This window comes from Micromonospora sp. NPDC051196 (assembly GCF_040682415.1).
Lineage (GTDB): Bacteria > Actinomycetota > Actinomycetes > Mycobacteriales > Micromonosporaceae > Micromonospora.
Window position 1 is genome coordinate 799381 of the sequence record NZ_JBFBAY010000001.1, and the last position, 56585, is coordinate 855965.

Below are 56585 nucleotides of genomic sequence, written 5' to 3' on the forward strand. Positions count from 1 at the left end.
TCGTGGTAGGTGCTCGCCGCCAGCGACAGACCGGGGACGAACGCCGGCACCCGCACCGTCCTGCGGCTAGCTCACTCCGGGACGCGACGGTAGGCGCCGTCGCTGGCGGAGGTGGCCATCGAGGCGTACGCGCGTAGCGCCGCGGAGACCGGGCGTTGCCGGTCGACCGGCGTGTACGGACGGTCCCGCTTCTCCTGCGCGATGCGCCGGGCCTCCAGGACGTCGGCCGGCACGTTCAGCTCGATCGAGCGGTTCGGGATGTCGATGACGATCTCGTCGCCGGGCTCGACCAGCGCGATCAGCCCGCCGGCGGCGGCCTCGGGGGAGGCGTGGCCGATGGACAGGCCCGAGGTGCCACCGGAGAACCGTCCGTCGGTGAGCAGCGCGCAGGCCCGGCCCAGCCCCCGGCCCTTGAGGAACGAGGTGGGGTAGAGCATCTCCTGCATGCCGGGGCCACCCTTGGGGCCCTCGTAGCGGATCACCACCACGTCCCCGGCGACGACCTCCTTGGCCAGGATGGCGGTCACCGCGTCGTCCTGCGACTCGTAGACCTTCGCCGGGCCACGGAAGGTCAGGCACTCCTGCGGCACCCCGGCGGTCTTCACCACGCAGCCGTCCGGCGCCAGGTTGCCGTAGAGGATGGCCAACCCGCCGTCGGCGCTGTACGCATGCTCCCGGTCCCGCACGCAGCCCTCGGCGGCGTCGGTGTCCAAGGTGGACCAGCGGTTGGTGGTGGAGAACGGCTCGGTGGTGCGGACTCCGCCCGGCGCGGCATGGAACAGCTCGATCGCCTCGGCGGTGGCCGAGCCGCCACGCACGTCCCAGTCGGCGAGCCAGCGCTCCAGCGTGGGGGAGTGCACCGCGTGCACGTCCCGGCGCAACAGGCCGGCACGGTCCAGTTCGCCGAGGATGGCCGGGATTCCGCCGGCCCGGTGCACGTCCTCCATGTGGTACTGCGGGGAGTTCGGGGCGACCTTGGCCAGGCAGGGCACCCGGCGGGAGATCCCGTTGATGTCGGCGACGGTGAAGTCCAGCTCGGCCTCGCGGGCGGCGGCCAGCAGGTGCAGGATCGTGTTGGTCGAGCCGCCCATCGCCACGTCCAGGGCGACGGCGTTCTCGAAGGCGGCGCGGGAGGCGACCACCCGGGGCAGCACCGAGGCGTCGTCGCCGTCGTACCACCGCTTGGCGATCTCCACGACGGTGCGGCCGGCCTCGACGAACAGTGACCGCCGCGCGGCGTGGGTGGCCAGCGTCGAGCCGTTGCCCGGCAGCGCCAGCCCGATCGCCTCGGTGAGGCAGTTCATCGAGTTCGCGGTGAACATGCCCGAGCAGGAGCCGCAGGTCGGGCAGGCGGAGCGCTCGATGGCGCCGAGCTGGTCGTCGGTCACCGCCTCGTTGGAGGAGGCGATCATGGCGTCGATCAGGTCGATCTTCGAGTGGACGATGCCCTCGATGGCCGTCGTCTTGCCGGCCTCCATCGGGCCGCCGGAGACGAAGACGGTCGGGATGTTCAGCCGCAGCGCGGCCAGCAGCATGCCGGGGGTGATCTTGTCGCAGTTCGAGATGCAGACCAGGGCGTCGGCGCAGTGCGCGTTGACCATGTACTCCACCGCGTCGGCGATCAACTCCCGGCTGGGCAGGGAGTAGAGCATGCCGCCGTGACCCATGGCGATGCCGTCGTCGACCGCGATCGTGTTGAACTCCCGGCCCACCCCGCCGGCGTCGGCCACCGCGTCGGCCACCAGGCCGCCCATGTCCTTGAGGTGTACGTGGCCCGGGACGAACTGGGTGAAACTGTTCGCGATGGCGACGATCGGCTTGCCGAAATCGTCGTCGGTCATCCCGGTGGCCCGCCACAGGGCCCGGGCACCGGCCATCGTCCGACCGTGCGTGGAGGTCTTCGACCGCAGCTCAGGCATGAGTACCAGTCTGACACCGGCGACCGGGCAACGGACAGGCGAGCGGAGCGTGTCCCAACAGATGCACACCCGTCCCCCACGGCGAGCGGCCATCCGGCAAAGTTGACGTCGTGCACACACCCCCGGGCATGATCGGCGCCGCGGTGCTGAGCGCGCTGGTCGCCGTCGCGGCCGGTGTGTTGCTGGCCGCCGCTGCCCGGCGTCGTGGTGGCCCGCACCGGCAGGCGTACTTGCTGCTGACCATCGCCGCGGCGGTGTCCCTGATCACCCTGCTGCTCGCCGCCGGTGCGCTGAGCGCCGGCGAACACTGGGCGCACGAGCAGTCGCAGCGCATCGGTTGGGCGAGTGTGGTCGCGGTGGGCACCGCGGTGAGCGGTCTGCTGTTCTGTGCCGGCCTGCTCCGGATGCCCGGGGTGGCCGGTTCGATGGGCTCGGCAGGGCGGCTCGCCCTGGACGCCGTCGTCGTGGGTGCCGCGCTGTGGTTCGTCGGCTGGGTGCTGGTCTCCGAACCGACCAGGTTGCTCGGCGACGTCACCCCGACGTCCTGCCCGGCGATCCTGCTCGCCTCGGCCAGCGCGGCGCTGTGCTGTGGTCTCGCCGCCATCCTGGTGCTGCGGGCCACGCGACCGCGCCGTGGCCTCGCCGTGCTGGGCGCCGGCATCACCGTGGCGACCTGCGGTGGCCTCGGTGTGGCGGCCGGGCTCTGCCAGGCCGGTCCCGTCGTGACGTCGGTCAGCGTCGTCGTGCTCGCCGCGGGTCTGCTGACCGCTGCGGTGGCGGTGGACCGCATCGACCCGTCCGGGCAGCTCACCACCGACCTGATCCGCCACGACGGCGAGTACGCCTTCATCCCGATGGCCGCGATGGCCGGCTCGGCGATGTACCACCTGCTCCAGGACGGCCGGTTCGACGCGCTGGGCATCATCGCCGGCAGCGTGGAGGGTTTCGCCCTGGTCGCCCGGCAGCACCTCACCCTGCACCAGGTCCGGGCCTACGCCCGGCGGCTCGCCGAGCGGGAGGCGCACTTCCGGCAACTCGCACACACCGACGCGCTCACCGGCCTGGCCAACCGGCGTGGGCTGCTGCGGGTGCTGCACCGGTGCGCCGAGACGGGCAGCCCCTGCATCCTGGTCAGCCTGGACCTGGACGGCTTCAAGAACGTCAACGACATGCGCGGCCACGACGTCGGTGACGCGGTGCTGGCCGAGGTCGGCCGGCGGCTGCGCGGCAACCTGCGCCCGGGCGATCTCGCCGCTCGCCTCGGCGGGGACGAGTTCGCGGTGCTCATGCACGGTGGTCCGGCTGAGGCGGGTGTGGTCGCCGAGCGGTTGCTGCGGGTGCTGGGCGGGGCCTACCAGCAGCCCGAGGGGCCGGTCTTCCTCTCGGTCAGCATCGGCCTGGCGACCTGGGCCGACACCCCGGACGTCGAGCTGCTGCTGCGGCACGCGGATCTCGCGTTGCGCTACGCCAAGCAGCGTGGCAAGAACCGGATCGAACGGTACGACGGCGCGTACGACCGGCTGCTGCGCCGGCGGACCACGCTGGAGCACGAGTTGCGCGGCGCGATCGGGCGCGACGAGCTACGGCTGGTCTTCCAGCCGGTGGCCTCCCTGCCGTCGGTGCGCCCGGTCGGTGCGGAGGCGCTGCTGCGTTGGCATCACCCCGAACTCGGCAACGTCCGCCCGGACGAGTTCATCCCGCTGGCCGAGGAGTCCGGGATGATCGCCGAACTCGGTGCCTGGGTGCTGCACCAGGCCTGTCGCCAGCTGTCCCGCTGGCTGGCCGAGGGGCACGACGTCTGGGTCTCGGTCAACGTCTCGCCCCGCGAGCTGCACGCCCCCTCCTACGTGGTCCAGGTCGCCGAGGCGCTGCGGGCCCACCACGTTCCGCCGCAGCGGCTGGTGCTGGAGGTCACCGAGCACGCGGTCGCCACCGATCTGGACGAGCTGATCCGGCGGCTGACCGCGCTGCGGCGCACCGGTGTGCGGATCGCCCTGGACGACTTCGGCGCCGGCTACTCCTCGCTGGGGCAGCTGCGTCGGCTGCCGATCGACATTCTCAAGATCGACCATGGCCTGGTGGCCGAGCACGAGCCGGTCCGTCCGGTCGGGCGCGACGGCCCGGCCTTCGCGCCGATGGTGGACATCGTCATGCGGCTGGGGCACCAGTTCGGCCTGGAGGTCATCGCCGAGGGGGTCACCACACCCACGGAGTTGGCCGCCGTGGTGGCCGCCGGCTGCCGCTTCGGCCAGGGTGCGTTGTTCGGTTGGGGCGTACCGGCCGAGCACCTGGAGGCGATGCTGGAGGCGGCCACCTCGCCGGGGGCCCGACCGGCCCGTCCGGCAGCGGATCCACCAACTGGGACGACCGCGTCGCCGCCGGCCCCGAGGGCCGGAAACGGTGCGTCCGAGCACGTCACGCCCGGTGCTGCCGGTATGTCCGGGGGTGGCATGCCAGGGCCGTGAACCAAAATGTGGGATCAGTTGACTCATCGCATGAGATGCGTCAGTCTTGAGCCATGTCGTCGTACCGGTCGCTGCGAGTACTTATCTGAGCGCACTCTCCTGACTGAGAGTGCGCTGGCCCCGTGCATCTGGCACGAGGGCTTTTTTGTTGCCGTCGAACCCATCGGACGCGGCCCGTCCGCGTGCACAGTGTGAGCAGCCCAACCAACTCCAGCCGAAGGCAAATCGCCATGACGAGACCCACACCAGAGACGCTCGCCCACAACGTCCGGCGAGCCCGTAACGCGGTCGAGACCACGGGTGACAACGACCACACCCGCGCCGCCGCCACGCCGGCCCCGGTGGTACACCCCGCCCAGGTCTCGGGAGCCGGCTCGCTGGTGCGCTCCCTGGAGGCACTCGGCGTCGACGTCGTCTTCGGCATCCCCGGCGGCGCGATCCTGCCGGCGTACGACCCGCTGTACGACTCGACCGTCCGGCACATCCTGGTCCGGCACGAGCAGGGCGCCGGCCACGCGGCCACCGGATACGCGCAGGCCACCGGTCGGGTCGGTGTCTGCATCGCGACCTCCGGCCCGGGCGCGACCAACCTGGTGACCCCGATCGCCGACGCGTACATGGACTCGGTGCCACTGGTGGCGATCACCGGCCAGGTGGCCCGTCCCGCGATCGGCACGGACGCCTTCCAGGAGGCGGACATCCAGGGCATCACGCTGCCGATCACCAAGCACAACTTCCTGGTGCAGAACGCCGGCGAGATCCCCCGCATCTTGGCCGAGGCGTTCCACCTGGCCTCGACCGGTCGGCCCGGCCCGGTCCTGGTGGACATCCCCAAGGACGTGCTCCAGGCGGAGACCACCTTCGCCTGGCCGCCCACCCTGGACCTGCCCGGCTACCGGCCGACGATGCACCCGCACGGCAAGCAGATCCGCGAGGCGGCGCGGCTGATGACCACCGCCCGTCGCCCGGTGCTCTACGTCGGCGGTGGGGTGCTCAAGGCCGACGCCACCGAAGGGCTGCGCCGACTTGCCGAGATGACCGGCATCCCGGTGGTGACCACGCTCATGGCGCTCGGTGCGTTCCCCGACTCGCACCGTCAGCACCTGGGCATGCCCGGCATGCACGGCACGGTCGCGGCAGTCTACGGGTTGCAGAAGGCCGACCTGATCGTGGCGCTCGGTGCCCGGTTCGACGACCGGGTCACCGGCAAGCTGGACTCGTTCGCACCAGATGCCACGGTGGTGCACGCCGACATCGACCCGGCCGAGATCGGCAAGAACCGGCACGCCGACGTGCCGATCGTCGGTGACGCCCGGTACGTCATCGACGAGCTGCTCGCGGCCGTCACCGCCGAGCGGGCGGCCGGGCGGGTCGCCGACCTCGGCGACTGGTGGACGCAGCTCGACGACCTGCGCGAGCGCTACCCGCTGGGCTACGAGGAGCCGTCCGACGGCACACTCTCACCGCAGTACGTGATCAAGCGGCTGGGTGAGATCGCCGGGCCGGACGCGATCTACGTCGCCGGTGTCGGCCAGCACCAGATGTGGGCCTCCCAGTTCATCTCGTACGAGAAGCCACAGACCTGGCTGAACTCCGGTGGTCTCGGCACCATGGGTTACGCGGTGCCGGCGGCGATGGGCGCCAAGGTCGGCATGCCGGACACGGTGGTCTGGGCGATCGACGGCGACGGCTGCTTCCAGATGACCAACCAGGAGTTGGCCACCTGCGCGCTGGAGGGCATCCCGGTCAAGATCGCCGTGATCAACAACGGCAACCTCGGCATGGTCCGTCAGTGGCAGACCCTGTTCTACGGCGAGCGGTACTCCAACACCGACCTCGGCACGCACAAGCACCGCATCCCGGACTTCGTCAAGCTGGCCGAGGCGTTGGGCTGCGTCGGGATGCGCTGCGAGACCGCCGAGGACGTGGACAAGACCATCGAGGCGGCGATGTCCATCAACGACGCCCCGGTGGTCATCGACTTCGTGGTCGGCAAGGACGCGATGGTCTGGCCGATGGTCGCTGCCGGTACCAGCAACGACGAGATCATGTTCGCCCGCGGCGTTCGCCCGACCTTCGACGAGGATGACATTTAGTCATGGCCGATTGCACCGAGCGAAGCGAGGGCCAAGAGGACATGACGAGGAAGGCACTGCTATGACGATGCACACGCTGTCCGTGTTGGTGGAGAACAAGCCGGGCGTGCTGGCCCGGGTCGCCGGGTTGTTCTCCCGGCGCGGTTTCAACATCGACAGCCTCGCCGTCGGCGAGACCGAGAACCCGGACGTCTCGCGGATCACGATCGTGGTCAACGCCGATTCCTCGCCGTTGGAGCAGGTCACCAAGCAGCTCAACAAGCTGGTCAACGTGCTCAAGATCGTCGAGCTGGACCCGTCGACCTCGGTGGCCCGGGAGTTGCTGCTGGTGAAGGTGCGCGCCGACCGCAACGCCCGGGGGCAGGTCCTGGAGACGGTCAACCTGTTCCGCGCCCGGGTGGTCGACGTGGCCTCCGACACCCTCACCATCGAGGCCACCGGCACCCCCGACAAGCTCGACGCGCTGCTGCGCGATCTTGAGCCGTTCGGCATCAAGGAAATGGTCCAGTCGGGCCTGGTCGCGATCGGACGCGGCCCGCGTGCGATCACCGCCGGCCCGGCCCTGAGGGCCGCCTGACCTGCACCACCCCGGCCCGGTCCGCCTGGACCGGGCCGGCCACGAGCCACGACGGGCCGCTGCGGCCGCCGTACGAAAGGGAAGTCATGAGCGTTGAGGTGTACTACGACGACGACGCCGACCTGGGCCTGATCCAGGCGAAGAAGGTCGCCGTGATCGGGTACGGCAGCCAGGGCCACGCCCACGCGCTGTCGCTGCGCGACTCGGGTGTCGACGTGGTGATCGGTCTGCCGGAGGGTTCGAAGAGCCGGCCGAAGGCCGAGGAGCAGGGCCTGCGGGTGCTCACCCCGGCCGAGGCGGCGGCCGAGGCCGACGTGATCATGATCCTCGCCCCGGACACCGCGCAGCGCCACGTCTACGCCGAGTCGATCGCACCGAACCTCAGCGCGGGCAAGGCGCTGTTCTTCGGGCACGGCTTCAACATCCGCTACGGGCTGATCAAGCCGCCGGCCGACGTGGACGTGGCGATGGTCGCCCCGAAGGGCCCGGGTCACCTGGTCCGCCGGCAGTACGTCGACGGCAAGGGCGTGCCCTGTCTGGTCGCCGTGGAGCAGGACGCCAGCGGCACCGCCCTCGCGCTGGCCCTGTCGTACGCCAAGGGCATCGGCGGCACCCGGGCCGGCGCGATCAAGACCACCTTCACCGAGGAGACCGAGACCGACCTCTTCGGTGAGCAGGCGGTGCTCTGCGGTGGCGCGGCGGCGCTGGTGCAGACCGGCTTCGAGGTGCTCACCGAGGCCGGCTACGCCCCCGAGGTGGCCTACTTCGAGTGCCTGCACGAGTTGAAGCTGATCGTGGACCTGATGTACGAGGGCGGCATCGCCCGGATGCGTTACAGCGTCTCCGACACCGCCGAGTACGGCGACCTGTCGCGTGGTCCGCGGGTCATCGACGGCCGGGTCAAGGAGGAGATGCGCAAGATCCTCGGTGAGATCCAGAACGGCGAGTTCGCTCGCGAGTGGGTGGCCGAGGACGAGGCCGGCCGCCCGAACTTCAGCAAGTGGCAGGCCGAGGGTGCGGCCCACCCGATCGAGGAGACCGGCGCCAAGCTGCGCGGCATGATGAGCTGGGTGGACCGGCCGATCACCGAGACCGCCTGAGGTCTCGTCGGCGCCCTGAGACCTGTCTCACCAAACGGCACCCGCAACCGACGTTCTCCCCGACGTCGGGTGCGGGTGCCGTGCTGTCCCCGGCCGGACAACGGTCGTCAACAGGCACTTCACGTCCGGTTTGTGAGGGCACTCACCCCGGACTCCGGGGCACGTCGGGCGGCCGGGCCCCTACGATCGCGGGTAGGTGCTCCCACGCCGCACCTGACGGCCATGGCCCAGTCCGCGCCGGGCGCAGTGCAGCGCCCACCGCACCGGCCGACCGCTCTGACGACATCTACGAGGACCAATGACTCCTGTCGTACTGATCGCCGAAGAACTCGCTCCTGCCGCAATTGAGGTGCTCGCCCACGATTTCGACGTCCGGCACGTCGACGGCACCGACCGCCCGGCTCTGCTCTCCGCCCTCGCCGAGGCCGACGCCGTCATCGTCCGCAGCGCCACCCAGATTGACGCCGAGGCGATCGCCGCTGCACCCCGGCTCAAGGTCGTGGCCCGGGCTGGCGTGGGTCTGGACAACGTCGAGGTGCCGGCCGCCACCGCGCGGGGCGTCATGGTCGTCAACGCCCCCACCTCCAACATCGTCTCCGCCGCCGAGCAGGCGGTGGCGCTGCTGCTCGCGGTCGCCCGCAACACCGCCAGCGCCAGCGCCGCGCTCAAGGCAGGGGAGTGGAAGCGGTCGAAGTACACCGGCGTGGAGATCCAGGGCAAGACCGTGGGCGTCGTCGGCCTGGGCCGCATCGGCGTGCTGTTCGCCCAGCGCATCGCCGCGTTCGGCACCCGGCTGATCGCGTACGACCCGTACATCCAGCCCGCTCGGGCCGCGCAGCTCGGCGTGCGCCTGGTCGGTCTGGAGGAGTTGCTGCGGGAGAGCGACTTCATCTCCATCCACCTGCCGAAGACCCCGGAGACCGTGGGTCTGATCGGTGAGAAGGAGCTGTCCATCGTCAAGCCGGGGGTGCGGATCGTCAACGCCGCCCGGGGTGGACTCGTCGACGAGCAGGCGCTGGCCGACGCGCTGGCCGAGGGCCGGGTCGGTGGCGCCGGGGTGGACGTGTACGCCAAGGAGCCGTGCACCTCCTCGCCGCTGTTCGCCTTCGACAACGTGGTGGCCACCCCGCACCTGGGCGCCTCCACCGCCGAGGCGCAGGACAAGGCCGGTCTGGCCGTGGCCAAGAGCGTGAAGCTGGCGTTGCAGGGCGAGTTCGTGCCGGACGCGGTCAACGTGCAGGCCGGCGGCGTGGTCGCCGAGGACGTACGCCCGCTGCTGCCGCTGGCCGAGAAGCTCGGCCGGGCCTTCACTGCGGTCGCCGGTGGGGTCGCCGCCAGCGTCACCGTCGAGGTACGCGGTGAGATCGTCGATCACGACGTCTCGGTGCTCAAGCTCGCCGCCACCAAGGGCCTGTTCAGCTCGGTGGTGGAGGAGCAGGTGACCTACGTCAACGCGCCGCACCTGGCCGCCCAGCGCGGGGTGGAGGTGTCGCTGACCACCCAGGCCGAGACCGTGGAGCACCCGGTGCTGGTCACCGTGCGCGGCGCCCTGCCCGACGGTCGTACGGTCAGCGTCTCCGGCACGGTGACCCAGGCCGGCACCCGGGACATCATCAAGCTGACCGAGGTGGACGGCTTCGACGTGGAGATCGGGGCGGAGGGCATCCTGCTCTTCCTCCGCTACGCCGACCGTCCGGGCGTGGTGGGCACGGTCGGCACGCTGCTCGGCGAGGCCGGCATCAACATCGCGGCGATGCAGGTGGCCCGCCGGGAGGCCGGCGGCGAGACGCTGATGACCCTCACCGTCGACCAGGCGCTCGGCGCCGACCTGCTCACCTCGGCGGCCGACTCGATCGGCGCGGCCTCGGCCAGCGCGGCGGACCTGCGCGACGAGTAGCAGTCCAGGTACCCGGCACCAGGGGCCCGGCCTTCGGCCGGGCCCCTGGTCGTATCCGTCTCAGTTGTGCGAGTCCCGGATCAGCCGGGCAACCGGACTGCCGGCGGCGGGTAGACCGAGCCGTCCTGGGCGTCGAAGAGCATCAGCCGGTGTTCCCCGGCCAGCCGTTCGATGTCGAGCAGCACCTGGTCCGGGCAGCCGGGATCGAGGTTCAGCTCGACATGGTCGGCTGCCGCGTGCAGGGGTGCCACTGCCCAGGGGCTACCCGTCACCGCCGGTCGGTCCGGGTAGCTGGCGGTGATCGCCCGGTAGAAGGCCACCACCCGTGGATCCGGGTGGCGCTTGCCGTGCTGGCCCTCCCGGCACCGCTGCACCGCCGCTCGCACATCCTCAGGCGTCGCCCCGTCGGCCAGGGCCCACACGCTCAGATCGAAACTCACGGCCGACAGCGTGCCATCCACGATTCACCTTGTCGAAAACGGCCCTACCACAGGGCTTCCGATGGGTCGACCGGACTGGGACAGATGCTCCCCTGTGGAACCCTTGCCGTGAAACGCGTCGATTCGCTAGCGTACCGTTGCGGTTTCTGGCCGAGCCTGTGACGCTGGCCCGTCTTCGGGTGGCGAGGTCGACGTCCGACCGACCGGCCCGCACCCCTCGATTGCGCGTGTCACGCGCATTCGTCGTCGACCGGCCTCCGCGGTCGTTGCCGCGGCCGTGGAGGCCGATCGTTGTCCATCCACGATGGACTCCGCCTGTGCTGTTGGCCGGCTACCCCGCTCATGCCAAGGCGAGCAGGGGTCGAATCATGTGGACGGTCTCGTTCCGCGGTCGGTGGCGATGAGGGCGCGATAGTCCGAACCGGAGCGGAACCAGCTCAGCCCGGTCGGGCCTGCGGCGTACAAGGCGGTGGCGTAGGCGTCGGCGACCGCGAGATCCGGTCCCACCACGGTGGCGGCGACCATCTGGTCGGCCGGTTCGCCGGTGTGCGGGTCCACCACGTGGCCCCGCCGGCCGGTGACCCCGGAGGTGCCGATCGCGCCCGCCGTCATCTCCAGCACCAGTGGCGGTCGGCGGCGATCGGTCGGATGGTGCACGGCGACCCGCCATGGGCCGCCGTGCCCGGCGTGACCGCGTACCACCAGATCGGCGCCGGTGAGCACGGCGTAGTCCTGGATGCCGGCGGCGCGCAGCCGGGCCGCCGCCCGCTCGACCGCCCACCCGCCGAGCAGGCCACCGGGATCGAATCCGCCGGGCACCGCCCAGGCGTCGAACCAGCCGTCGGTGGCGGCCCGCATCGCGCTGCACCGGTCCACCAGATCCGCCAGCGGTGGGTAGGACTCCGGGCTGATCTCGCCCCGGCGCAGTCGGGACACCAGGCTCTCCGGCCGGTTCGGGCCGTAGGTGAGGTCGATCGCCCGCAGTTCGGCCACCGCGTCACGTAGCGCCTCGCCGATGCCGCGTCGACCGAGCCAGGCCGACGCGTTGAGCAGCAGGGTGTACTCGGCGGTCGAGGTGCGTACCGTGTGGCGCGCGGTGAGCCGGTCGTCGGCGACCTGGACAGTGCGGTCCGGGCGCGGTTCGCGGATGCCCAGGCGCAGGTCGGGCCGCCGGAAACGGAAGGTCGCCGGGTCGACCCAGCGGGTACGTGGCTGCTCGTCGGTCCACATCGCGTCCGCCCTTCCTCGACGATCAGCCACGCCCTCGTGGGGATCGTCCGGGCCTGGTCGGCCCGTCGACGCTCACGTTAGGGAGTGCAGATGACGGCAGCATGAGCGGACGCTGAAAAGCTGCTGTGCGTATCCGATTCCCGAAAAGTGGAACACCCGTACCGGGGGGCGGGACGGCGGCGTACCGTCTAGCCGGATACGAGCGAAGGAGCTGACGGACGTGGCACGGATCGCGGTGGTGGCCGGAGACGGGATCGGACCCGAGGTGGTCGCGGAGGCCCGCAAGGTCATCGACGCGGCGCTGCCCGGAGTCGAGGCAACCGAGTACGACCTCGGTGCGGCACGCTACCACCGCACCGGCGAGGTGCTGCCCGACTCGGTGTTGACCGAGTTGGCCGGGCACGACGCCATTCTGCTCGGCGCGGTCGGCGACCCCACCGTCCCGCCCGGTGTGCTGGAGCGGGGCCTGCTGCTCAAGCTGCGCTTCTCGTTCGACCAGTACGTCAACCTCCGCCCGTCGCGGCTCTGGCCCGGCGTGACCAGCCCGCTGGCGACCGTCAAGCCGGGCGAGGTCGATCTGGTGGTCGTCCGCGAGGGCACCGAGGGGCTGTACGCCGGCGCCGGTGGCACGCTGCACCGCGACACCCCGGCCGAGGTGGCCACCGAGGAGAGCCTGAACACCCGGCACGGCGTGGAGCGGGTGATCCGTGACGCCTTCGCCCGCGCCCGTCGCCGTGAACGGCGCAAGGTGACCCTGGTGCACAAGACCAACGTGCTCACCCACGCCGGCTCGCTGTGGGCCCGCGCCTTCGAGGCGGTCGCCGCCGAGCACCCGGACGTCACCACCGAGTACCAGCACGTCGACGCCGCCGCGATGTTCCTGGTGACCCAGCCCCAGCGCTACGACGTGGTGGTCACCGACAACCTCTTCGGTGACATCCTCACCGACATCGCCGCAGCGGTCACCGGCGGAATCGGCCTGGCGGCCAGCGGCAGCATCAACCCCGACGGGACGTACCCGTCGATGTTCGAGCCGGTGCACGGCTCCGCGCCCGACATCGCCGGGCGTGGGCTGGCCGACCCGGTCGCCGCCGTACTCTCCGGCGCACTCCTGCTCGACCAGCTCGGGCACGCCGACGCCGCGGCCCGGATCACCGCCGCGGTCGGCGCGGAACTGGCCGCCCGTACGCCGGGCGAGGCGGTACGCACCGCCGAGGTGGGCGACCGGATCGCCGCCCAGGTAGCCGCCGGAGCCTGACGCGGCGTCGCCACCCCGACGGTGGCAGGATCGCGACCGGGCCGACGGTCGGGCTGGAGTCGGAACACGCCGGTGCTACCGACGGGTGCGCCTACCCGCTGAACGACCGTTCGGGGTAAGTTTTTGGCACAAATGTTTCCGGTGTGCGGTCGGCGCATGCCGTCATCCCCAGGGAGGTCAGCGCGATGAGCGGTGGTGACAAGCTCGACTTCGAGATCCGTCCGAATCCCGCGCCGGTATCCGCCGCCGACCGGGCCGCCCTGCTGGCCAACCCCGGGTTCGGTCGGGTTTTCACCGACCACATGGTCACCATCCGCTACGCCGAGGGCAAGGGCTGGTACGACGCCCGGGTGGAGACCCGTGGGCCGATCCCGATGGATCCCGCCAGCGCCGTCCTGCACTACGCGCAGGAGATCTTCGAGGGGATGAAGGCGTACCGCACGGCCGACGGCGGGGTGACGATGTTCCGGCCGTACGCCAACGCGGCCCGGTTCAACACCTCGGCGGCGCGGATGGCCATGCCGGCGCTACCCGAGCAGACCTTCGTCGACTCGCTGCACCGGCTGATCGAGATTGACCGTGAATGGATTCCGGAAGGTGAGGACGGCAGCCTCTACCTCCGGCCGTTCATGTTCGCCAGCGAGGTCTTCCTCGGCGTCCGACCGGCCAACGAATACCTCTATTCGGTGATCGCCTCCCCGGTGGGCGCGTACTTCTCGGGCGGGGTCAGGCCGGTGACGGTCTGGGTGTCGCCCGACTACACCCGGGCCGCACCCGGGGGCACCGGCGCGGCGAAATGCGGCGGCAACTACGCCGCCTCGCTGGCCGCTCAGGCCGAGGCCGCCGAGCACGGCTGCGAGCAGGTGGTCTTCCTCGACGCCGTGGAACGCCGGTACGTCGACGAACTGGGCGGCATGAACGTCTTCTTCGTCTACGACGACGGCTCGGTGGCGACCCCACCGCTGAGCGGCACGATCCTGCCCGGCATCACCCGGGAGTCGGTGCTCACCCTGGCCTCGGCGGCCGGTCACCCGGTCGAGGAGCGGCCGGTGAGCTTCGCCGAGTGGCAGGCGGATGCCGCCAGCGGCCGGCTGCGCGAGGTCTTCGCCTGCGGCACCGCCGCGGTGATCACCCCCATCGGCCGGGTCCGGTCTCCCGAGGGGGAGTTCACCATGGGCGGCGGGGAGCCCGGCAAGGTCACCATGGCACTGCGCCAGCAACTGGTCGACCTCCAGCGCGGCAACGCCGCCGACCCCCACAACTGGGTCCACCGGGTCTTCTGAAGCGTGAGGAAGGGCCCCTTGTTAACGCCTGAGGTAGTACAGGGGCCCCCTTTTACCATCGCGTGTCGGCTGGGCCAGGTGGTCGACGTCTCGGCGGAGCCGCATACGCCGACCACCTGGCCGACCGCGCCGACCACCGCGTCGGCCGTCGCCTCAGACGAGCAGGTGGGTGCGCAGGGCGGCGAGTTGGTCGTCGGTGACGCCGGTGTGCCGCAGGTAGCCGTCGATCGAGCCGTGGCCCTCGCGGATCTCCGCCAAGAACAGCAGCATCGTCTCCGCCGGTGAGGACAAGAACGGGGCGGGCAGCTCAGGCATGTGGGGGTAAGCGGTGGCGAGCCAGGCGGCGAATCGCTGCGACGCCTCGTTGCTCAGCGCGTAGTCCGCGGCGATCTCGGCATCCTCGACACCGAGTGCCGCGAGGGTGAGGCCGCAGACGATGCCGGTACGGTCCTTGCCCGCGACGCAGTGCACCACCACCGGCGCGTTGGCGCTGTCGGCGATCAGGCCGATCGCCTGGGCCAGCCCGGCGGTCCCGGTACGGGCCAGGTCGGCGTACCGGTCGGCGAGGTAGCGGGCGAGATCGCTGTCCGGCTGGTACGGCTGCCGCGTCCAGTCCGCGTGCTCGGGGTGGATGTGACGGTAGACGAGCCCGTCGAGTTCGGGGACCCGGCCGTCGCGCTGGACCTCCTGCGGGCGGCGCAGGTCGACGACCGTGCGTACGCCGAGGGCGCTGAACGCGTCCTGGTCTGCGCCGTCCATTCGGTGCAGCGAGTCGGAGCGGTACAGCCGGCCGGAGCGCACGGTGCGCCCGTCCAGGCCGCGATAGCCGCCGACATCCCGGAAGTTGAACATTGCGGTGAAGGGAATCCTGCGCCTGTCCTCGATCGCGTCCATTCGGACACGGTAACGGCCGGTGGGAGTCATTCCCACCGGCCGTGACACCGAGTCAGTGTGTCAAAGTGCCTTTACCGGAGCCCGCCCGGCGGGGTAGCGGAGTAGGTGTCGTTGTAGTAGCCACCGAGCTTGTCCCGGTACGTCGGGTCGTTGACCGCGTCGTCGTACTCCGGTGCCGCCTTGATCTGGTCCTTGCTGCGGTCGACGTAGACCTTCTCCTCGTCGTGGTCGACGTGGTTGACCGTCCCGGCCGGGATCATGACCTTCTTGCCGAAGATCCACGGGCCGGTGTCGACCACCAGGTAACTGGCGTTGACCTCGCTGCTGTCACTGTCGATCTTGCCGATCGAGCCGTCAGTGGCCTCGACCTTGTAGCCGATCAGGTTGGTGCCGGCGACCCCGGCCTCGTCCCGGTAGCTCCACGGGTCGAAGGCGCTGGGCGAGCCGCCGCTGACGACCACGTCCTGGTCGACGGCGCGCAGCGCCGGGTCCGGCGTGGCGTGCGTGGTGTTCTGGTCGAGCCTGTCCATGGGATCTCTCCTGCCTCGGCTGAGTGAGCCGTCTCGGAGGTACGTGTTTCCTTGTCCCGAAAACTCCTACCCCGTGCGACCCGCCCTACACCCCGGATGTACGAAGACCCGTGCCGTCGTCCCGATATATGGATTTGGCCTCCCAAAAGCGGCTGTCGAGTGGCAGAGTGCAGAGCGTGACCAGCACTGCCCGGATTATTGACAACTAGCGCGCCGGCCTCCCCTCCGCCGAGCGCGCAGACCTCCCGCAGCCGCGGGGGGTCTTTTTGTTGCGCCTGCCGATGCCCGATGAAGGGATCCCCATGACGTTCCAGGTCTACGACACGACCCTGCGCGACGGTGCCCAGCGCGAGGGGGTCAGTTACTCGGTGGTCGACAAGCTCGCGGTGGCCCGGCTGCTCGACGAGTTCGGCGTCGGCTTCATCGAGGGCGGGTGGCCGGGTGCGGTGCCCAAGGACACCGAGTTCTTCCGCCGGGCGCGTACCGAACTGGACCTGCGGCACGCGGTGCTGGTCGCCTTCGGCGCAACCCGCCGGGCCGGTGCGGTCGCCGCCGACGACCCGCAGGTGCGTGGCCTGCTGGACGCGCAGACCCCGGCGATCGCCCTGGTCGCCAAGGCCGACCTGCGCCATGTGGAGCGGGCGCTGCGTACCACCGCCAAGGAGAACCTGGCGATGATCCACGACACGGTCACCCATCTGGTCGCGGAGGGGCGCCGCGTCTTCGTCGACGGCGAACACTTCTACGACGGCTACCGCCACGACCCGGCGTACACGGCGTCGGTGGTGGAGACCGCCCTCGCCGCGGGCGCCGAGCGGTTCGTGCTCTGCGACACCAACGGCGGCATGCTGCCGTCGCAGGTGACCGCAGCCATCACCGACCTGACCGACCGCATCGGCGTCGCACCCGAGGTGCTCGGCATGCACGCCCAGAACGACACCGCCTGCGCGGTCGCCAACACCATCGCCGCCGTGGAGGCCGGGGTCCGCCACGTGCAGGGCACCGCCAACGGGTACGGCGAGCGGCCGGGCAACGCCGACCTCTTCGCGGTCGTCGCGAACCTCCAACTCAAGCTCGGGCTGCCGGTCCTACCGGAGGGCTGCCTGGAACAGATGGTGCGGGTCTCCCACGCCATCGCCGAGATCGCGAACATCGCCCCCGACACCCACCAGGCTTACGCCGGGGCCGCGGCCTTCGCCCACAAGGCGGGACTGCACGCGAGTGCGATCAAGGTGGATCCGCTGCTCTACAACCACATCGAACCCGAGGTGGTCGGCAACGACATGCGGATCCTGGTCACCGAGATGGCCGGCCGGGCCAGCATCGAGCTCAAGAGCCGCGAGCTCGGGCTGGATCTGGCCGGCCATCCGGAGACCCTGTCCCGGGTCACCAACCGGGTCAAGGAACTGGAGGCCGGCGGCTGGTCGTTCGAGGCCGCGGACGCCTCGTTCGAGCTGCTGGTCCGCTCCGAACTGCCGGACGCCGCGCCGGTGCGGCCGTTCGCGTTGGAGTCGTACCGGGTGCTGGTCGAGCACCGCGAGGACGGCGCGGTGGTCTCCGAGGCGACGGTGAAGATCCGGGTACGCGGCGAGCGGGTGATCGCCACGGCGGAGGGCAACGGCCCGGTCAACGCCCTCGACGAGGCGCTGCGGGTCGGCCTCGGTGGACACTACCCGGAGCTGCGGAACTTCGAGCTGGCCGACTACAAGGTGCGCATCCTGGAGGGCAGCCACGGCACCGGCGCGGTGACCCGGGTGCTGGTCGAGACTGCGGATGGTCGTGGCGACGGCTGGACCACGGTCGGTGTGCACCCCAACGTGGTCGAGGCGAGCTGGCACGCCCTGGTCGACGCCCTCACCTACGGCCTGGACCGGAAGTAAGGATGTAAGGACGTAAGGAAGGGCCCCTGTCAACGCCTGCGGTAGAGCAGGGGCCCCTTGTTAACGTCCACCGTCGGCGCGGGGAGATGCGGGCAGGCGCAGTTCGGCCAGGAGCATGCGGTGGTCACTGCCGGGCAGCGCACGCACGTCCAGGTCGCGTACCGCGATGCGTCGATCGACCAGCACATGGTCGATCGTGACGGGCGGGATCAGGCTGCCGTCGTACGGCCCCCAGGTCCCGGTGAGCCCGGCGCCGACCGCTGCGGCGGCGTCGACGTACCCGGTGCGCAGCAGGGCACGAAGTGGCCCGTGATCGAGGGTGGCGTTGAAGTCGCCGGCGAGGATGCTCAGTGGCCCGTGGGGAGTGGCCGGTGGTTGGGCGGTCAGGTCGTCGCGCCAGTAACCCGTCTGGTCCAGCGCGTACGGCGCCGACGGGTGCGCCGACTCGACGCGTACCTCGGGTGCACCCGGCACGGCCACCGTGGCGTACGCCTGAGTGAAGCCCCAGCCACCGCGCAGCGTCCGGATGCCGCCGGCGCTGATCGGATGCCGGGAGTACAGTCCCGAGCCGGGCGTGCCGATCACCGGGTTGAGTTGCCGGTACGGCAGCAGCCGGTCGAGGCCGAGTCGGTCCAGTTCGGCCTCGACCGACGGGGTGAACTCCTGCACGACCAGTACGTCGACCCGCTCGGTGCGGACCGACTCGACCACCGTGGCCGGGTCGGCGGCGCCGGCCAGCAGGTTGGCGGTGAGCAGTCGTACCGTCGGCCCGGTGGCCGCCGGTTGCGCCGAGGGCAGCGTCCGGGGCGCCACCACCGCGATCAGCGTCGCGGTGGTCACCGCCGCGACCACGGCCGGCCAGCGGCGCCGTAGGGCGAGCGCGAGCAGCAGCGGCACCAGGCTTCCGAGCACCGCGTACGGCGTGAACGCCAACAACTGCACCAGGGGTCCGCGGTCCAGGCCCCCCAGGCGGGCGAGCGCCCAGCCGGCGCCCGGTGCGACGGCGAGCCAGCAGATCGCGGTGCCTACCCGTGGACGCCCTGCGGTGATCTTCACGGCCTGGAGGCTACTGGTCCGCCGGTGTGCGCAGCGCCCCGAAAGCGCGGAAGGCGCTGGTCGACCGCATCTCGTGAATGACCACCGCTTCACTTTTCACAATTGTTCGCCAGGCTCATCTGTGCGATGCGACCGGCCCACGCCGCGCCCGGTTACCTACCGACGGTGCCGCCCGAGCCGACTCTGGGTGGTCCGGCATGGTCCAGGACGTAACGGTGCCCACCATGCGGTCTGGGTGCCCGACAGCCGGAAATTCCGACGTTTGTCCGACGGCCGCCTCGGGAAGCAAGCACCGTGACGGACATCTCGGACACCATGGCCAGCCTGCCCAGCCCGGCCGATCCGGACGCGACCGCAGCGGAGCTGGACCAGACGCTCAACGAGGTCAGACGGGTGATCGTCGGGCAGGACCAGCTCGTCGAACGCCTGCTCATCGCCCTGCTCGCGGACGGGCACTGCCTGCTGGAAGGCGTTCCCGGGGTGGCCAAGACACTGGCCGCGCAGACCCTTGCGACCGTCGTCGGCGGCACCTTCTCCCGGATCCAGTTCACCCCCGACCTGGTGCCCTCGGACATCGTCGGCACCCGCATCTACCGGGCCTCGAAAGAGAGCTTCGACGTCGAACTCGGTCCGATCATGGCCAACCTGGTGTTGGCCGACGAGATCAACCGGGCTCCGGCAAAGGTGCAGTCGGCGCTGCTGGAGGCGATGGCCGAGCGTCAGGTCTCGATCGGCGGGCGTAGCTACCGGGTGCCGGAGCCCTTCCTCGTGCTGGCCACCCAGAACCCGATCGAGTCGGAGGGGGTCTACCAGCTGCCCGAGGCGCAGCGGGACCGCTTCCTCATGAAGATCGTCGTCGACTATCCCGACGGCGCCGACGAGCTGGCCATTCTCTACCGGATGAGCGCCGACCGCCCCCGGGCACACCAGGTACTGCGGCCGGACCGGTTGCGCGAACTCCAGCTCCGCGCCCGCCAGGTCTTCGTCCATCACGCCATCGCCGAGTACGTGGTCCGACTCATCCTGGCCACCCGCGAACCGGCCCGGTACGGCCTGCCGGAGATCGCCCCACTGCTCGCGTACGGTGCCAGTCCGCGCGCCACGCTCGGCCTGGTCGCCGCCGCGCGGGCCCAGGCCCTGCTTCGCGGCCGGGAGTACGTGCTGCCCGACGACGTCCGGCAGTTGGCCGTGGACGTGCTGGCCCACCGGCTGGTGCTCTCCTTCGACGCGGTCGCCGACGGGGTGAGCGCGGAGTCGGTGGTACGCCGACTGGTCGAGGTGGTGCCGCTGCCCAGGGTGGCCAGCAACCAGCCGGAGTACGCCGCCGATCTGGCGGCCGCGTGATGAGACGGGGTCGCGTCCCGGTGCCCGGACCGGCGGACCCGACGCTCACCGACCTCACCCCGAACCAGCGGCTGCGCCGGCTCGAACTCACCGTCACCCGGCGCCTCGACGGACTGCTGCACGGCGAGCGTCATGGGCTGCTGCCCGGGCCGGGCAGCGAACCCGCCGGCAGCCGCGAGTACCGGCCCGGCGAGGACGAGGTACGCCGGATGGACTGGTCGGTGACCGCCCGTACCGCCGTCCCGCACGTACGGGAGGTGGACGCCGATCGGGAGCTGACCACCTGGCTGCTGGTCGACGCCAGCCCCAGCATGGAGTACGGCACCGCCGAACTGGACAAGCGGGAACTGGCCGTGGCGGCGGTGGCCACCATCGGCTTCCTCACCGCCGGGTCGGGCAACCGCCTCGGCGCGCAGGTGCTCACGCCGTACGGGCTGCATCGGGTGCCGGCCCGGGGCGGACGCAGCCATCTGATCGGGCTGCTGCGCGGGTTGCTGGCCGCCCCCCGGCAGACCGGTCACCACCCGGACGCCCGCCCGAGCACCGACGAGACCGACCTGTCCGCCGGGTTGGGGGCGGTGCAGCGGACGGCCCACCGGCGAGGTCTGGTGGTGGTGATCTCGGACTTCCTCGACGGCCTGCCCGACGACCCACGGTCACCGGCCGCCTGGGAGCGCCCGCTGCGCCGGTTGGCCGTGCGGCACCAGGTGCTCGCGGTGGAGATCGTCGATCCGCGCGAACTGGAACTGCCGGACGTCGGACTGATCACACTCGCCGATCCCGAGACCGGTGCACGCCGCGAGGTCTGGACCGGCGACCCCGGCCTGCGCGAGCGGTACGCGACCGCCGCCGCCGCCCAGCGTGACCAGCTCCGGCAGGCGCTGCGTCGGGCCGGCGCAGCCCATCTCGCGTTGCGTACCGACCGGGACTGGGCGACCGACATCGTGCGGCACGTGCACGCCCAGCGCCGACTGGCCCTGGCCCCGGCCGCACCGAGACGGGGAGGTGCCGCATGATCTGGCAGTCGCCCGTCCGGCTCTGGCTGCTGCTCGGGGTGGCCGCGCTGGCCGTGGCCTACCTGGTGGCGCAGCGTCGCCGCAGCCGGTACGCCGTCCGCTTCACCAACCTGCGGCTGCTCGACCGGGTGGCACCCCAGCGCCCGACCTGGCGCCGGCACTTGCCGGCCGGTCTCTTCCTGGCCATGCTGGCGTTGCTCGTGGTCGGCTTCGCCCGGCCGACGGCCGAGGTCCGGGTGCCCCGGGAACGCGCCACCGTGATGGTCGCCGTGGACGTCTCCACCTCGATGCTCGCCACCGACGTCGACCCGGATCGGCTCAGCGCGGCCAAGAGCGCCGCCCGGGGGTTCGTCGACGGCCTGCCCAGGGAGTTCAACGTCGGGTTGGTGGCCTTCGCCGGCAGCGCCGCCGTGCTGGTACCGCCGAGCACCGACCGGGAGGCGCTGCACGACGGGATCAAACGTCTCGCGGAGGGGATAACCGGGGTGCAGGGCACGGCGATCGGCGAGGCGATCAGCACCTCACTGGGCGCGGTCAAGGCATTGGACGAGCAGGCCACCACGCAACCGCCGCCGGCCCGGATCATCGTGCTCTCCGACGGCGCGAACACCTCGGGCATGGATCCGATGGAGGCCGCCGCCGAGGCGGTCGCCTTCGAGGTGCCGGTGCACACGATCTCGTTCGGTACGCCGAGTGGGTTCGTGGACCGGGGCGGACGGCCGATCCAGGTGCCGGTGGACGGGGAGACGTTGCAGGCCGTGGCCGAGCAGACCGGGGGCGCCTTCCACCAGGCCGGCACGAGCGACGAGTTGCGTGCCGTCTACGACGACATCGGCAGTTCGGTGGGCTGGCGCAAGGAACGGCAGGACATCTCGGCCCGGTTCATCGGGCTCGGGTTGGTGTTCGCGATGGGCGCGGCGTACGGCTCGATGCGCTGGTTCTCCCGCCTGCCCTGACCGCGTACCGCCGGCCGGTATCGCCCCGGCACGACCTCCGCAGCAGCGGCCGCACACGTGAGGAGCGTACGTATGGCAGTGCAGACCGGACTGGGTGAGCCCCGTGGGCCCTGGTTCGTCTCGCCGGAGCTTGACCCGAACGGTCGGGACGGGACGGGGGGAGGCACCGGGGCGCGCGACGGGGCGGCGTGGGGCTGGCGTCGCCGACTGATGACCGGGCTGGCGGTGCTGGCGCTGTCGACAGGCTCGGGGGCGGTGGCCGGGGGTTGGGTGGCCAGCCGGGGTGCTCCCGGACCGGCAGCGGCGTCGGCCGCGCCGGTGCCGGCCGAACTGGTCACCGCCGCCGAGAAGACCGTGCCCGGGGTGGTGTCGGTGCTGGTGGGTGGGGCCACCGGGTCCGGCTTCGCCGTCGACGCCGAGCAGCACATCATCACCAACGACCACATCCTGGCCAAGGGGCGCGGTGGCCCGGTGACGGTGGAGCTGCCGGACGGCCGCCGGTTCAGCGCGCAGGTGGTCGGCCGGGAGCCGGGCAGCGATCTCGCGGTGCTGAAGGTGCCGGCGTCTGCCGGGCTGACGTCGCTGCCGCTGGCCAAGCCGGGCTCGACCCGCGTCGGTGAGCCGGTGCTGGCCGTCGGGTCGCCGCTTGGGCTGCCCGGCACGGTCACCGCCGGCATCGTCAGCGCGCTCGACCGTCAGGTGCGCCTCGGGGACAACCGGCACCGGGCGGTGCAGACCGACGCCTCGATCAACCCGGGAAACTCCGGTGGCCCGCTGGTCAACGCCCGGGGCGAGGTGGTCGGGGTGAACACCGCCATCGCCACCATCGACGGCAACGGTTCGATCGGCATCGGCTTCGCCATCCCCATCGAGCAGGTGCAGCAGACCGCCGACACGATCATCGGCAAGGGCGGCTGAAACTACCCAGAGTGACTGTCCGATTACGGGGAGATCGGGCGAACTGTCGGATTCCGGCGATCGATGATCGGAGAATGGAAATATTACGCTGAGTATGGATACTGGCGTGGGTGGAGCGTCCTCTCATCGCGGCCCTCCTGCTGGTGGGCCTCATCATCGGAAGTGGCGTGGGGTCGTCGTACGCCCGCGCCCGGCGGGGGTGGAACGACTACCAGACCGCCAAGAAGACCGTGCCGGGCGCTCGTCGTGCCGCCTGGTTGTTGATCAAAGTGGTCACCACGAAGATCGGGGTGATCCTGTTGTTGCTGATCGGGGCGGTGGCCTATGCCGCCGCCGGTGGGGAAGACGGTTCGGCGCCCTCGCCGCCGAATCCGAGCAGCACTCCTGATGAGCGTCCGGGGCGCTAGCCTCAGGGCGTGGACGACGGACTGCGGGTGACCGCTCGGTGGGTCGTGCCCGCTGCCGAACTGCGGGAGCGCTTCTCCCGGTCATCCGGGCCGGGCGGGCAGGGCGTCAACACCGCCGACTCCAGGGTGGAGCTGAGCTTCGACCTGGCCGGCTCGCCCAGCCTGCCGGAGTCGCTGCGGGCACGCGCGCTGGACCGGCTCGCCGGACGGCTGGTCGACGGCGTGTTGACCATCGCCGCCAGTGAGCACCGGGCCCAGTTGGCCAACCGGGAAGCGGCGCGGGAGCGGTTGGTCGCCCTGCTGCGCGAGGCGGTCGCCCCACCGCCGCCGCCGCGTCGGCCGACCAGACCGTCGCGGGCCGCCAAGGAGCGGCGGCTGGCCGACAAGAAGCGCCGTTCCCAGCGTAAGCGCGATCGCCGGGTGGACGGCGACTAGCCGAGCCGGTCATGAGAGCGCAAACATTGATGATTTTCATCTTTGTTGATTGAATGCCCGCGGGAGCGCCAGGGCCGTCACACCGTACTTCGACACGTGACAGGAGTCCCTCCACCATGCTCCGTAGGTCTCTACGCAACGCTGCCGCCGGGTTCGCGGCCGTCATCCTCGCCATTACCGCCTGGTCCGCGCCGCTGGCCCCGCTCGCCGACCCCACTGACCCCGCAGCGCCGGACCGACCGGTGCTGGCCGCCGCGTCGGCAGCGCTGGCCGATCCGGTACGGATCATGCCGCTCGGTGACTCCATCACCGGTTCACCGGGCTGCTGGCGGTCGCTGCTCTGGAACCGCCTCCAGACCGCCGGCCACTCCGCCATCGACTTCGTCGGCACGCTCGGCCCACAGGGCTGCGGCCAGCCGTACGACGGTGACAACGAGGGCCATGGCGGTTACCTGGTCACCAACGTGGCCAACCAGAATCTGCTCCCGGGCTGGCTCTCGGCGACCCGGCCGGACATCGTGCTCATGCACTTCGGCACCAACGACGTGTGGAGCAACATCGCCCCCGCCACGATCCTCGCCGCGTACGGCAGGCTGGTGGATCAGATGCGGGCCAGCAACCCCGCCATGCGCATCCTGGTCGCGAAGATCATCCCAATGGCGCCGAGCAGTTGCCCGGAGTGCGGTCAGCGCGCTGTCGCCCTCAACAACGCCATCGACGGCTGGGCGGCGGGCAAGACCACCACGCAGTCGCCGATCGTCGTGGTGGACCAGTGGACCGGCTTCAACACCGCCACCGACACCTACGACGGGGTGCACCCCAACGCCGCCGGCGACCAGAAGATGTCCGACCGGTGGTACCCGGCCCTGGTGGCGGCCCTGACCGGAATCCCGACGCCCACGCCGACGCCCACCGTTACGCCCACCCCGACGGCTACGCCCACCCCGACGGCCACCGCGACCCCGACACCGGCGCCGGGAGGCTGCGTCGCCAGCTACCGCCTTGTCGGCCAATGGCAAGGCGGATTCCAGGCGGAGGTGACGGTACGCAACAACGGTGCCACTGCTCTCGCCGGTTGGGTGGTCCGGCTCGACTTCGCCGACGGTCAGCGGGTCAACCAGGCATGGAGCGCCGAGGTGACCCAGAGCGGCTCGGTCGTCACCGCCCGAAATGCCGGCTGGAACGGTGCGTTGTCGCCCGGTACGGAGACCACCTTCGGCTTCCTGGCCTCCGTCGGCACCACCAACACCGCTCCGACAGCACACTGCTCCCGGTCGTGACCGCCGGTCCGGGGCCGCTCCGATACGGGTGGCCCCGGATCCCGGCCCGGTCTTGCCGATCCCCGGGCTGCGGGGTGGTCATGCGCTTGCCGTCGCTGGTGACTACACCCCGTCGAGCAGCGTCGCGCAGACCTCGATCAGCCGAGCCCGGAGCTGCCCGGACCGCTGCGCGAACTCGCGTTGCCGAGTCACGTACTCGGCCTTGCCCTCCGGCGTCTCGATGGCCACCGCCGGCTGCCCATAGGCCGAGAGGTCGTACGGGGAGGCCTGCATGTCGAGCAGCCGGATGTCCCTCGCCAACTCGAAGCAGTCCAGGGCCAGCTCACCGGGGACCGCAGGGCCGAGCTTGGCCGCCCACTTGTGGCAGTCCATCGCGGCGTGCAGGCAGCCCGGCTGGTCGAGGTCGACCTGACTCGCCCGGGTGGGGCGCAGCCGGTTGAGGTCGACGGCGTCGGGGGTGAAGAACCGGAACGCGTCAAAGTGCGAACAGCGGATCTGATGGTCCTCGACCACCGCGTCGGTGCCCGCCTGGCCGAGTCGCAGAGGCAGCGGGTGCCGGTGCTCGCGTTGGCGGTAGACCATCGCCCACTCGTGCAACCCGAAGCAGCCGGTGAACGCCGGGCGAGCGGCGATCGAGGACAGCAGTCGCTCGATGAAACGTACTGATTCGGCCCGGTCGGCGAGGAACGCCGCCGCGTCGAGGCCGACCAGACCGTCGGAGTCGGTGGCGTACCAACGCCATTGCCCGTTCGGTGCCGGGCCGTCCGGTCCGGGCTCCAGCCGGACCCCCACCCCGGGGTGCCAGCGCCGTAGCACCGACGGCCTGGTGCCGTAGTACTCGTAGAGGAAGTCGTCGATCGCGTGGCGTTCCTTCGCCGCCCTGCGCCTGCGGTGTGCGGCGGTCAGCGAATCGGCACGCTCCTCGTGCGCCCGTGCGCGCGGCATCCAGGCGGCAGCCGGCAGGCAGGTCGCCGGTTTCCGGGTCGTGTCGGACCCGGTGGGGGCGGGGGCGACGGTCACCGTCCAAGGGTACGACCGCCGCCTGCCCGCTGGTCAGGGCACGTCCACCCGCACCCCGGCGGAGAAGACCCCGCTACGCAGTTCCAGTCGCTGCGGTGCCTCGCCGCGGTCGACGGTGAAGACCAGCGGCAGCACCAGCCGGCTGCCGGCGGCCATCGGCTCGGCGAAGACGTCCCGCCCCTGGTTGGCCCGCCGGGTGGCCTGCTCGTCGGTGGTGACCCAGTTGCCGTCCGCCAGGTACGCCCGTTGCAGCTTGCCGTGCCAGCTGTGGTGTTCCAGGGTCATGTTCCGGACCCCGACGGTGGCCTGGCACTGCCGGGCGCCCTGGCCGGGATCGCAGGTCATCCGGTACACGGTGAATTCGAACGCGTCCTCCCGCAGCGGCACACCCAGCCCGCCGCTGACCCCGGTGCCCTTCCATGCTCCGTTGGTCGGCTGGCTGTCGGTGTCGATCGCGGCAACCCGTCGGGTGGCGGTCCACGCGACCATGCCGATCGTGGCCATCAGCACCGTCGCGGCCACCGGCACGATCAGCCAGACCGGCGGGGTGCGTCGGCGCGCAGTCGGCCGAGGCGCGGCCGGCCGGGGGTATACCCGGCCCGGCCCGTCCGATGCGAGAGCAGCCGCGACCGGGGGCCGCCGATGCCGCCAGGTGGCGAACGCCAGCCCGCTCAGTACCAGCAGCACCGCCGCACCAGCCAGCAGCGCGGGTGCCTGATCGCGCCACCCCGAGGTCTGCTCGGTCGGTGCCGCGGTAGCGTTCGGGGCCGTCCAGGTGGCGGTCGCGCAGTCGTACGGCTGGCGACCGTCGACGGCGAAGGCACACGCCGGGGCGGTCACCGGCTGCTGCGCCGCCCCGCTGGTGAGCGTGGTGTCCAGTTTGGTGGTGCTCCGCGGCGGCAACTTCAGCCGCCAGGTCACCTCCGTCGCCGTGGACCCGCCGGGGCGTACCTCCCGACCGCCGGCGCTGATCGCGGTCGCCGAGACTCCCTGGGGCAGCTCCTGGCGCACCGTGGTGTCCACCGGGGCGTTGCCGGCGTTGCGGACCTCGATGCGGTAGCCCGGCTGGGCGGTGCTCGCCGGCGCGACCATCACGCTGACCTTCGGCGCGGGAGCCGGCGAGGCGAGTCTCGTCGGAGTGGGTACGGCCGGTGGCGCCGAGGGCATCGTGGGCTCGGCCGTCGCCGCTGCCGGGTACGGGTGCCCGGCCGCCGCGGCGTCCGTGGTGAGCGCCGGCAGCGCCGGTAGGGCGGCGGTGAGAAACCCCACGCAGTGCACGATCGCCGCGAGGGCCTTGTGGTGTCGTGTCGATGCAGGCATACGAACGAACCTCCGCAGCCGACGCTAGGTGGGCGCTGATGCCGGGCGGGTACGAAGCGGCGAATCCGGCACCGGGGGCGAGCGTCGGCGGTAGGCTGCCGCACCCGACCGGCCGGCGGCCGGTGCGGTGGGTCCAGCAACGTTGGCGGCGATCCGGCACCGCTGCTGGGCAGCGCACTAGATTGGCCTGGTGCGTATCGCTCGTTTTGCTCATGCCAAGGGAATGTCGTTCGGAGTCGTCGAGGGGGAGCCGGAGGCGGGCCCGGAAGGGCTCACCATTGCCGAGATCTCCGGTCACCCGTTCGGCCAGATAACGTTCAGTGGCGTCCGTTGGGCACTGTCCGATGTCCGGCTGCTCTCGCCGATCCTGCCCAGCAAGGTGGTCTGCGTCGGCCGCAACTACGCCGAGCACGCCGCCGAACACGGCAGCGAGGTGCCGAGTGAGCCGTTGCTGTTTCTCAAGCCCTCCACCTCCGTCATCGGCCCCCGGGACGCGATCCGGCTGCCCGAGTTCAGCAAGCAGGTCGAGCACGAGGCGGAGCTGGCGGTGGTGATCGGCGCTCCCGGGGCACGTCGCGCCGACCGGGCTGCGGCGCAGCGGGCCATCTTCGGCTACGCCTGCGCCAACGACGTCACCGCCCGGGATCTGCAACGCTCCGACAGCCAGTGGACCCGGGCCAAGGGGTTCGACTCGTTCTGCCCGATCGGGCCCTGGATCACCACCGGCCTCGACGTCGCCGACCTGGAGATCCGGTGTGAGGTGGGACGCGACCCGGAGGAGATGGAGGTCCGACAGCTGGGCCGTACCCGGGACATGGTCTTCGACGTGCCCGCCCTGGTGTCGTACATCTCGCACGTGATGACCCTGTTGCCGGGCGACGTCGTGCTGACCGGGACCCCGGCGGGGGTTAGCCCGCTCGTGGACGGGGATACGGTGACCGTCCGGATCGAGGGGATCGGCGACCTGACCAATCCGGTGCTGGCCGCGAACTGACCGGAGTTTCGGCAGGTCAGGTGCGGTTTGGGGGAAGTCGATTTGGCCTGCCGGTGCCGGGAGGGTAGAGTTTGATCCCGGCGCCGCAAGGGGCCAATGGGGTATGGGGTAATTGGCAGCCCAACTGATTCTGGTTCAGTTAGTCTAGGTTCGAGTCCTGGTACCCCAGCGCTGCCGAGGTTCGTAAGAACCGAGGCCGCTGGATTCTGGTGGAGTTCAGCACCGATGTTCCGCAAGGGAATCGGTCGCGAGGTCTGGTAGAGTTCGGCGGCACCACCGCTGAGGTGGTGTCGCATTTGTGTTCTGGCCCCGTCGTCTAGCGGCCCAGGACGCCGCCCTCTCAAGGCGGTAGCGCCGGTTCGAATCCGGTCGGGGCTACGGATAGGTAACGGCTCGTCCCATCGGGACGGGCCGTCTGCTTTTTTCGGCCAGCCGCTTCACCCGGTCGGCCGGCGGCTGCCGGTTTAACCCGTCCGCGCGCAGACGAGCAGCTCGCGGGCCGCCCCGGTCCGGCTTGCCGGCAACGCGTCGAGGGCCACCCACCCCGCTGATTCCGCGCGCGGAAGTCGCCGCTAGACTACTGCCGCACCGCCGGAAACGGCGGTGAACCAGGAAAGTTCTGGCCCCGTCGTCTAGCGGCCCAGGACGCCGCCCTCTCAAGGCGGTAGCGCCGGTTCGAATCCGGTCGGGGCTACCACACAAAGCCCGTCTCGCCATCGGCGAGACGGGCTTTTCCATCCCCCGGCACCGCCCCCTCCCTGTCGAGTCGACCAAGAGGTTTGCGTCTCGGATCTACCTCTTCGTAGACCCAAACCTCTTGATCAACAGGGTGGGCGGGGTGGCGGGATCAGAGGCCGGAGAGGCGTTGGCCGGCGCGGACCACGGCCATGGCGTGCCGTTCGCCGGGGCGGCGGCCGAGGCGCTCGATGGGGCCGGAGATGCTGATAGCGGCGATCACCCGGCCGGTGCGGTCGCGGATCGGGGCTGAGACGCTGGCCACTCCGGCCTCGCGTTCGGCGACGCTCTGCGCCCAGCCGCGACGGCGTACCTCGGCCAGGGTGCGGCCGGTGAACTTGGACCGGGGCAGCAGCGGCATGACCGCCTCGGGCGGCTCCCAGGCGAGCAGGATTTGGGCCGCTGACCCGGCGATCATCGGCAGCACCGAGCCGACCGGGACGGTGTCCCGCAGTCCGCTGGCCCGTTCGGCGGCGGCCACACAGATCCGTTCGTCCGCTCTGCGCAGGTAGAGCTGGGCGCTTTCGCCGGTGGCGTCCCGTAGCGCGGCCAACAGCGGCTCGGCCGCGGTCAGCAGCACGTCCGGCGCGGCGTTGGCCAGCTCGCCCAGGCGCGGCCCGGGGCGCCACCGGCCCTGGGTGTCCCGGACCAGCATCCGGTGGATCTCCAGCGCCTGCGCCAGCCGGTGCGCAGTGGCCCGGGGCAGCTTGGTGCGTTCAACGAGTTCGGCCAGGCTGGCGCCGTCGACACAGGCGGCCAGGATGACCACCGCCTTGTCGAGAACGCCGACACCGCTCATACTGTGTCCCACAAGCCGAAATTTACCTCCCAGAATTTAGGATGTCCAGATGGTGGGAGCCACGACTCAGCCGAGAACCTTGGCCGAGAAGGTCTGGGACGCGCATGTCGTCCGGTCTGTCGCGGGAGAGCCCGATCTGCTCTTCATCGACCTGCACCTGCTGCACGAGGTGACCAGCCCGCAGGCGTTCGACGGGCTGCGGCTCGCCGGGCGCCCGGTGCGCCGTACCGACCTCACCCTCGCGACCGAGGACCACAACACCCCGACCGGGTACGCCGATCCCTCGTTCCAGCAGCGTCGTGGTGACCTGCTCACCATCGCCGACCCCACCTCGCGTACGCAGATCGAGACGCTGCGCCGCAACTGTGCGGAGTTCGGCGTGAAGCTGCACCCGCTGGGCGACGAGAACCAGGGCATCGTGCACGTCATCGGCCCGCAGCTCGGGCTCACCCAGCCCGGCATGACCATCGTCTGTGGCGATTCGCACACCGCCACCCACGGCGCGTTCGGTGCCCTGGCGTTCGGCATCGGCACCAGTGAGGTCGAGCACGTGCTGGCCACCCAGACGCTGCCGCAGGGCCGACCGAAGACCATGGCGGTCACCGTCAACGGTCAACTCGGTCCCGGCGTCACCGCGAAGGACCTGGTCCTCGCGCTGATCGCGAAGGTCGGCACCGGCGGCGGGCGCGGGCACATCGTCGAGTACCGCGGCGAGGCGATCCGGGCGCTGTCCATGGAAGGCCGGATGACCATCGCCAACATGTCGATCGAGTGGGGCGCCAAGGCCGGCATGATCGCGCCGGACGAGACCACCTTCGCGTACCTGAAGGGGCGGCCCAACGCGCCCAGCGGCGCCGACTGGGACGCGGCGGTCGCCTACTGGCGGACGCTGCCTACTGACGAGGGGGCGACCTTCGACGCCGAGGTGACCCTGGACGCGGCGTCGATCACCCCGTTCGTGACCTGGGGCACCAACCCGGGGCAGGGCGCACCGCTGGGCGCGGTCGTGCCGGAGCCGGACGAGTTCGGCACCGACGCGGAGCGGGCCGCCGCCCGTCGGGCGCTGGAGTACATGGACCTGCGGCCGGGCACGCCGCTGCGCGACCTCGCCGTCGACGTGGTCTTCGTCGGCTCCTGCACCAACGGTCGGCTGGAGGACCTGCGGGCCGCCGCGGACGTGCTGCGCGGTCACCGGGTCGCCGACGGCGTACGCATGCTGGTGGTGCCCGGCTCCGCCGCCGTACGGGAGGCCGCCGAGGCCGAGGGGCTGGACAAGGTCTTCACCGACGCCGGTGCGGAGTGGCGCTTCGCCGGCTGCTCGATGTGCCTGGGCATGAACCCGGACACGCTCTCACCAGGGCAGCGCTCCGCCTCGACCTCCAACCGGAACTTCGAGGGTCGCCAGGGCCGGGGTGGGCGCACCCACCTGGTGAGTCCGCCGGTCGCCGCCGCGACCGCAGTGACCGGCCGACTGGCCGCTCCCGCCGATCTGTAGAAGGGCTGTGACAGATGGACAAGTTCACCGTGCACACCGGCACCGCCGTGCCGCTGCGTCGGTCCGACGTGGACACGGATCAGATCATCCCGGCCGTCTACCTGAAGCGGGTGACCCGTACCGGTTTCGCGGACGGGTTGTTCAGCGCGTGGCGTGAGGACCCGGGATTCGTACTGAACGATCAATCTTATTCCGGGGCGTCGATTCTCGTCGCCGGTCCGGAGTTCGGCACCGGGTCCTCGCGCGAGCACGCTGTCTGGGCGCTGCGCGACTACGGGTTCCGAGTCGTGATCGCACCTGGCTTCGGCGACATCTTCCGGGGCAACGCTCTTAAGGAAGGGTTGCTTCCGGTAGAGCTGGAATTGAAAGCGGTCGAGGAAATCTGGGGCCTGGTCGAGGCCGCCCCGGACACCCCGATCACCGTGGACCTGGCCACCCGCCAGGTCCAGGCCGGCGCCTCCACGTGGTCGTTCCCGCTCGACGATTTCAGCCGCTGGCGGCTGATGGAGGGCTTGGACGACATTGGACTCACCCTTCGGCACGAGGCGCAGATCAGTACTTTCGAGGCCACCAGGCCGTCCTTCCTGCCCCGGGTCGCATAGCCGTTCGCCGCGTCCCGCCGCCGATTTCGCCCCCACCGGTGCCACCGGTGGGGGCGAATCCGTTACGACACAAGGGCTTTTTTCCACCGAATGTTTGTGTCCCGGCAGCACAGGGCATACCGTGCGCGCAGAATGGCTCGCGTCGAGTCAGTTGCACAATCAGGAGGAAGTCGTGAACAAGGCCGAGCTCATCGAGGCGCTCGCCGTTCGCCTGGGGGACCGGAAAACGGCGACGGCCGCGCTCGACGCGGTCCTCGCTGAGGTCCAGGCGGCGGTTACCAAGGGCGAGAAGGTGGCGATCACCGGATTCGGAGCGTTCGAGAAGCGTGTCAGGGGCGCTCGAACAGCCCGCAACCCGCGTACAGGTGAGGCGGTGAAGGTCAAGAAGACCTCCGTGCCGACCTTCCGTCCGGGCGCCGGGTTCAAGGAGATGGTGGCCAGCGGCAAGGTGCCGAAGGCCACGGCGGCGGCGAAGAAGGTCGCCGCAGCCACCGCCAAGACCACTGGCGCGAAGGCGACCGGGGCGAAGGCGACCACCGCGAAGAAGACGACCGCCACCAAGACGACCGCGGCGGCCAAGAAGACCACCGCGACGAAGACCGCGGCGGCCAAGAAGACCACCGCGGCCAAGAAGACGACCGCAGCCAAGAGCACGGCGGCCAAGGCCACCACGGCCAAGACCGCGGCGGCCAAGAAGACCACCACGAAGAAGGCCGCTCCGGCGAAGAAGACCGCCGCGACCAAGACCACCACGGCCAGCAAGACCACGGCCGCCAAGAAGGCCCCGGCGAAGAAGGCGCCGGCCAGGAAGGCGGCGACCCGGCGCTGAACCGGCCGTACGACGAGGGCGCCCGCCGTGTCGGTGGGCGCCCTCGCCGTGTCCGGGCGGTACCCGGACCGGATCGAAGGCGTTGACCGTCGCGCCGCGCGGCGCCAGAATCGCCGCACACCTCGGCGAAATGAGAACCGTGCTGCGTCACCGCCACCTCGGTACCGCCACCCTGGCGCTGGGCCTCGTCGTGTTGACCGACGTGCTCCGCGTCTTCCTCCCGTCGGTCATCACCATCTTCGGGCAGGCCGCGTCGACCCCTGCCGAGCTGCTCGGGGCGTTCGCGCTCGGCTGGTTCGTGCTCGCCCTGGCCGCACCGGCCCTCGTCGTGCGGGTAGGTGCCCGCCCCGTCGGCCTCGTGGCGGTGGTCGTGCTGAGCGCCGCCCGACTGGCCCTCACCGCGATGCCCGGCGGCCGTACGCAACTCTGGCTGGCCACCGTGGGACTGCTGGCCGGGCTGGTGTGGCTGGCGGCGACCGCGAGTCAGGTCACGCAACCGGTGCCCGGGCTGGTCTTCGGGCTGACCGCCGGGGCGCTCGGCCACGCGCTGCTCGGTACGCACGACCTGGTGTGGTGGGGGCGCTGGGAGGCCTGGCTGCTCAGCGTCGCGCTGGTGGCGCTGTTGCTCGTCGCGGCGGTCGCGTCCGCCCGGCGACCAGAGCCCGGCCGGTCCGCCGCCGCAGGCGACGGCGACGCGGTGCCGCCCGCCCGAAGCTGGCTGCTCGTCGGGCCTTCGCTGCTGCTGGGCGGCATGCTCGCGCTGTCACCGGCGGTCGCGAGCACCGCGATGTCGTTCTGGCTCGGCGATGCCGGCACCGCCGGACCACCCCTGTTCGCCCTGGCACCCCTGGCCGGCGCGGTGGCGCTGTTCGTGTTCTGCGCGTTGTCCCCGCCGCGCGAGCGCTGGCGTCCGCTGCTCCCGGTGCTGCTGTTGGTCGGGGCGCTGCTGTTCGGGTACGGGCCACCGTCGGCCCTCGGCCTCGCGATGCTGCTCGCCGCGGCGGGTCTGGGCGGCTGCCTGGCCCTCACGGGCGCCGACCACGGTCCGTCGACCGCTGCCCGGCGCGGGTACGCGTCGATCGGCGGCATGCTGGTCTTCGCCGTCGCGGCGGTGCTCTACTACGCCGCCTACGACATCGGCTACCCCAACGGATGGCTGCCCGCCGTGGTGGCGGCGGTGACGGGCGTCGTCGCGCTCGGGGGACGACTCTCGGCGGTCAAGGCCGCTGCGGTGGCGCCCCCGGTCCGTACCGCCACCGGACCGTCGGCGTGGCCGGCGGCCCTGCTGGCCACCCTGGTCGCCCTCGTCGCCGCGTCGATACACGGGCCGTGGCTGGTGGCCAGCAACCGCAGCGGGCCACCGGAACAGGTACGACTGGTGGCGTACAACATCAGGATGGGCTTCGGCCTGGACGGGCGGCTCGACCTGGCCGCCCTCGACCGCGCGATCGGGCGGGCCGACGTGGTGGTGCTCAGCGAGGTCGACCGGGGCTGGTTGCTCAACGGCGGCCACGACACCCTGCATCTGCTGGCGACCCGCCTGGAGATGCCGTACGTCTTCGCGCCCGCCGCCGGAACGCTCTGGGGAGACGCGGTGTTGAGCCGCTGGCCGGTCCAACGGGCGCAGACCCGCGTGCTGCCCGCGGTGGGCGCACCCACCGGTGCACAGGCCCTCGGCGTCACCGTCGACTTCAGCGACGGCGTGCGGCTGGCGGTGGTGAGCACCCACCTGCAACCCCCACCCGGTACGGATCCGGTGGTGCAGGCCCAAGCTGTCGCCGACTTCGCCACCGCGTACGCCGACGGCGGGCCGCTGGTGGTCGCTGGTGACTTCAACACCGAGCCCGGCGATCCGGCGTTCACGGCCCTCACCGACGCCGGACTGGTCGACGCCTTCGCGGCCGTACGTCCGCTGCCCACCAGCCCGGCCGACGACCCGCGCACGCAGATCGACCACATCTTCGTCTCGCCGGACCTGCCGACCACCGATCCGACCGCGATCCCGAGCACCGCCAGCGACCACCTGCCGGTCGCCGTGACCCTCAGGCTGCCACCCGCCGCGCGGCAGTGACGGCACCCGGTGCCAGGCACCTGAGGCGGGACGGCACCCCTCAGAGCCGGTCGGCGGCGAGCAGCCGGTCGCCGGTGAAGGCGAGCAGCCAGCCGCCGCCCTTGCCGGTGGAGTAGTCGCCGCACCGGCCGATGAGCCGTTCCAGCGCGCCGGGAATCACCTTGCCCTGGCTGCACACCGCCACCGGCTCGCCGCTCATCGCCAGTGCGGTCAGCGCGGCCGCGGTGGCCAGCACGCACTCGTCGGTCTGCTGGCCGGCGCGCGGCTCGTCCAGGTCACCACTGACCTCGATCGGCAGGTCGAGCAGTGCGGCGGCCGGGTCGAGGGTCTGCACACACCGGCGCGGCGAGGCGGACAGCAGTCGGGTCGGGCGGAGCAGCGCGATCAGCGGCGCCAACGAGTGCGCCTGTGACCAACCGCGGTCGTCCAGCGGTCGGCCGGTGTCCGGACCGGACCAGCTCAGCCGCCTACCGGCGTGGCCGTGGCGGACCAGCAGCATCGCCGCAGTGGCCGGGGGCAGTGCGGCGAACGCGGCCAGCACCTGCGCATCGTGCGGGTAGCTGACCGTCGCCACCGCGTCGTCCACACCCAGCCAGCGCACGTCGTCGACTTCGGTGCCGGGCTGGAAACCGCCGGTGCCCACCGCCCGCATCGACCAGTAGTCGACCGTCTTGAGCAGGCCCTCGCTGCGGTACCGCACGCTGGGCAGGCGCACCTGCGGAACCGCCTGGGCGTCGGCCTCCTCGGCGACCTCCCGGGTGGCGGCGAGCAGTGGATGCTCGCCCGGCTCCAGCTTGCCCTTCGGCAACGTCCAGTCTCCGTACCGGGGGCGGTGCACCAGGCACACCTCGACGCCGCCGTACGGTGCCGGTCGCCACACCACACCGCCGGCCGCCCGGATCACGGCCACGTCGACATCGGGGTGTGGGGCCCGCCGACGGCCAGCGATCGCCAGGCCCTCCTCCTCGACCATCTGCTCAGCCTATGCCCGGGTGCGTCACCCCGCGGCGCTGCCGACCCGACGCAGCAACAGATCCTGCAAATGGACCAGCGGCGTCTCAGGGGTGCCAGTGCGCCGGGTCCAGCAGCCGTCAGGGCCCAACTCGAACGCGTCGACGTCCGGGCTCATCGCCGCCTGCAACACGTGATCCAGCTCGGCTCGGGCCACCGGGTCGCTGACCTGGACCAGCGCCTCGACCCGTCGATCCAGGTTGCGGTGCATCATGTCGGCCGAGCCGATCCAGAACTCGGCGTCGCCGTTGTTACCGAAGCGGAAGATCCGGGAGTGTTCCAGGAAACGGCCGAGGATCGAGCGGACCCGGATGTTGTCCGAGAACCCGGGCACGCCCGGGCGCAACGTGCACATCCCCCGGATGATCAGGTCGACGTGTACGCCGGCCTGGGAGGCCCGGTACAGAGCATCGGTGATGTCCTCGTCGACCAGCGAGTTCACCTTGAACTGCACCAGCGCGGGCATGCCGAGCCGGACATGGGCGATCTCGCGTTCGATCCGCTCGATCAGACCGCTGCGGATGCCCTGCGGCGCCACCAGCAGCCGCCGGTACGCGGTCTGCCGGCTGTAGCCGGTGAGCACGTTGAACAGGTCGGTCAGGTCGGCACCGATCTCCGGGTCGGCGGTGAGCATGCCGAAGTCCTCGTAGAGGCGGGCCGTCTTGGGGTGGTAGTTGCCGGTGCCGATGTGGCAGTAGCGGCGGATCTGGTTGCCCTCCTGGCGTACCACCAGGGCGGTCTTGCAGTGGGTCTTGAGGCCGACCAGCCCGTAGACCACGTGGCATCCGGCCCGTTCCAGCGTGCGGGCCCAGCCGATGTTGGCCACCTCGTCGAAGCGGGCCTTCAGCTCGACCAGCACCACCACCTGCTTGCCGGCCGCGGCGGCCTCGACCAGCGCGTCCACGATCGGGGAGTCGCCGCTGGTGCGGTAGAGGGTCTGTTTGATGGCCAGCACGTTCGGGTCGGCGGCGGCCTGCTCGATGAACCGCTGCACGCTGGTGGCGAACGAGTGGTACGGGTGGTGCACCAGCACGTCCCCGTCGCGCAGGGTGGCGAAGACGCTGCGCGGCACCTCGCCCTCGGCCAGCCGGGGATGGGTGGCCGGCACGAAGGGTGGATCCTTCAGGTCCGGCCGGTCGGCCTCGCCGTAGAGCTGCCACAGCGCGGACAGGTCGAGCAGGCCGCGGACCCGCAGCACGTCATGGGCGTCCATGTCCAGTTCGCGGACCAGCAGCTCCAGCATGTGATCGGAGATCGACGCGGCGACCTCCAGCCGGACCGGTGGGCCGAATCGTCGCCGGGCCAGTTCCCGTTCGAGGGCCTGGAGCAGATCCTCGTCGCGGTCCTCGTCGACCTCCACCTCGGCGTTGCGGGTGACCCGGAACAGGTGGCACTCCACCACCTGCATGCCGGAGAAGAGCTGGCTGAGGTGGACGGCGATGAGATCCTCCACCGGCAGCATCCGCACTCCGGGCTGGTTGCGGTCGACCCGGACGAACCGGGGCACGTTGTTGGGCACCTTGACCCGGGCGAACAGTTCGGGCCCGCCGTCCGGGTCGCGTACCGACACCGCCAGATTGAGCGATCGGCCCGAGATGTACGGGAACGGGTGGGCCGGGTCGACCGCGAGCGGGGTGAGCACCGGAAAGATCTGCTCGCGGAAGTAGGCGCGCAGCCGTTCCCGCTCGGCGTTGCCGAGGTCCGACCAGCGCAGCACCCGGATGCCCTCGGCGGCCAGCCCCGGCAACACGTCGTCGATGAAGCAGGCGGCGTGCCGGGCTACCAGGGTGGCCGCCTTCGCGGCGACCAGTTCGAGCTGGGTACGCAGGGGCAACCCGTCGCCGCCGCGTACCGGCAGGCCGGCGGTGAGCCGCCGTTTCAGGCCGGCGACCCGCACCATGTAGAACTCGTCCAGGTTGCTGGCGAAGATGGCGAGGAACTTGGCCCGCTCCAGCAGCGGCGTGCGATGGTCCTCGGCCAGCGCCAGGACCCGGGCGTTGAAATCGAGCCAGGACAGCTCCCGGTTGAGGAACCGGTCCTCCGGCAACGGGCGGTCGGTCGAGGATGTCAGCCCGGCGGGTTCGGGCAGGCCCGGCTCGTCGACCGGATCCAGCACCTCCTCCAGCCCGGCGGAGGAGGCCGCCGGGTCGGTGCCAGCGGGGTGGTCCGGGCGTTCGCGAGGGGTGCTCACCCGCCCATAATCACCCGACCAGGGTTAACACAAATTGAACTTGAGCTGGGATGTCAGGGCATCGTCGGCAACGTCACCCGAACGACGCCACCGTCGGCGTCGGTTTCCACCCGGACCCGCTGACCGAGGCGGAGCAGCCGCAGCCCGGAGGCGTCGAACGCCCGGGCGGGGAAGGGCAACTCGGTGCCGTCGTCGAGCAGCAGCAGCCCGCTGCGGGTCGCCGCGTCGAAGGTCGCCACCGTGCCCTGCATGCCCAGCACCGTACACGCAGATCTGGCTCAGCCCGGCGCCAACCGGCGACGGGTGTGCTCGCCGGCAACCAGATGCGCTCAGCCGGTCAGGCAGCCGGCGGCCAGCGCCGCGGTGCGCGGGCCGAGCCCGAGCCGGGCCGCGGCCGCCAGGTCGTCGGCGGTGTCGACATCCCGACGCAGGCTGGGCCAGTCACCGGTCAACGGTCGAGCGCCACTGGCCGCGTGCGCTGCGGCCGAGCCGGGCCCGAACCGGGGATCCAGGGGTACTCCGGGCGGCGCCGCCAGCAGCACCGTGCCGGTACCCGGGGTGTCGCTGACGAATCGGCGTACGTCCGCCGGTCCGGTCCGGGCCGCCTCCAGGGCGGCGGCCAACTCGGCCGGACGCAGGGCGGGCAGATCGGCCGTAAGCCCGGCCACCCACCCGGCGACGCCGGCCGCGCCGTGCCGGAACGCGGCGTTCAGGCCGGCGTCCGGGGCGTCGGGCAGCACCCGCGCGCCGGCCAGCCGGGCCAGCGCGCTCACCCGGGGATCGTCGGTGACCACCCGGACCTCGACCACCCCGGAGCAGGCGCGCACCGCGTGCAGGGTGTCGGCGATCAGCGCCAGCGCCAGTTCCTCGTGCGGTACGCCCGGCACCCCGCCGCGCAGCCGAGTCTTCGCGGCGGTCAGGCGCTTGACCGGCACCACCACGGTCCATGGCTGACTCACACTGTCATCCTGCCAGCCTGGCACCGGTATCCTCACTGGCCGTACCAGGGGCGAGCAGGCATGATTTCGGCTGCGGGTGTCACCGGTTCCTCCGGTGGACGGGGCGGGCACGAGGAGGCACGGTGGGTCAGCGCAGGCTGGGGTTCTGGCAATGGTTAGCCGTGGTGCTGGTCAAGCCGGTGATGACGATCTGGACCCGGCGTACCTGGCGGGGGATGGAGCACCTCGGCAACGACGGTCCGCTGATCATCGTGGCGAACCACATGTCGCATGCCGACCCGCTCGTCGCCTCCCACTTCATCTACGACTCCGGGCGGTGGCCGCAGTTCCTGGGCAAGGCGAGCGTTTTCAAGGTTCCGGTGATCGGCTGGATCCTGCACCGGTGCAAGCAGATCCCCGTCGAGCGGGGGACGGTCGACGCGGTCAAGTCGCTGGACGCCCTGATCAAGGCGCTCGGCGAGGGTGACGCTGTGGTGATCTACCCGGAGGGCACCATCACCCGCGAACCGGACCTGTGGCCGATGAAGGGCAAGACCGGGGCCGCTCGGCTGGCTTTGGCGACCGGTGCCCCGGTGGTGCCGGTGGTGATGTGGGGGCCGGAGCGCATCTTCGACCCGCGTCGGGGGCGGCTCAACCCACGGCCCCGGATCCCGGTGACCGTGGTGGCCGGGCCGCCGATCGACCTGAGCCGCTGGGCCGGCGCCGCACCGAGCCGACAGGTGCTCGAGGAGATGACCGACGTGATCATGCTGCGGCTGCGGGACATGCTCGCCGAGATCCGGGGCGACACACCACCACCGCTGTGGCAGCGCGGTGGTCGGGCCAACGCCGAGCAGCGGCGCCCGGAGGCGACGGCGTGAGTGGGCACGTGGCGGTGCTGGGCGCCGGCTCCTGGGGTACGGCGTTCGCGAAGATCCTCGCCGACGCCGGGCGGGAGGTGACCATCTGGGCCCGGCGACAGCCGATCGCCGACATCATCCGTACCGAGCGACGCAACCCGGAGTACCTGCCCGGGGTGGTGCTGCCGGAGCGGATCACCGGCACCGGTGACGCCGTTGAGGCGCTCAAGGGCGCTGAGATGGTGGTGCTGGCGGTGCCGTCGCAGACGCTGCGGGGCAACCTCGCCGAGTGGGTCTCGCACCTGCACGCCGACGCCACGCTGGTGTCGCTGATGAAGGGCATCGAACTCGGCACCACCAAGCGGATGAGCGAGGTGATCGTGGAGACCGCGCGGGTGGCCGCGGACCGGGTGGTGGTCGTCTCCGGGCCCAACCTGGCGCCGGAGATCGCCGCCGAGCAGCCGGCCGCCACGGTGGTCGCGTGCACCGACTCCGACCGGGCCACCCTGGTGCAGCGGTCGATCACCACGCCGTACTTCCGGCCGTACACCAACGACGACGTGATCGGCTGCGAGCTGGGCGGCGCGGTGAAGAACGTGATCGCCCTGGCGTACGGCATCGCCACCGCGATGGGCTTCGGCCACAACACCCGGGCCATGCTGGTCACCCGAGGGCTGGCCGAGACCGCCCGGCTCGGGGTGGCCCTCGGCGCGGACCCGCTCACCTTCGCCGGCCTGGCCGGCATGGGTGATCTGGTGGCCTCCTGCTCGTCGCCGTCGGCGCGTAACCGCACCTTCGGTGAACACCTGGGCCGGGGCGCCACCCTGGAGGAGGCACGGGTGGCCACCCGGCAGACCGCCGAGGGGGTCAAGAGCGCGTTGGCCATCCGCGACCTGGCCCGCGCGCACGGTGTGGAGATGCCGATCACCGAGCAGGTCGAGCTGGTCTGCCACGAGGGCGTCGACCCGCGGGTGGCGGTACGCGCCCTGATGAGCCGTACCACGAAGCCGGAGTGAGCGCGGGTGGGCGAGTACGAGGTCCTTTCCGCTGAGCAGTACGAGCACCGCTCACCGGCCGGCGGTGACGGCACCCGGTGCGTGCGAGCCGGCCTGCCCGACCCCGTACCGGGACAGCCCTTCCTGCCGGGGCCGGTCTTCGCCGCGCCGTACCATCTCGATCCCCGACACGGGCCGGAGGCGGCGCCGAACGGGTACGGACGCCCGGACAACCCCACCCGCCGGCTGCTGGAGGCGGCGATCGGTGACCTGGAGGGCGGCGAGTGCCGGGTCTTCGCCAGCGGCCAGGCGGCCATCACCGGGCTGTTGCTGGGGCTGCTGCGCGCCGGTGACGCGGTGGTACTGCCCGCCGACGGGTACTTCCCGGTCCGTGCGTTCGCCACCGACACGCTGGCCGGCAACGGCGTACGGGTACTGCTGGCGCCGACCGTCGGGCCGTACCCGTCCTTCGACGGGGTACGCCTGGTGCTGGTGGAGACGCCGGCCAACCCGGGACTGGACGTGGTCGACCTGCCCGCGCTGGCCGAGCGGGTGCACGCCGCCGGTGCCCTGCTGGCGGTGGACAACACCACCGCGACCCCGCTCGGGCAGCGCCCGTTGGATCTCGGCGCGGACCTGGTGGTCGCCTCCGGCACCAAGGCGTTGACCGGGCACTCCGATCTGCTGCTGGGCTACCTGGCCACCCGGTCACCGGAACTGGTGGAGCGGTTCACCGCCTGGCGTACGGCCACCGGGGCGGTGCCCGGGGCGTTCGACGCCTGGCTGGCGCACCGCTCGCTGGCCACCCTCGACCTGCGCCTGGCCCGGCAGAGTGCCAACGCCGAGGCCCTCGCCCGGCTGCTGGCGGCCCGCGCCGACGTGTCCGGGCTGCGCTGGCCGGGCCTGCCGGACGATCCGGCGTACCCGGTGGCCTCGCGTCAGCTGCGCCGGATGCCGGGGGTGCTCTCCTTCGATCTGGGCAGCGCCGAGCGGGTCGCCCGATTCCTCGACGCGGCCCGGCTGGTCTCGGCGGCCACCTCCTTCGGCGGGCTGCACACCACCGCCGACCGGCGCGCCCAGTGGGGTGACGACACCACGCCGGGTTTCGTCCGGCTCTCCTGCGGGGTGGAGGACACCGTGGACCTGACCGCCGACGTGTCGGCCGCGCTGGACGCCACGGCTTGATGACGGCCGTCTCCCCGGCGCTACGGGCCGCCACGGTCGACCGGTTGCGCCGGGCCGGCTGTGTCTGGGCCGAGGAAGAGGCCGGACTCCTCGTCGAGGCGGCCGACAGCCCACAGACGTTCACGGTACTGGTCGACCGGCGGGTCGCCGGGGAGCCGCTGGAGCATCTGCTCGGCTGGGCGGAGTTCTGCGGCGAGCGGATCACCGTCCTGCCCGGGGTCTTCGTGCCCCGGACGCGTACGGCTCTGCTGGTGGCGGCGGCCGTGGCGGTGACCGGCCCGGCGGCGCGGGTGGTCGAGCTGTGTTGCGGCTCGGGCGCGATCACCCGGTCCCTGGCGCGTCGACTCCGCGATCCGCGACTGCTGGCCGCGGTGGACCTGGACCCGACCGCAGTGGCCTGTGCCCGGCACAACCTCGCCGAGCTGTCCGTACCGGTCTTCGCCGGTGACCTGTTCGGCGCGCTGCCGACGGCGTGGTGCGGCGGCCTGGACCTGGTGGTGGCGAACGCGCCGTACGTGCCGACGGCGGCGTTGGACCTGCTGCCGGCCGAGTCACGCCGGTACGAGGCGCCGGTGGCGCTCGACGGTGGGCCGGACGGGTTGGCGGTGCTGCGCCGGCTCGCCGGCGACGCGACGCGCTGGCTCGCGCCGGGCGGACATCTGGTGGTGGAGGTCGGTGAGACGCAGGTCGACCTGTTTGCGGCGGTGTTGACGGCGGCTGGACTGGTCCCGGCGACGGTTCGCGACGAATCCCTGGCCGCCACGGCGATGACGGCCCGACGGCCGTAGGCATGGCGGGTCGAGGGATCGAGAACTAGCCTCACGTCAGACCGGGACGGTGGGAGGCGGTTGACGGGTGGCTGGCACAACGGTGGTCGTGGGGATCGACAACGGCGGTACGAGCAACAACGCCACCGTGCTCACGGTCGATGGGCAGTTCCTGGTCGATCAGCTCGTGGAGACGCCCAGCGAGGTACGCGCCGGGCCGCAGGCCGCCGTCGAGGCGATGGCCCGTTCCTTCGACGGCGTCCTTGCCCTGACCGGGGTGTCCCGCGATCAGGTCCGCGCGATCGGGCTGGACACGCCCGGTCCGGCCAGCGCCACCGGGGTGATCTCGTCGAAGGGGTCGACGAACTTCTCCCAGCCGGCGTGGCGTGGCCACGACATCCGGGGTGCCCTGGAACGCCGGCTCGGGTTGCCGGTGGTCTACCACAACGACGGCAACGCCGCCGCGCTCTACGCCCACCATGTCCACTTCGGAGCCGACGCGATGCACCGTTCGTCGGTGTCGGCGATCGTGGGCACCGGGCTGGGCGGCGGTCTGGTGGAGAACGGCCGGGTGATCGCCGGTGCGGCGGGGATGGCCGGTGAACTGGGGCACGTGCACATTCCGCTGACGAACGTGCTGGCAGCGGGGCAGCCGGTGCCGACCTGCGCCTGCGGCTTCGTCGGTGACGTGGAGTCCGTCGCCTCGCTGACCGCGATCGAGCGCAACCTGCTGCCGTACTGGCTCACCCGGTTTCCGGATCACCCGCTGGCCGCTGAGCCTTTGGCGCGGGCGGCGAAGCTGGTCCGTGGCTACGGCGAGCGGGGCGACGAGCTGGCGCGGGAGATCTTCGCCCAGCAGGCGAGAGCGCTCGGGGCGTTGTTCACCATCGCGGCCAACTTCACCGACCCGCATGCGTACTTCGTCGGTGGTGGGGTGGTGGAGACCGTCCCCGAGTTCCGTGACTGGTTCCTGGCGACCGTACGCGAGCACACCGTGCTGCGGGCCGAGCAGGCCGCGCTGGCCACCTTCGCGCTGGTGCCGGAGCGGGACATGGCCGGGGCCCGGGGTGCCGCTCTCGCCGCCCTGGCGGCGGTCCGCGCCCTGCCGGCACCTGCGCCGCTGGTCGGCAACTGATCGCCTCGGGCGGGCTGACCGGGCCGGCGGTGCCCTTACCGGCCCGGTCAGCGGCTATGGGTTCCCCCGAGGGGTCAGCGTGCCGGTGGTGCCTCGGCGAAGGCGGTCCAGGCGGACGGTGCGAAGGTCAGCAGCGGGCCGTCCGGGTCCTTGGAGTCGCGTACGGCCACCGTGCCGGGCGCGGCCGCCACCTCCACGCAGGCGCCCTCGTCGCCGCTGTGGCTGCTCTTGCGCCATCCGGCCTCCGCCCTGGCGGCGTTGGTCGTCGGTGTCATCATCTACCGTCCTTTCAGGATCTTGACAAGTTCGTCGCGACTGGCCGTGGGGCTGAGCGCGACGGTCCGCAGGTGTTCCATGATCTTGGTACAGGTTCGCAGGTCGCCGGGCCGGTCGAGAATCATCTGCCCGGCGACCGTCTCCACCGAGGCGATGATCGGATCCTCCGGGTCGGCGAACTCGAGAATGTGCAGGGAACCCCGCGTGCCCCGGTGGTAACCGGCGACCAGCGGGATCAGCTGCACGGTGATGTTCGGCAGCTCGCTCATCTTGAGCAGGTGGCGCAACTGCCCCTGCATCGCGGTCTCGTCGCCGACCGGGCGCAGTAGTGCGGCCTCGTCGAGGATCGCGTCGAAGATCGGTGGCTCGTCACCGGTGAGTCGTTGCTGTCGGTCCAGTCGCAGGTGGACCCGCTCCTCGACCTCGTTGTCGCTGAGGGTGTGCGGGCCGCCCCGCATCACGCCCCGGATGTAGTCGGCGGTCTGCAACAGCCCTGGCACCACCGACGGTTCGAAGTTGGCGATGCCGGTGGCCTCGGCCTCCAGCGCGATGAAGTCGATGGTGCGTCGGTCGAGCAGGTACGAGTAGGACACCCACCAACCGGGCTTACGCGCGTCCTTGGCCAGTGCCACGGCCGCCGCGACCTCGTCGGCGCCGACCCCGTAGAGGGTGAGCAGCGCGCGTACGGTGGCCGGGCTCACCAGGGTCTGCGCGTTCTCGTAGCGGGACAGCGTGCTGCGGGTGCTGTTGATCTCGTCGGCCGCGACTTCGAGGGTGAGGCCGGCGGCCTCACGGTGGTGGCGCAGGGCGATGCCCAGCCGTCGGGCACGTGCGGTCTTCGGAGCCATGCATCGATGGTCGCATGTATTTGGGACTGTGTACATGAGAAAACGTCGGTGAGAGTTGCATTCATGGTTGTGATGGTGTCAGGCTGTTAGGGCGTCCTCACCACCGGTTGTCGTGGCGACGGTGGTGGTGAGCGACCGGAGGGGATGGGGCGCGCGGCGGTCGGGTTATTCCCCCGTACCCGGCCGCCGCGTGCCGCGCCGTTGGTCGGGGCACGGAAGGGGAGCGACGTGCGCAGAGACTGTCGGGCAACCTCGTGGCCACGACGGGCCCGGCCGACCGGCGACGCGCGGCGATGACCCGGTTCCTGGTCGTGCTGACCGACGTCCGTCCCTGCGAGGGTGGCGGTCGCAACGAGCGCATCGCGCCCGAACGGCGTCGCCAGGTGGTCGGCGCGAGCAGCCGGGAGGCGGCCGAACGGATCGCCGGCGCGTTCATGGCGTTGGGCATGGTGCGGGCCGGTCGGCAGCGGGTCAAGGTGATCGCGATCGGACGGAGACGTGCCTTCGGGGAGCGTGACCTGGCCAGCTGACGCCGCCCGATCACGCACCGTGTAGTGACCGTTGACCGAATGCGGCCAGCTTGTCTTCCCGTAGGGTATCGACTACCCGCCCCCGCCACGCACAGTAAGGTCATCCGGGAGAGCGCCAGCAGTGCGTCCCGGAAAGGTGACCGCAGTGACCACCCCAGGCAAGACCCGCGTGGCGATCGTCTTCGGCGGCCGCAGCCCGGAACATGGCATCTCCTGCGTCAGCGCCGGCAGCGTGCTCGGCGCACTCGACCCCGACGAGTACGAAGTGGTGCCGGTCGGCATCACCCGCGCTGGCCAGTGGGTATTGACCAGCGGCGACCCCGTCGAGCTGGCGATCAACTCACGTCGACTGCCGGAGATCACCGCCGATTCCGGCGCCGACATCGTGTTGCGGGCCGACCCGACCGGCAGCGGCCTGCTGGTGCTCGACCCGACCGATGGTCCCCAGGCACTGGCCAACGTGGACGTGGTGTTTCCGGTGCTGCACGGCGCCTACGGCGAGGACGGCACCATCCAGGGCATGCTGGAGATGGCCGGCATCCCGTACGTGGGGGCGAAGGTGTTCGCCTCGGCTGCGGCGATGGACAAGGAGTTCACCAAGAAACTCTGCGCCGCCGAGGGCATCCCGGTCGGTCCGTACGCGGTGCTGCGTAGCGGCATGACGTTGAGCGAGGAGGACAAGCAGCGCCTCGGCCTGCCGGTCTTCGTCAAGCCCTCGCGGGCCGGATCGTCGTTCGGGGTCAGCAAGGTCACTGACTGGGCGGACCTGGAGGCGGCGGTCGCCACCGCCCGGGAGATCGACAGCAAGGTGCTGGTCGAGGGCGCGATCGTCGGCCGGGAGATCGAGTGCGGCGTGCTGGAAGGCGAGGCCGGCGGGATGCCCGAGGCGTCGGTGCTGGCCGAGGTGCGGCTGGTCGGCGACTACGACTTCTACGACTTCGAGGCCAAGTACATCGACGCCGAGTCGGCCTGCGAGTACGACGTCCCGGCCGACCTGCCCGACCGGGTCGCCCGGCAGGTACGCGATTACGCCGTGCGGGCCTTCACCGCGCTGGACTGCGCCGGACTGGCCCGGGCCGACTTCTTCGTCACCCCGGAGCTGGACGTCTACCTCAACGAGCTCAACACGATGCCCGGTTTCACCCCGACGTCGATGTTCCCCCGGATGTGGGCGGCCTCCGGCCTGGAGTACCCGAAGCTGGTCGACCGGCTTGTCCGCACCGCGCTGACCCGAGGCCCGGGACAGTACTGACCGGCCGGCGTCGGGCCCGCCCGACGTGGACCGCCTACGACCGGGTTCAGGAAGTGCAGCCGGACGGGACCGGGCCCGCCGAGGGAACCGAGGCGACGATGGTCCTGGCGACCGGGGCGGCCCACTGCAACGCCTCGCCGTAGAAGTGCGGCACCCGTACGGTCACCGCGGTCTCCCGATCGAGCGTGGTCAGCACCGTGGCGTCGGCCTCCTCCACCGCGTGCCAGCACACCGCGTTGACCAGGTAGATGTGGTCGGTGGGCGTCACCTCGGGCTCGGCGCCACCACAGGCCACCGTCAGCGCCGGGTCACCGTACGCGGCGTTCTGCTCCGGCCCGGCGGTCACCGATCGCTGCGGCAGGTCGCGGATCGAGGTGGGCAGCTGCGACAACAGGGCGCGGCAGACGGTCGCCGGCCGTTCGGCCAGCGCCGGGGCGGCCATCTCGACCGGAGCGGTGGCCTGCGGCCGAGCCGAGGTCGGCGAGGGCTCCGGCGTGGCGGTCGAGTTGTCCGGGGCGAGATTGACGAAGGCCAGGGCGCCCACCAGGAGGGCGACCGGCAGGGCCACGGCCGTGGCGACCAGCGCGGCGGTGCGGCTGGTGCGGTCGGGTGCCGGCGCGGCGTCCTTCTCGCGCGTGGTCTCGGCGGGAGATTCGGCGATCCTGCCCACTTACAGCCGCACCACCGAACATGTGAGGGTGCGGGTGATGCCGGGCACCATCTGCACGTTGCTGACGATGAGTTTGCCGAGCTCGTCGACGGTGTTCGCCTCGGTGAGCACGACCACGTCGTACGGCCCGGTCACCGCGTCGACCCGGACCACGCCGGCGAGATCCGCGATGAGACCGGCCACGTCACGCGCCCGGCCGACCTCTGTCTGGATGAGGATGTACGCCTGTACCACGACTCGACCTCCCTCCGTCGCCGCCTGCCAGGCGGCCTGAAGGGAGAAAGTACCTTACGGAGCAGGTGTGATCCCTATCGGTGGTCAAGGAGAAGCGGTGAGCGAGCGTAGCGGAGCGGCGGCGTGAGTGTCGCGGGGGTCGGGGAGTTCGGCCTGATCGACCGGGTCACCGCCCGGTTGTCGTACGGGTCGACGGTGCTGCTCGGCCCCGGTGACGACGCGGCGGTGGTCGCCGCGCCGGATGCCCGGGTCGTCGCCTCGACCGACGTACTGGTGGACGGGCGGCACTTCCGCCGGGACTGGGCCGGGGCGCACGATATCGGCCGCCGGGCGGCGGCGGCCAACCTCGCCGACGTGGTGGCGATGGGGGCGGACCCGACGGCCCTGCTGGTGGCGCTCTGCGTGCCGGTCGACGTCGAGACCGGCTGGGTCGAGCAACTCGCCGACGGGCTCGGTGCCGAGGCGGCCGGGGTCGGTGCCAGCGTGGTCGGTGGGGACATGTCGGCCAGTCCCACCCTGACCATCGCGGTCACCGCGCTGGGCGATCTGGCCGGCCGGTCGCCGGTCACCCGAGCCGGCGCCCGAGCCGGCGACCTGGTGGCCTTGGCCGGGCGCACCGGTTACGCGGCGGCCGGGTTCACCGTGCTCTCCCGTGGATTCCGTACGCCCCGACTGCTGGTCGAGGCGTACCGGCGACCGGAGGTGCCGTACGCGGCCGGTCCGCTGGCCGCCCGGCTCGGCGCCACCGCCATGATCGACGTCTCGGACGGGCTGCTGGCCGATCTCGGACACGTGGCGAAGGCCAGCGGGGTGGCCATCGACCTGAGCCGGGACGCCTTCGAGGTGCCGCCGCAGATGCGCGACGCGGGTCAGGCACTCGGCGTCGACCCGTACGCCTGGTTGCTGGCCGGTGGCGACGACCACGCGCTGGCCGCGACCTTCCCGCCGGAGACGGTGCTGCCCGACGAGTGGCGCCCGGTCGGCCGGGTCGCCGAGGGTCGTGGCGTGACGGTGGAGGGCCGTCCGTTCGACGGCCCGACCGGCTGGGACCATTTCCGCTGAGTGAGGGGTCGGTCACTGCCGTACGCGGCCGGCCCAGGTCGGCGGGGGTGATGGGCCGCTGCGGTCGTACGCTTCATTCGTGCAGGAAATCGAGATCCACGCGGTGCCGTTCGACTCACCCGTGGCCCAGCGGCTGATCACCTCCGCGTTGGCCGACCTGGGCGCCCGGTACGGCGGCAACGGCGACGAGACGCCGGTCGACGCCGGCGAGTTCACGCCGCCGCACGGCAGCTTCCTGGTCGCGCATCTCGACGGGCAGCCGGTCGGCTGCGGCGGTTGGCGCAGCCACGGCAGCGACGGCGACACGGCCGAGTTGAAGCGGATGTACACCGCACCGCAGGCCCGTGGACGCGGGGTGGCCCGTACGGTGCTGGCCGCCATCGAACGCTCCGCCCGTGAGCAGGGCCGCAAGCGGATCATCCTGGAGTGCGGCGACCGGCAGCCCGAGGCGATCGCGATGTACACCTCGGCCGGCTACGAGCGCATCCCCAACTTCGGCTACTACGCCGACGAGCCCGGCTGCCTGTCCTTCGGTCGCACCCTCTGAGCTTGAAAGGAAGGGCCCCTTCTTAACGCCTCCGGTAGAGGAAGGGCCCCCTTTTAACGAGCACGTCCGTATGAGGACGCGAAATGCCGGCGGGTCCCAGTGGGGCCCGCCGGCAGTGCAGTTCTTGGGTACCGGTGCTACCGCGTCAGGCGCGGGTGACCTTGCCCGCCTTGATGCAGGACGTGCAGACCTTCAGCTTCTTGGTCGTGCCGCCACCGGCCGGGGTACGCACCGACTGGATGTTCGGGTTCCAGCGGCGGTTGGTCCGCCGGTGCGAGTGGGACACGTTGTGGCCGAAGCCCGGTCCCTTGCCACAGACGTCGCACACGCTAGCCACGGGATACTCCTGGGATTGAAACGTTCATGAGGTCGCCGCCAGGCGCTGCCCGGGCAACCTGGCCAGGTTACCCGATGGTGGAAGGCCACGCCCAACCGGGCTCGGCTTCCGCGGCCGCGCTCGGGTGAGGGGGTACGGAACAGGCTACGACGGACACCCGCTGGTCGTCGAACGGCCCGGGACACGCCCGGCCCTCCGGCGACTGTCAGCGTACGCCAGTAGGCTTCCCAGCGTGCTGGACACCCTCGATGCCGCCGCCGTGCGCCGCTGGTGCGCCAGCGGGCTGGCCGCGTTGAAGCGGCATCAGGGAGAGATCGACGATCTGAACGTCTTTCCCGTGCCAGACGGCGACACCGGCACCAATCTGGTGCTGACGCTCACCTCGGCGCAGCAGGCGCTGACGATGGACCTCGACACCGTCGCCGACGGCACCTCGACCGCGCACGGGCACGCGTTGCGGCTGATGGCCCGGGGGGCACTGCTCGGCGCCCGGGGCAACTCCGGCGTCATCCTGTCGCAGATCCTGCGGGGCTTCGCCGACGCGCTGGCCACGACCCCGGCGGTACGGGGCCCGGAGTTGGCCGCCGCGCTGCGTGCCGCCACCGCCGCCGCATATTCGGCCGTCGCCCGGCCGGTGGAGGGCACCCTGCTCTCCGTGGTCTCCGCCGCCGCCGGTGCGGCCGAGCGGGCCGACAGCGAGCAGCTGCGAGTCGTCGCCCGGGCAGCGGCGGGCGCCGCGGCACAAGCCCTGGCGCGTACGCCCGAGCAGTTGCCCGCGCTGGCCCGCGCCGGCGTGGTCGACGCCGGCGGGCGAGGGCTGTGCCTGCTGCTGGACGCCCTGGTCGAGGTGATCACCGGCGAGAGCCCGCAGCGACCCGTACCGGTCGTCGAGGCCGTGCCGCCAGCGGCCGGTGCGGCCCGGAGCGTCCCGCCGGCGGCCACGGCGGCCCGGGAGACCGGCTCCCCGGAGTACGCCTACGAGGTGCAGTTCCTGCTCGACGCCGAGCCTGAGACGGTCCGTCGGATGCGTGACACGCTGGACGCGCTCGGTGACTCCCTGGTGGTGGTCGGCGACGAGGGCACCTGGCAGGTGCACGTGCACGTCAACGATGTCGGCGCGGCGATCGAGGCGGGCGTGGTGGCCGGTCGCCCGTACCAGATCTCGGTGACCCGCTTCGCCGACCAGCGGGCGCCGGCACCCGTCCCGGCGCCCGACGGTCGGGCCGCCGTGGTGGTCGCCGCCGGTGCCGGGATCGCCGAACTGCTCACCGCAGAGGGCGCGGTCGTGGTGCCCGGCAACCCCTCCACCGGTGAACTGCTGGAGGCAGTGCTCAGTACCGGGGCGGCCCGGGTGGTGGTGTTGCCCAACGACCCGGACGCGCAGGCGGTGGCGAACCAGGTCGCCGAGGAGGCGCAGCGGGTGGGCGTCAAGGTCAGCGTGGTACCCACCCGATCGCCGGTGCAGGCGCTGGCCGCCCTCGCCGTACGCGATCCACGCCGCCACTTCGAGGACGACGTGATCGCGATGGCCGAGGCAGCCGGGGCCTGCCGGTACGCCGAGGTCTGTCATGCCGGGCGCGACGCGCTCACCGTCGCCGGCCCCTGCCACGCCGGCGACGTGCTGGCCCTGGTCGAGGGGGAGGTGCACCTGATCGGCGCCGATCTGATCGACACCTGCGTCGCCCTGGTCGACGGGATGCTGGGTGGCGGCGGTGAACTGGTCACCCTGCTCGTCGGAGCCGACGCGCCGGACGAGCTCACCGACGCGGTGTGCACACACATCGCGCGACGCTGGCCGTTCGTCGAGGTGCAGGCCTATCCGGGCGGGCAGCCACGCTATCCGTTGCTGGTAGGTGTCGAATGACCGCAGAGGCATCCACCGTCGACACGCCGCTGAAGAAGTTGGTCGGCGAGAAGACCGCCAAGGCGCTCGCCAGCCACCTCGACCTGCACACCGCCGGTGATCTGATCTACCACTTCCCGCGCCGCTACGACGAGCGTGGCGAGCACACCGACATCCGCGCGCTCGACGTCGGGGAGCAGGTCACCGTGCTGGCCCAGGTGCAGCGCACCGCCGTACGCCCGATGCGCCAGCGCCGGGGCAACCTGCTGGAGGTGACCGTCGGCGACGACTCCGGCGGCACCCTCACCCTCACCTTCTTCGGTAACCAGGCGTGGCGCGAGCGGGAACTGCGGCCCGGCCGGTGGGGGATGTTCGCCGGCAAGGTCACCGACTTCCGGGGCAAGCGGCAGCTCAACGGGCCGGAGTACGTCCTGCTCGGCGACCAGACCGACGGTGAGGCGGCAGCCAGCGAGCAGATCGAGGAGTTCGCCGGGGCGCTCATCCCGGTCTACCCGGCCGCCGCGGCCGTACCGACCTGGGTGATCGCCCGCTGCGTACGGGTGGTGCTGGACACCGTGGCGCCACCGGAGGATCCGCTGCCGGCGGGCGTACGGGCCAGCCGGAACCTGGTCGGCCTGGGCAGCGCGTTGCGGGAGATCCACCGGCCGTCCAGCCGGGAGGAGCTGTACCGGGCCCGTCGGCGGCTGAAGTGGGACGAGGCGTTCGCCGTGCAGGTGACGCTGGTGCAGCGTAAGCATCAGGCCGCCGCCTCACCCGCACGGGCTCGGCCGGCTCGCGAGGGTGGCCTGTTGGACGCGTTCGACGCCCGGCTGCCGTACGAGCTGACCGGCGGCCAGCGTGACGTCGGTGTCGAGATCGCCGCCGACCTGGCCACCGGCCATCCGATGCACCGGCTGTTGCAGGGTGAGGTCGGCTCCGGCAAGACCGTGGTGGCCCTGCGCGCCATGCTCCAGGTGGTCGACGCGGGCGGGCAGGCCGCGCTGCTCGCCCCGACCGAGGTGCTCGCCGCCCAGCACTACCGAGGCATGCTCGATCTGCTCGGCCCGCTCGCCCAGGCCGGTGAGCTGGGCGCCGCCGAGCACGCCACCCGGGTCGAGTTGGTCACCGGCTCGCTCGGCGCGGCGGCCCGACGACGGGCGTTGGCCGAGGTCGCCAGCGGCGCCGCCGGCATCGTGCTGGGCACCCACGCCCTGCTGTACGAAGGGGTCGACTTCGCCGACCTCGGTCTGGTGGTGGTCGACGAGCAGCACCGGTTCGGGGTGGAGCAGCGCGACGCGCTGCGGGCCAAGGCGGAGCAGCCCCCGCACGTGCTGGTCATGACCGCCACGCCGATCCCGCGTACGGTCGCCATGACGGTCTACGGCGACCTGGAGATCTCCACCCTCTCCCAACTGCCTCGGGGCCGGTCACCGATCGCCTCGCACGTGGTGCCGGCCGCTGAGAAACCGGCCTTCCTGGACCGGGCCTGGCGTCGGCTGCGCGAGGAGGTAGCCGCCGGCCACCAGGCGTACGTGGTCTGCCCGCGCATCGGCGACTCCACCGCCGGAGCAGACGAGGAACCGCCGACAGCCGACGACACGGGTCGGCGCCCACCGCTGGCGGTGACCGAGGTCGCGCCGCTGCTGGCCGAGGGGCCACTGCACGGTCTGCGCATCGGCGTGCTGCACGGCCGGCTGCCCGCCGACGAGAAGGACGCGGTGATGCGCTCGTTCGCCGCAGGTGAGCTGGACGTGCTGGTGGCCACCACGGTCGTCGAGGTCGGCGTGGACGTACCCAACGCGACCATGATGGTGGTGCTGGACGCCGACCGGTTCGGCGTCTCCCAACTGCACCAACTGCGCGGCCGGGTGGGCCGGGGGAGTGCACCCGGGCTCTGTCTGCTGGTGACCGAGGCGACCGAGGGCACGAGCGCACGGGAGCGGCTGGACGCCGTCGCCTCCACCACCGACGGCTTCAAGCTCGCCGAGCTGGATCTGGAGCAGCGGCGCGAGGGTGACGTGCTGGGTGCCGCCCAGTCCGGGCGTCGGTCCCACCTGCGACTGCTGTCGTTGCTGCGCGACGCCGATCTGATCCGGGACGCCCGGGCGGAGGCGATCACGATGGTCGAACAGGATCCGGAGCTGGCCCGGCAGCCGGCGCTGGCCGCCTCGGTGGCGGCCCTGGTCGACGCCGATCGCGCCGAGTACCTGGAAAAGGGCTGACGCCTGGCGGCCATGCTTCTCCAGACCGTTCCACCGCCCCCGACGTAACGGCGCGGGAGAGACGGACGGCGCTGGCGGAGCTGTGCCGCGCCGGGCGCGGGTGCCTCCCGTGCCGTGGGCCCGGCCATCGATGAGCCGGTACCGCGGCAGACCCTAGCGAGATCGTCAGTATCGATACAGCTCTCAGCCTTCACTAAGGATGATGTTATTAACCTGAGACAGTTGATCCACGTTGAGTGATGTATCCGGGGCGCGGTGCATCGGATGTGATCGATCTGGGTCGCTTTCGGGCGGTGTGGTTCGTTGCGGGGGCCGGCCCTCCGTCGCGTAGCGTCGGCGCCATGAGCAGAAGCAGGCTCGACGGCATGCGCGGGTGCCGGCTCGGCACGATGCGTGGGCGCTGGCTCGACGGGATGCGTGGGTGCGGGCTCGATGGCATGCCGGGGGGTGGGCGATGACCCGGATCGTGGCGGGCAGCCTCGGTGGCCGGCGGATCGCCGTACCGCCGGGTGCCGGCACCCGACCCACCTCCGACCGGGTACGCGAGGCACTCTTCAGCTCCGTGCAGGCGGAGATCGACCTGGCCGGGGCGCGCTTCGCCGACCTGTACGCGGGTTCGGGTGCGGTCGGCCTTGAGGCGCTGTCCCGAGGGGCGCGGCACGTGCTGCTGGTCGAATCCGACGCCCGTGCCGCCCGGGTGATCCGGGAGAACATGGCCATCCTGCGCGCGGCGCCAGCCGCTCGACTGGTCACCGGCAAGGTGAGCACCGTCCTGGCGGCCGGGCCGGACGGCGACCCGTACGACGTCGTCTTCGCCGACCCGCCGTACGCGTTGCCGGACGACGGGGTGCGGGCCGTGCTCACCGCGTTGGTCGACGGTGGCTGGCTGGCCCCGGAGGCCATGGTGGTGGTGGAGCGGTCCACCCGCAGCGGGTCGGTCGACTGGGTGGAGGGGATCACCGGTCAGCGCAGTCGTCGGTACGGCGAGACCACTCTTTGGTACGGTCGCCGATCATGAGACGTGCGGTGTGCCCCGGCTCGTTCGACCCGGTGACCAACGGTCACCTCGACATCGTCGGTCGGGCGAGCCGGCTGTTCGACGAGGTGATCGTCGGCGTACTGATCAACCAGTCGAAGACCGGTCTGTTCACTGTCGAGGAGCGCATAGCCATGCTCCGCGAGGTCACCGCCTCCTACGACAACGTCCGGGTGGAGTCGTTCCGTGGGCTGCTGGTGGACTTCTGCCGAGCGCAGGGGGCGAGCGTACTGATCAAGGGCATCCGGGCGGTCAGCGACTTCGACTACGAGTTGCAGATGGCCCAGATGAACATCGGCCTGGCCGGTGTCGAGACCCTGTTCATGCCCACGAACCCGCTCTACTCCTTCCTCTCCTCCAGTCTCGTCAAGGACGTGGCCAAGTGGGGCGGAGACGTCACCCCCCACGTCCCCGACCTAGTCCGCGAAGCCCTCAAATCCCGCCTAACCCCCCCAACCTAACCCCACCCCACCCCCTCCCTCCCCCACCCTCCCCACCCTCCCCGCCCTTCTCCGCGTCGATCTTGCAGTTCTGGTCGCCGGTTTGTTCGCTTGTGCGGCCTTTGTTGAGGCAGAAAGTGCAAGATCGGCGAGTGTCGGGGGCGGGGTGGAGGGCGACTCGCCGGGGGAGGGGGTGGCGGTTGGGTGGGGTGGGGGACGACATCATTGGATGAAGCGGGAAACTGGCGTTAGCCCGCATGATGTAGGTCGGTCTGACCAACGACAGGAGTGAGGTGCCGGTGGACCCGCTCGACCGCATCGAGGAACTGATTGCCATGGTGGAGCAGGCGCGCTCCGTCCCGATGTCGCGCAACAACTGCATGGTCGATCGGGGCGAGATGATTGCCGCTCTCGACGAGCTGCGCGCCGAGCTGCCGGCTGACCTGCGCCGGGCCGCCGTGCTCCTGGAGGAGCGCGACAAGATCATGGAGGCCGGCAAGCGGGAGGCCGACCGGATCATCAGTGAGGGTGAGGCGGAGCACGCCCGGCTGGTCTCGGTGAACGAGATCACCGTCTCCGCCGAGCACGAAGGCGCCCGGATCATCGCCGAGGCTCGGGCCGAGGCGCAGCGCCTGCGCGAGGAGGTCGACGACTACGTCGACACCGCGCTGGCCAACTTCGAGCAGTTCCTCACCCGGGCCCTGGCCTCCATCGAGCGTGGGCGGGACAAGATGCACGCGCTGCGGGAGATCGGCACCTTCGGTGGCGAGGAGGCAGAGCGGCCACTACCGTTCTGAGCGGCGCCTCCACCCGCCCAGCTGCGCCGACTGCGAGCGGCGCCGTAGATCGCCGCCGGCCCCGCTGCCAGCCCGGGGCCGCCCCCGGTTCGACGTTCGAGTGCCTGTCCAGGTAACCTCGCTTGTCGGCCTCTCACCGGCCGGAGTCTAACTATGCCCAAGCACTCACCTACTTCACTCGACCCCAGGTCGCCGCTGGTCCTCGACACGAGGGAGCTGCCGCGCCGACCTGGTGCGTTGCGTACCGTCAAACGGGTGGTTCAGGCACCGTCGGACCTCGGCGTGGAGTTGATCGGCGTGCCGGAGGGCGCGGACCTCGATCTCGATCTGCGGATGGAGTCGGTGTCCGAGGGCGTGCTCGTATCGGGGACCGTCAGCGGTCCGATCCGGGGCGAGTGCGGTCGCTGCCTACGCGAGATCGACGATTCGGTGACGGTGACGATCCAGGAGCTGTACGCGTACGAGAACAGCACCACGGACGCCACCACCGAGGAGGACGAAGTCGGTCGATTGCAGGGTGACCTGATCGACCTGGAACCGGCGCTGCGGGACGCGGTGGTGCT

Annotated in this window: 53 protein-coding genes and 3 tRNA genes (1 of these 56 running past the window's edge); 38 read left to right on the top strand and 18 right to left on the bottom strand. The window is 71.4% G+C overall.

Features of this window, described 5'->3' with window-relative positions:
• Positions 1-71 precede the first annotated feature (71 nt).
• Positions 72-1919 carry a dihydroxy-acid dehydratase gene (gene ilvD / locus AB0M35_RS03660; RefSeq protein ID WP_363741021.1) on the bottom strand — a complete coding sequence of 616 codons (1848 nt, stop codon included), beginning with the start codon at positions 1917-1919 and terminating at the stop codon, positions 72-74.
• A 110-nt stretch (positions 1920-2029) separates the two neighbouring features.
• Here ilvD and AB0M35_RS03665 point away from each other — a divergent pair, with 110 nt between their 5' ends.
• The 5 genes from AB0M35_RS03665 to serA all read left to right on the top strand — a co-directional run bounded on the left by AB0M35_RS03665 (position 2030) and on the right by serA (position 10054).
• Positions 2030-4384: a bifunctional diguanylate cyclase/phosphodiesterase gene (locus AB0M35_RS03665; RefSeq protein WP_363741023.1), complete on the top strand. Its 2355-nt coding sequence runs from the start codon at positions 2030-2032 to the stop codon at positions 4382-4384.
• Positions 4385-4614: 230 nt separating this feature from the next.
• Positions 4615-6480, top strand: coding sequence for an acetolactate synthase large subunit (locus AB0M35_RS03670; RefSeq protein ID WP_363741025.1), 1866 nt, complete (start codon positions 4615-4617; stop codon positions 6478-6480).
• 61 nt (positions 6481-6541) lie between these two features.
• A complete protein-coding gene (ilvN, locus tag AB0M35_RS03675) occupies positions 6542-7057 on the top strand; it encodes an acetolactate synthase small subunit (RefSeq protein WP_363741027.1) in 516 nt (171 codons plus the stop codon).
• Between the two features lie 86 nt (positions 7058-7143).
• Positions 7144-8157 carry a ketol-acid reductoisomerase gene (gene ilvC, locus AB0M35_RS03680; protein WP_363741028.1) on the top strand — a complete coding sequence of 338 codons (1014 nt, stop codon included), beginning with the start codon at positions 7144-7146 and terminating at the stop codon, positions 8155-8157.
• 298 nt (positions 8158-8455) lie between these two features.
• Positions 8456-10054 carry a phosphoglycerate dehydrogenase gene (gene serA / locus AB0M35_RS03685; protein WP_363741030.1) on the top strand — a complete coding sequence of 533 codons (1599 nt, stop codon included), beginning with the start codon at positions 8456-8458 and terminating at the stop codon, positions 10052-10054.
• 80 nt (positions 10055-10134) lie between these two features.
• Here the strand turns inward: serA and AB0M35_RS03690 are convergent, their stop codons facing one another.
• Together AB0M35_RS03690 and AB0M35_RS03695 are read right to left on the bottom strand one after the other, a co-directional pair.
• Entirely contained in the window at positions 10135-10494 is a 360-nt protein-coding gene (locus tag AB0M35_RS03690; protein ID WP_363741032.1) for a hypothetical protein, read from the bottom strand.
• 366 nt (positions 10495-10860) lie between these two features.
• A complete protein-coding gene (locus AB0M35_RS03695) occupies positions 10861-11724 on the bottom strand; it encodes an FAD:protein FMN transferase (protein ID WP_363741033.1) in 864 nt (287 codons plus the stop codon).
• 220 nt (positions 11725-11944) lie between these two features.
• Between AB0M35_RS03695 and AB0M35_RS03700 the strand changes: the two genes are divergently transcribed.
• A complete protein-coding gene (locus AB0M35_RS03700) occupies positions 11945-12982 on the top strand; it encodes a 3-isopropylmalate dehydrogenase (RefSeq protein ID WP_363741035.1) in 1038 nt (345 codons plus the stop codon).
• Positions 12983-13167: 185 nt separating this feature from the next.
• Complete coding sequence (locus AB0M35_RS03705; RefSeq protein WP_363741037.1) at positions 13168-14265, top strand: branched-chain amino acid aminotransferase; 1098 nt, start codon at positions 13168-13170, stop codon at positions 14263-14265.
• Between the two features lie 153 nt (positions 14266-14418).
• Here AB0M35_RS03705 and AB0M35_RS03710 read toward each other — a convergent pair whose 3' ends face one another.
• Together AB0M35_RS03710 and AB0M35_RS03715 are read right to left on the bottom strand one after the other, a co-directional pair.
• Complete coding sequence (locus AB0M35_RS03710; protein WP_363741893.1) at positions 14419-15189, bottom strand: tyrosine-protein phosphatase; 771 nt, start codon at positions 15187-15189, stop codon at positions 14419-14421.
• Between the two features lie 41 nt (positions 15190-15230).
• A complete protein-coding gene (locus tag AB0M35_RS03715; protein ID WP_363741039.1) occupies positions 15231-15689 on the bottom strand; it encodes a PRC-barrel domain-containing protein in 459 nt (152 codons plus the stop codon).
• Positions 15690-15991: 302 nt separating this feature from the next.
• On the opposite strand from AB0M35_RS03715, the gene cimA reads away from it, so the two are divergent.
• On the top strand, positions 15992-17569 hold the full coding sequence (gene cimA / locus AB0M35_RS03720) for a citramalate synthase (RefSeq protein WP_363741041.1): 1578 nt from the start codon (positions 15992-15994) through the stop codon (positions 17567-17569).
• A gap of 60 nt (positions 17570-17629) precedes the next feature.
• On the opposite strand, the gene AB0M35_RS03725 is transcribed toward cimA, so the two are convergent.
• On the bottom strand, positions 17630-18625 hold the full coding sequence (locus AB0M35_RS03725; protein ID WP_363741043.1) for an endonuclease/exonuclease/phosphatase family protein: 996 nt from the start codon (positions 18623-18625) through the stop codon (positions 17630-17632).
• A 294-nt stretch (positions 18626-18919) separates the two neighbouring features.
• On the opposite strand from AB0M35_RS03725, the gene AB0M35_RS03730 reads away from it, so the two are divergent.
• The 7 genes from AB0M35_RS03730 to AB0M35_RS03760 all read left to right on the top strand — a co-directional run bounded on the left by AB0M35_RS03730 (position 18920) and on the right by AB0M35_RS03760 (position 24981).
• Positions 18920-19969 carry a MoxR family ATPase gene (locus AB0M35_RS03730; RefSeq protein WP_363741044.1) on the top strand — a complete coding sequence of 350 codons (1050 nt, stop codon included), beginning with the start codon at positions 18920-18922 and terminating at the stop codon, positions 19967-19969.
• Positions 19969-20985: a DUF58 domain-containing protein gene (locus AB0M35_RS03735; protein WP_363741045.1), complete on the top strand. Its 1017-nt coding sequence runs from the start codon at positions 19969-19971 to the stop codon at positions 20983-20985. The genes AB0M35_RS03730 and AB0M35_RS03735 overlap by 1 nt, the downstream gene beginning before the upstream one ends.
• Positions 20982-21941 (top strand): VWA domain-containing protein, encoded by a 960-nt coding sequence (locus tag AB0M35_RS03740; protein ID WP_363741047.1) that lies wholly within the window; start codon positions 20982-20984, stop codon positions 21939-21941. The genes AB0M35_RS03735 and AB0M35_RS03740 overlap by 4 nt, the downstream gene beginning before the upstream one ends.
• 72 nt (positions 21942-22013) lie before the next feature.
• Entirely contained in the window at positions 22014-22859 is an 846-nt protein-coding gene (locus AB0M35_RS03745) for a trypsin-like peptidase domain-containing protein (RefSeq protein WP_363741049.1), read from the top strand.
• A 110-nt stretch (positions 22860-22969) separates the two neighbouring features.
• On the top strand, positions 22970-23266 hold the full coding sequence (locus AB0M35_RS03750; RefSeq protein WP_363741051.1) for a hypothetical protein: 297 nt from the start codon (positions 22970-22972) through the stop codon (positions 23264-23266).
• Between the two features lie 9 nt (positions 23267-23275).
• Positions 23276-23701, top strand: coding sequence for an alternative ribosome rescue aminoacyl-tRNA hydrolase ArfB (gene arfB, locus AB0M35_RS03755; RefSeq protein WP_363741053.1), 426 nt, complete (start codon positions 23276-23278; stop codon positions 23699-23701).
• Positions 23702-23817: 116 nt separating this feature from the next.
• Positions 23818-24981, top strand: coding sequence for a cellulose binding domain-containing protein (locus tag AB0M35_RS03760; RefSeq protein WP_363741055.1), 1164 nt, complete (start codon positions 23818-23820; stop codon positions 24979-24981).
• Positions 24982-25083: 102 nt separating this feature from the next.
• Here the strand turns inward: AB0M35_RS03760 and AB0M35_RS03765 are convergent, their stop codons facing one another.
• A complete protein-coding gene (locus tag AB0M35_RS03765; RefSeq protein ID WP_363741896.1) occupies positions 25084-25926 on the bottom strand; it encodes a 3-methyladenine DNA glycosylase in 843 nt (280 codons plus the stop codon).
• A gap of 108 nt (positions 25927-26034) precedes the next feature.
• The gene (locus tag AB0M35_RS03770; RefSeq protein WP_363741057.1) at positions 26035-27321 is read right to left on the bottom strand and encodes a hypothetical protein; all 1287 of its coding nucleotides are present in this window, start codon (positions 27319-27321) and stop codon (positions 26035-26037) included.
• 190 nt (positions 27322-27511) lie between these two features.
• On the opposite strand from AB0M35_RS03770, the gene AB0M35_RS03775 reads away from it, so the two are divergent.
• From AB0M35_RS03775 to AB0M35_RS03790, 4 genes are all read left to right on the top strand, one after another.
• Positions 27512-28315 (top strand): fumarylacetoacetate hydrolase family protein, encoded by an 804-nt coding sequence (locus AB0M35_RS03775; protein WP_363741059.1) that lies wholly within the window; start codon positions 27512-27514, stop codon positions 28313-28315.
• Positions 28316-28412: 97 nt separating this feature from the next.
• Positions 28413-28484: transfer RNA gene (locus AB0M35_RS03780), tRNA-Gln, on the top strand.
• Positions 28485-28620: 136 nt separating this feature from the next.
• A tRNA-Glu gene (locus AB0M35_RS03785) sits at positions 28621-28693 on the top strand.
• Between the two features lie 243 nt (positions 28694-28936).
• Positions 28937-29012 (top strand) — tRNA-Glu (locus AB0M35_RS03790).
• A gap of 150 nt (positions 29013-29162) precedes the next feature.
• Here AB0M35_RS03790 and AB0M35_RS03795 read toward each other — a convergent pair.
• Entirely contained in the window at positions 29163-29849 is a 687-nt protein-coding gene (locus AB0M35_RS03795) for an IclR family transcriptional regulator (RefSeq protein ID WP_092373513.1), read from the bottom strand.
• A gap of 49 nt (positions 29850-29898) precedes the next feature.
• On the opposite strand from AB0M35_RS03795, the gene leuC reads away from it, so the two are divergent.
• The 4 genes from leuC to AB0M35_RS03815 all read left to right on the top strand — a co-directional run bounded on the left by leuC (position 29899) and on the right by AB0M35_RS03815 (position 34846).
• The gene (gene leuC, locus AB0M35_RS03800) at positions 29899-31344 is read left to right on the top strand and encodes a 3-isopropylmalate dehydratase large subunit (RefSeq protein ID WP_363741061.1); all 1446 of its coding nucleotides are present in this window, start codon (positions 29899-29901) and stop codon (positions 31342-31344) included.
• Between the two features lie 14 nt (positions 31345-31358).
• Positions 31359-31946 carry a 3-isopropylmalate dehydratase small subunit gene (leuD, locus tag AB0M35_RS03805; RefSeq protein ID WP_363741063.1) on the top strand — a complete coding sequence of 196 codons (588 nt, stop codon included), beginning with the start codon at positions 31359-31361 and terminating at the stop codon, positions 31944-31946.
• Positions 31947-32118: 172 nt separating this feature from the next.
• Positions 32119-32775 (top strand): HU family DNA-binding protein, encoded by a 657-nt coding sequence (locus AB0M35_RS03810; protein WP_363741065.1) that lies wholly within the window; start codon positions 32119-32121, stop codon positions 32773-32775.
• A gap of 130 nt (positions 32776-32905) precedes the next feature.
• Positions 32906-34846, top strand: a complete 1941-nt coding sequence (locus AB0M35_RS03815; protein ID WP_363741067.1) for an endonuclease/exonuclease/phosphatase family protein — start codon at positions 32906-32908, stop codon at positions 34844-34846.
• A gap of 40 nt (positions 34847-34886) precedes the next feature.
• Here the strand turns inward: AB0M35_RS03815 and AB0M35_RS03820 are convergent, their stop codons facing one another.
• The 4 genes from AB0M35_RS03820 to cofC all read right to left on the bottom strand — a co-directional run bounded on the left by AB0M35_RS03820 (position 34887) and on the right by cofC (position 39007).
• The gene (locus AB0M35_RS03820) at positions 34887-35819 is read right to left on the bottom strand and encodes an NUDIX hydrolase (protein ID WP_363741069.1); all 933 of its coding nucleotides are present in this window, start codon (positions 35817-35819) and stop codon (positions 34887-34889) included.
• A 24-nt stretch (positions 35820-35843) separates the two neighbouring features.
• The gene (locus AB0M35_RS03825; protein ID WP_363741071.1) at positions 35844-38048 is read right to left on the bottom strand and encodes an RNA degradosome polyphosphate kinase; all 2205 of its coding nucleotides are present in this window, start codon (positions 38046-38048) and stop codon (positions 35844-35846) included.
• 53 nt (positions 38049-38101) lie between these two features.
• A complete protein-coding gene (locus AB0M35_RS03830; protein WP_363741073.1) occupies positions 38102-38299 on the bottom strand; it encodes a cold-shock protein in 198 nt (65 codons plus the stop codon).
• 78 nt (positions 38300-38377) lie between these two features.
• A complete protein-coding gene (gene cofC, locus AB0M35_RS03835) occupies positions 38378-39007 on the bottom strand; it encodes a 2-phospho-L-lactate guanylyltransferase (RefSeq protein ID WP_363741075.1) in 630 nt (209 codons plus the stop codon).
• Between the two features lie 122 nt (positions 39008-39129).
• Here cofC and AB0M35_RS03840 point away from each other — a divergent pair, with 122 nt between their 5' ends.
• From AB0M35_RS03840 to AB0M35_RS03860, 5 genes are all read left to right on the top strand, one after another.
• On the top strand, positions 39130-39867 hold the full coding sequence (locus tag AB0M35_RS03840) for a lysophospholipid acyltransferase family protein (protein WP_363741077.1): 738 nt from the start codon (positions 39130-39132) through the stop codon (positions 39865-39867).
• A complete protein-coding gene (locus AB0M35_RS03845; protein ID WP_363741079.1) occupies positions 39864-40862 on the top strand; it encodes an NAD(P)H-dependent glycerol-3-phosphate dehydrogenase in 999 nt (332 codons plus the stop codon). The genes AB0M35_RS03840 and AB0M35_RS03845 overlap by 4 nt, the downstream gene beginning before the upstream one ends.
• 6 nt (positions 40863-40868) lie before the next feature.
• On the top strand, positions 40869-42026 hold the full coding sequence (locus AB0M35_RS03850) for a cystathionine gamma-lyase (RefSeq protein ID WP_363741081.1): 1158 nt from the start codon (positions 40869-40871) through the stop codon (positions 42024-42026).
• A complete protein-coding gene (locus AB0M35_RS03855) occupies positions 42026-42814 on the top strand; it encodes a putative protein N(5)-glutamine methyltransferase (protein ID WP_363741083.1) in 789 nt (262 codons plus the stop codon). The genes AB0M35_RS03850 and AB0M35_RS03855 overlap by 1 nt, the downstream gene beginning before the upstream one ends.
• Before the next feature lie 67 nt (positions 42815-42881).
• Positions 42882-43928 (top strand): ROK family protein, encoded by a 1047-nt coding sequence (locus tag AB0M35_RS03860; protein ID WP_363741085.1) that lies wholly within the window; start codon positions 42882-42884, stop codon positions 43926-43928.
• Between the two features lie 74 nt (positions 43929-44002).
• Here AB0M35_RS03860 and AB0M35_RS03865 read toward each other — a convergent pair whose 3' ends face one another.
• Together AB0M35_RS03865 and AB0M35_RS03870 are read right to left on the bottom strand one after the other, a co-directional pair.
• Positions 44003-44203 carry a DUF397 domain-containing protein gene (locus AB0M35_RS03865; protein ID WP_363741899.1) on the bottom strand — a complete coding sequence of 67 codons (201 nt, stop codon included), beginning with the start codon at positions 44201-44203 and terminating at the stop codon, positions 44003-44005.
• 3 nt (positions 44204-44206) lie between these two features.
• Complete coding sequence (locus AB0M35_RS03870) at positions 44207-45052, bottom strand: helix-turn-helix transcriptional regulator (protein ID WP_363741087.1); 846 nt, start codon at positions 45050-45052, stop codon at positions 44207-44209.
• Positions 45053-45345: 293 nt separating this feature from the next.
• Between AB0M35_RS03870 and AB0M35_RS03875 the strand changes: the two genes are divergently transcribed.
• Both AB0M35_RS03875 and AB0M35_RS03880 read left to right on the top strand, forming a co-directional pair.
• On the top strand, positions 45346-45582 hold the full coding sequence (locus AB0M35_RS03875; protein ID WP_363741902.1) for a hypothetical protein: 237 nt from the start codon (positions 45346-45348) through the stop codon (positions 45580-45582).
• A gap of 145 nt (positions 45583-45727) precedes the next feature.
• Entirely contained in the window at positions 45728-46834 is a 1107-nt protein-coding gene (locus AB0M35_RS03880) for a D-alanine--D-alanine ligase family protein (RefSeq protein WP_363741089.1), read from the top strand.
• A gap of 46 nt (positions 46835-46880) precedes the next feature.
• Here the strand turns inward: AB0M35_RS03880 and AB0M35_RS03885 are convergent, their stop codons facing one another.
• The gene (locus AB0M35_RS03885) at positions 46881-47495 is read right to left on the bottom strand and encodes a DUF3515 family protein (protein WP_363741905.1); all 615 of its coding nucleotides are present in this window, start codon (positions 47493-47495) and stop codon (positions 46881-46883) included.
• A 9-nt stretch (positions 47496-47504) separates the two neighbouring features.
• Complete coding sequence (locus AB0M35_RS03890; protein ID WP_088646044.1) at positions 47505-47738, bottom strand: Lrp/AsnC ligand binding domain-containing protein; 234 nt, start codon at positions 47736-47738, stop codon at positions 47505-47507.
• Between the two features lie 123 nt (positions 47739-47861).
• Here AB0M35_RS03890 and AB0M35_RS03895 point away from each other — a divergent pair, with 123 nt between their 5' ends.
• Both AB0M35_RS03895 and AB0M35_RS03900 read left to right on the top strand, forming a co-directional pair.
• Complete coding sequence (locus AB0M35_RS03895) at positions 47862-48800, top strand: thiamine-phosphate kinase (protein ID WP_363741091.1); 939 nt, start codon at positions 47862-47864, stop codon at positions 48798-48800.
• 79 nt (positions 48801-48879) lie between these two features.
• On the top strand, positions 48880-49347 hold the full coding sequence (locus AB0M35_RS03900) for a GNAT family N-acetyltransferase (protein WP_363741093.1): 468 nt from the start codon (positions 48880-48882) through the stop codon (positions 49345-49347).
• 145 nt (positions 49348-49492) lie between these two features.
• Here the strand turns inward: AB0M35_RS03900 and rpmB are convergent, their stop codons facing one another.
• Positions 49493-49684 (bottom strand): 50S ribosomal protein L28, encoded by a 192-nt coding sequence (gene rpmB, locus AB0M35_RS03905; protein WP_007075181.1) that lies wholly within the window; start codon positions 49682-49684, stop codon positions 49493-49495.
• A gap of 232 nt (positions 49685-49916) precedes the next feature.
• Between rpmB and AB0M35_RS03910 the strand changes: the two genes are divergently transcribed.
• The 6 genes from AB0M35_RS03910 to AB0M35_RS03935 form a co-directional block, all read left to right on the top strand.
• Positions 49917-51548, top strand: coding sequence for a DAK2 domain-containing protein (locus tag AB0M35_RS03910; protein ID WP_363741095.1), 1632 nt, complete (start codon positions 49917-49919; stop codon positions 51546-51548).
• A complete protein-coding gene (gene recG, locus AB0M35_RS03915) occupies positions 51545-53749 on the top strand; it encodes an ATP-dependent DNA helicase RecG (RefSeq protein ID WP_363741097.1) in 2205 nt (734 codons plus the stop codon). Before AB0M35_RS03910 ends, recG begins: the two co-directional genes overlap by 4 nt.
• A gap of 454 nt (positions 53750-54203) precedes the next feature.
• Positions 54204-54767 (top strand): 16S rRNA (guanine(966)-N(2))-methyltransferase RsmD, encoded by a 564-nt coding sequence (rsmD, locus tag AB0M35_RS03920; RefSeq protein WP_363741099.1) that lies wholly within the window; start codon positions 54204-54206, stop codon positions 54765-54767.
• Entirely contained in the window at positions 54764-55246 is a 483-nt protein-coding gene (gene coaD / locus AB0M35_RS03925; protein WP_363741101.1) for a pantetheine-phosphate adenylyltransferase, read from the top strand. Before rsmD ends, coaD begins: the two co-directional genes overlap by 4 nt.
• 278 nt (positions 55247-55524) lie before the next feature.
• Positions 55525-56022, top strand: a complete 498-nt coding sequence (locus AB0M35_RS03930) for a hypothetical protein (RefSeq protein WP_363741103.1) — start codon at positions 55525-55527, stop codon at positions 56020-56022.
• 153 nt (positions 56023-56175) lie between these two features.
• A protein-coding gene (locus AB0M35_RS03935) for a YceD family protein (protein WP_363741105.1) crosses the window boundary here: on the top strand, positions 56176-56585 show its 5' portion. Its footprint extends 154 nt past the window's final position; the window shows 410 of its 564 coding nt (coding positions 1-410); the start codon lies at positions 56176-56178; its stop codon lies beyond the right edge, outside the window.

Excerpts from the sequence above, each read along its gene's own strand:
- AB0M35_RS03695 (WP_363741033.1), bottom strand. The coding sequence starts at position 11,724 with ATGTGGACCGACGAGCAGCCACGTACCCGCTGGGTCGACCCGGCGACC.
- AB0M35_RS03745 (WP_363741049.1), top strand. The coding sequence starts at position 22,014 with ATGGCAGTGCAGACCGGACTGGGTGAGCCCCGTGGGCCCTGGTTCGTC.
- AB0M35_RS03740 (WP_363741047.1), top strand. The coding sequence starts at position 20,982 with ATGATCTGGCAGTCGCCCGTCCGGCTCTGGCTGCTGCTCGGGGTGGCC.
- AB0M35_RS03735 (WP_363741045.1), top strand. The coding sequence starts at position 19,969 with ATGAGACGGGGTCGCGTCCCGGTGCCCGGACCGGCGGACCCGACGCTC.
- AB0M35_RS03865 (WP_363741899.1), bottom strand. The coding sequence starts at position 44,203 with ATGACACCGACGACCAACGCCGCCAGGGCGGAGGCCGGATGGCGCAAG.
- AB0M35_RS03705 (WP_363741037.1), top strand. The coding sequence starts at position 13,168 with ATGAGCGGTGGTGACAAGCTCGACTTCGAGATCCGTCCGAATCCCGCG.
- ilvN (WP_363741027.1), top strand. The coding sequence starts at position 6,542 with ATGACGATGCACACGCTGTCCGTGTTGGTGGAGAACAAGCCGGGCGTG.
- AB0M35_RS03770 (WP_363741057.1), bottom strand. The coding sequence starts at position 27,321 with ATGCCTGCATCGACACGACACCACAAGGCCCTCGCGGCGATCGTGCAC.
- AB0M35_RS03760 (WP_363741055.1), top strand. The coding sequence starts at position 23,818 with ATGCTCCGTAGGTCTCTACGCAACGCTGCCGCCGGGTTCGCGGCCGTC.
- recG (WP_363741097.1), top strand. The coding sequence starts at position 51,545 with ATGACCGCAGAGGCATCCACCGTCGACACGCCGCTGAAGAAGTTGGTC.
- AB0M35_RS03715 (WP_363741039.1), bottom strand. The coding sequence starts at position 15,689 with ATGGACAGGCTCGACCAGAACACCACGCACGCCACGCCGGACCCGGCG.
- AB0M35_RS03710 (WP_363741893.1), bottom strand. The coding sequence starts at position 15,189 with ATGACTCCCACCGGCCGTTACCGTGTCCGAATGGACGCGATCGAGGAC.
- AB0M35_RS03870 (WP_363741087.1), bottom strand. The coding sequence starts at position 45,052 with ATGGCTCCGAAGACCGCACGTGCCCGACGGCTGGGCATCGCCCTGCGC.
- rsmD (WP_363741099.1), top strand. The coding sequence starts at position 54,204 with ATGACCCGGATCGTGGCGGGCAGCCTCGGTGGCCGGCGGATCGCCGTA.
- leuC (WP_363741061.1), top strand. The coding sequence starts at position 29,899 with ATGGTGGGAGCCACGACTCAGCCGAGAACCTTGGCCGAGAAGGTCTGG.
- leuD (WP_363741063.1), top strand. The coding sequence starts at position 31,359 with ATGGACAAGTTCACCGTGCACACCGGCACCGCCGTGCCGCTGCGTCGG.
- AB0M35_RS03855 (WP_363741083.1), top strand. The coding sequence starts at position 42,026 with ATGACGGCCGTCTCCCCGGCGCTACGGGCCGCCACGGTCGACCGGTTG.
- AB0M35_RS03820 (WP_363741069.1), bottom strand. The coding sequence starts at position 35,819 with ATGGTCGAGGAGGAGGGCCTGGCGATCGCTGGCCGTCGGCGGGCCCCA.
- serA (WP_363741030.1), top strand. The coding sequence starts at position 8,456 with ATGACTCCTGTCGTACTGATCGCCGAAGAACTCGCTCCTGCCGCAATT.
- AB0M35_RS03875 (WP_363741902.1), top strand. The coding sequence starts at position 45,346 with ATGACCCGGTTCCTGGTCGTGCTGACCGACGTCCGTCCCTGCGAGGGT.
- cimA (WP_363741041.1), top strand. The coding sequence starts at position 15,992 with ATGACGTTCCAGGTCTACGACACGACCCTGCGCGACGGTGCCCAGCGC.
- AB0M35_RS03795 (WP_092373513.1), bottom strand. The coding sequence starts at position 29,849 with ATGAGCGGTGTCGGCGTTCTCGACAAGGCGGTGGTCATCCTGGCCGCC.
- AB0M35_RS03765 (WP_363741896.1), bottom strand. The coding sequence starts at position 25,926 with ATGCCGCGCGCACGGGCGCACGAGGAGCGTGCCGATTCGCTGACCGCC.
- AB0M35_RS03830 (WP_363741073.1), bottom strand. The coding sequence starts at position 38,299 with ATGCAGGGCACGGTGGCGACCTTCGACGCGGCGACCCGCAGCGGGCTG.
- AB0M35_RS03815 (WP_363741067.1), top strand. The coding sequence starts at position 32,906 with ATGAGAACCGTGCTGCGTCACCGCCACCTCGGTACCGCCACCCTGGCG.
- ilvD (WP_363741021.1), bottom strand. The coding sequence starts at position 1,919 with ATGCCTGAGCTGCGGTCGAAGACCTCCACGCACGGTCGGACGATGGCC.
- coaD (WP_363741101.1), top strand. The coding sequence starts at position 54,764 with ATGAGACGTGCGGTGTGCCCCGGCTCGTTCGACCCGGTGACCAACGGT.
- ilvC (WP_363741028.1), top strand. The coding sequence starts at position 7,144 with ATGAGCGTTGAGGTGTACTACGACGACGACGCCGACCTGGGCCTGATC.
- AB0M35_RS03670 (WP_363741025.1), top strand. The coding sequence starts at position 4,615 with ATGACGAGACCCACACCAGAGACGCTCGCCCACAACGTCCGGCGAGCC.